This window comes from Pseudomonas sp. FW215-R2, from assembly GCF_058789255.1.
Window position 1 is genome coordinate 168823 of sequence record NZ_JBYTBO010000009.1, and the last position, 57671, is coordinate 226493.

General features: G+C 61.8%; 49 protein-coding genes (2 of these 49 only partly in view). 20 read left to right on the plus strand and 29 right to left on the minus strand.

From position 1 onward, the window contains the following. From AC3WRD_RS14835 to AC3WRD_RS14855, 5 genes are all read right to left on the minus strand, one after another. Positions 1-1147, minus strand: partial view of a deoxyguanosinetriphosphate triphosphohydrolase gene (locus AC3WRD_RS14835; protein WP_102620437.1) — the 5' portion only. The gene continues 182 nt to the left of window position 1, outside the view; only the first 1147 of its 1329 coding nucleotides appear in the window; it begins with the start codon at positions 1145-1147; its stop codon lies off the left edge, out of view. A 68-nt stretch (positions 1148-1215) separates the two neighbouring features. Further along, positions 1216-2379, minus strand: coding sequence for an EAL domain-containing protein (locus tag AC3WRD_RS14840; RefSeq protein ID WP_096821088.1), 1164 nt, complete (start codon positions 2377-2379; stop codon positions 1216-1218). Positions 2380-2503: 124 nt separating this feature from the next. Beyond that, positions 2504-2842 (minus strand): hypothetical protein, encoded by a 339-nt coding sequence (locus AC3WRD_RS14845; RefSeq protein WP_096821089.1) that lies wholly within the window; start codon positions 2840-2842, stop codon positions 2504-2506. After that, positions 2839-3225: a phage holin family protein gene (locus AC3WRD_RS14850; RefSeq protein ID WP_096821090.1), complete on the minus strand. Its 387-nt coding sequence runs from the start codon at positions 3223-3225 to the stop codon at positions 2839-2841. Before AC3WRD_RS14850 ends, AC3WRD_RS14845 begins: the two co-directional genes overlap by 4 nt. Before the next feature lie 2 nt (positions 3226-3227). Further along, positions 3228-3542, minus strand: coding sequence for an ElaB/YgaM/YqjD family protein (locus tag AC3WRD_RS14855; RefSeq protein ID WP_085710739.1), 315 nt, complete (start codon positions 3540-3542; stop codon positions 3228-3230). A gap of 316 nt (positions 3543-3858) precedes the next feature. Here AC3WRD_RS14855 and AC3WRD_RS14860 point away from each other — a divergent pair, with 316 nt between their 5' ends. Beyond that, the gene (locus AC3WRD_RS14860; protein WP_096821150.1) at positions 3859-5067 is read left to right on the plus strand and encodes an ammonium transporter; all 1209 of its coding nucleotides are present in this window, start codon (positions 3859-3861) and stop codon (positions 5065-5067) included. On the opposite strand, the gene AC3WRD_RS14865 is transcribed toward AC3WRD_RS14860, so the two are convergent. Beyond that, a complete protein-coding gene (locus AC3WRD_RS14865) occupies positions 5064-6776 on the minus strand; it encodes a cation:proton antiporter (protein WP_102620436.1) in 1713 nt (570 codons plus the stop codon). The two genes, AC3WRD_RS14860 and AC3WRD_RS14865, sit on opposite strands and share 4 nt — an antisense overlap. Before the next feature lie 202 nt (positions 6777-6978). Between AC3WRD_RS14865 and AC3WRD_RS14870 the strand changes: the two genes are divergently transcribed. The 3 genes from AC3WRD_RS14870 (at position 6979) to AC3WRD_RS14880 (ending at position 8668) form a co-directional block, all read left to right on the plus strand. After that, positions 6979-7215 (plus strand): glutaredoxin family protein, encoded by a 237-nt coding sequence (locus AC3WRD_RS14870; RefSeq protein ID WP_007955734.1) that lies wholly within the window; start codon positions 6979-6981, stop codon positions 7213-7215. Between the two features lie 172 nt (positions 7216-7387). Beyond that, positions 7388-7705, plus strand: a complete 318-nt coding sequence (locus tag AC3WRD_RS14875) for a transcriptional regulator (protein ID WP_085730606.1) — start codon at positions 7388-7390, stop codon at positions 7703-7705. Between the two features lie 69 nt (positions 7706-7774). Beyond that, entirely contained in the window at positions 7775-8668 is an 894-nt protein-coding gene (locus AC3WRD_RS14880) for a pseudouridine synthase (protein ID WP_102620435.1), read from the plus strand. Between the two features lie 74 nt (positions 8669-8742). On the opposite strand, the gene AC3WRD_RS14885 is transcribed toward AC3WRD_RS14880, so the two are convergent. Together AC3WRD_RS14885 and mobA are read right to left on the minus strand one after the other, a co-directional pair. After that, positions 8743-8964: a YgdI/YgdR family lipoprotein gene (locus AC3WRD_RS14885; RefSeq protein ID WP_085710733.1), complete on the minus strand. Its 222-nt coding sequence runs from the start codon at positions 8962-8964 to the stop codon at positions 8743-8745. Between the two features lie 78 nt (positions 8965-9042). After that, the gene (gene mobA, locus AC3WRD_RS14890; protein WP_102620434.1) at positions 9043-9645 is read right to left on the minus strand and encodes a molybdenum cofactor guanylyltransferase MobA; all 603 of its coding nucleotides are present in this window, start codon (positions 9643-9645) and stop codon (positions 9043-9045) included. 81 nt (positions 9646-9726) lie between these two features. Here mobA and moaB point away from each other — a divergent pair, with 81 nt between their 5' ends. Both moaB and AC3WRD_RS14900 read left to right on the plus strand, forming a co-directional pair. Beyond that, positions 9727-10266: a molybdenum cofactor biosynthesis protein B gene (gene moaB, locus AC3WRD_RS14895; RefSeq protein ID WP_096821094.1), complete on the plus strand. Its 540-nt coding sequence runs from the start codon at positions 9727-9729 to the stop codon at positions 10264-10266. Further along, positions 10250-11476, plus strand: a complete 1227-nt coding sequence (locus tag AC3WRD_RS14900) for a molybdopterin molybdotransferase MoeA (RefSeq protein WP_102620433.1) — start codon at positions 10250-10252, stop codon at positions 11474-11476. The genes moaB and AC3WRD_RS14900 overlap by 17 nt, the downstream gene beginning before the upstream one ends. Positions 11477-11517: 41 nt before the next feature. Here AC3WRD_RS14900 and AC3WRD_RS14905 read toward each other — a convergent pair whose 3' ends face one another. Continuing rightward, a complete protein-coding gene (locus tag AC3WRD_RS14905) occupies positions 11518-11826 on the minus strand; it encodes a hypothetical protein (protein WP_173861321.1) in 309 nt (102 codons plus the stop codon). Between the two features lie 315 nt (positions 11827-12141). Here AC3WRD_RS14905 and yegS point away from each other — a divergent pair, with 315 nt between their 5' ends. Next, positions 12142-13059, plus strand: coding sequence for a lipid kinase YegS (gene yegS / locus AC3WRD_RS14910; RefSeq protein WP_102620431.1), 918 nt, complete (start codon positions 12142-12144; stop codon positions 13057-13059). Here the strand turns inward: yegS and AC3WRD_RS14915 are convergent. The 3 genes from AC3WRD_RS14915 to AC3WRD_RS14925 all read right to left on the minus strand — a co-directional run bounded on the left by AC3WRD_RS14915 (position 13043) and on the right by AC3WRD_RS14925 (position 15553). Beyond that, positions 13043-13702: a response regulator gene (locus AC3WRD_RS14915; protein WP_096821098.1), complete on the minus strand. Its 660-nt coding sequence runs from the start codon at positions 13700-13702 to the stop codon at positions 13043-13045. The genes yegS and AC3WRD_RS14915 overlap by 17 nt on opposite strands. Next, a complete protein-coding gene (locus tag AC3WRD_RS14920) occupies positions 13699-14592 on the minus strand; it encodes a sensor histidine kinase (RefSeq protein ID WP_096821099.1) in 894 nt (297 codons plus the stop codon). The genes AC3WRD_RS14915 and AC3WRD_RS14920 overlap by 4 nt, the downstream gene beginning before the upstream one ends. 490 nt (positions 14593-15082) lie before the next feature. Further along, on the minus strand, positions 15083-15553 hold the full coding sequence (locus tag AC3WRD_RS14925; protein ID WP_096821100.1) for a hypothetical protein: 471 nt from the start codon (positions 15551-15553) through the stop codon (positions 15083-15085). Positions 15554-16008: 455 nt separating this feature from the next. Here AC3WRD_RS14925 and AC3WRD_RS14930 point away from each other — a divergent pair, with 455 nt between their 5' ends. Continuing rightward, on the plus strand, positions 16009-16944 hold the full coding sequence (locus tag AC3WRD_RS14930) for a chemotaxis protein CheV (RefSeq protein ID WP_034155209.1): 936 nt from the start codon (positions 16009-16011) through the stop codon (positions 16942-16944). Between the two features lie 112 nt (positions 16945-17056). Next, positions 17057-17863, plus strand: a complete 807-nt coding sequence (locus AC3WRD_RS14935; RefSeq protein WP_102620430.1) for an MOSC domain-containing protein — start codon at positions 17057-17059, stop codon at positions 17861-17863. Between the two features lie 71 nt (positions 17864-17934). Here the strand turns inward: AC3WRD_RS14935 and ppnP are convergent, their stop codons facing one another. The 8 genes from ppnP to AC3WRD_RS14975 form a co-directional block, all read right to left on the minus strand. Further along, on the minus strand, positions 17935-18219 hold the full coding sequence (gene ppnP, locus AC3WRD_RS14940) for a pyrimidine/purine nucleoside phosphorylase (protein ID WP_007940055.1): 285 nt from the start codon (positions 18217-18219) through the stop codon (positions 17935-17937). A gap of 81 nt (positions 18220-18300) precedes the next feature. Continuing rightward, positions 18301-18843 (minus strand): 3'-5' exonuclease, encoded by a 543-nt coding sequence (locus AC3WRD_RS14945; protein ID WP_096821102.1) that lies wholly within the window; start codon positions 18841-18843, stop codon positions 18301-18303. A gap of 69 nt (positions 18844-18912) precedes the next feature. Next, complete coding sequence (locus AC3WRD_RS14950) at positions 18913-20874, minus strand: acetyl/propionyl/methylcrotonyl-CoA carboxylase subunit alpha (RefSeq protein ID WP_102620429.1); 1962 nt, start codon at positions 20872-20874, stop codon at positions 18913-18915. A gap of 64 nt (positions 20875-20938) precedes the next feature. Then, complete coding sequence (locus AC3WRD_RS14955; protein WP_102620428.1) at positions 20939-21736, minus strand: enoyl-CoA hydratase/isomerase family protein; 798 nt, start codon at positions 21734-21736, stop codon at positions 20939-20941. Then, on the minus strand, positions 21733-22890 hold the full coding sequence (gene atuD / locus AC3WRD_RS14960) for a citronellyl-CoA dehydrogenase (protein WP_085710720.1): 1158 nt from the start codon (positions 22888-22890) through the stop codon (positions 21733-21735). The genes AC3WRD_RS14955 and atuD overlap by 4 nt, the downstream gene beginning before the upstream one ends. 29 nt (positions 22891-22919) lie before the next feature. Continuing rightward, positions 22920-24536 (minus strand): geranyl-CoA carboxylase subunit beta, encoded by a 1617-nt coding sequence (atuC, locus tag AC3WRD_RS14965; RefSeq protein WP_102620427.1) that lies wholly within the window; start codon positions 24534-24536, stop codon positions 22920-22922. Positions 24537-24539: 3 nt separating this feature from the next. Beyond that, a complete protein-coding gene (locus AC3WRD_RS14970; protein WP_102620426.1) occupies positions 24540-25409 on the minus strand; it encodes an SDR family oxidoreductase in 870 nt (289 codons plus the stop codon). 10 nt (positions 25410-25419) lie between these two features. Further along, positions 25420-27210 (minus strand): acyclic terpene utilization AtuA family protein, encoded by a 1791-nt coding sequence (locus AC3WRD_RS14975; RefSeq protein ID WP_102620520.1) that lies wholly within the window; start codon positions 27208-27210, stop codon positions 25420-25422. Between the two features lie 187 nt (positions 27211-27397). Between AC3WRD_RS14975 and AC3WRD_RS14980 the strand changes: the two genes are divergently transcribed. The 3 genes from AC3WRD_RS14980 (at position 27398) to AC3WRD_RS14990 (ending at position 30011) form a co-directional block, all read left to right on the plus strand. Further along, on the plus strand, positions 27398-28021 hold the full coding sequence (locus AC3WRD_RS14980; RefSeq protein ID WP_096821109.1) for a TetR/AcrR family transcriptional regulator: 624 nt from the start codon (positions 27398-27400) through the stop codon (positions 28019-28021). A gap of 91 nt (positions 28022-28112) precedes the next feature. Next, positions 28113-28910: a substrate-binding periplasmic protein gene (locus AC3WRD_RS14985; protein ID WP_096821110.1), complete on the plus strand. Its 798-nt coding sequence runs from the start codon at positions 28113-28115 to the stop codon at positions 28908-28910. A gap of 87 nt (positions 28911-28997) precedes the next feature. Next, positions 28998-30011, plus strand: a complete 1014-nt coding sequence (locus AC3WRD_RS14990; protein ID WP_102620425.1) for a GNAT family N-acetyltransferase — start codon at positions 28998-29000, stop codon at positions 30009-30011. A gap of 71 nt (positions 30012-30082) precedes the next feature. On the opposite strand, the gene AC3WRD_RS14995 is transcribed toward AC3WRD_RS14990, so the two are convergent. Further along, positions 30083-30637, minus strand: a complete 555-nt coding sequence (locus AC3WRD_RS14995; protein WP_096821112.1) for an RNA polymerase factor sigma-70 — start codon at positions 30635-30637, stop codon at positions 30083-30085. 380 nt (positions 30638-31017) lie between these two features. Between AC3WRD_RS14995 and AC3WRD_RS15000 the strand changes: the two genes are divergently transcribed. The 3 genes from AC3WRD_RS15000 to AC3WRD_RS15010 all read left to right on the plus strand — a co-directional run bounded on the left by AC3WRD_RS15000 (position 31018) and on the right by AC3WRD_RS15010 (position 46035). After that, positions 31018-44019, plus strand: a complete 13002-nt coding sequence (locus tag AC3WRD_RS15000; RefSeq protein WP_102620424.1) for a non-ribosomal peptide synthetase — start codon at positions 31018-31020, stop codon at positions 44017-44019. Between the two features lie 122 nt (positions 44020-44141). Next, positions 44142-44966 carry an alpha/beta fold hydrolase gene (locus tag AC3WRD_RS15005; RefSeq protein ID WP_102620423.1) on the plus strand — a complete coding sequence of 275 codons (825 nt, stop codon included), beginning with the start codon at positions 44142-44144 and terminating at the stop codon, positions 44964-44966. 31 nt (positions 44967-44997) lie between these two features. Continuing rightward, positions 44998-46035 carry a hypothetical protein gene (locus AC3WRD_RS15010; protein WP_102620422.1) on the plus strand — a complete coding sequence of 346 codons (1038 nt, stop codon included), beginning with the start codon at positions 44998-45000 and terminating at the stop codon, positions 46033-46035. A gap of 34 nt (positions 46036-46069) precedes the next feature. On the opposite strand, the gene dsbG is transcribed toward AC3WRD_RS15010, so the two are convergent. Genes dsbG through dsbD form a run of 3 tightly spaced genes read right to left on the minus strand, consistent with a single transcriptional unit; the run spans position 46070 to position 49424 of the window. Next, the gene (gene dsbG / locus AC3WRD_RS15015) at positions 46070-46840 is read right to left on the minus strand and encodes a thiol:disulfide interchange protein DsbG (RefSeq protein ID WP_102620421.1); all 771 of its coding nucleotides are present in this window, start codon (positions 46838-46840) and stop codon (positions 46070-46072) included. Next, positions 46816-47691 carry a TlpA disulfide reductase family protein gene (locus tag AC3WRD_RS15020; protein WP_102620420.1) on the minus strand — a complete coding sequence of 292 codons (876 nt, stop codon included), beginning with the start codon at positions 47689-47691 and terminating at the stop codon, positions 46816-46818. The genes dsbG and AC3WRD_RS15020 overlap by 25 nt, the downstream gene beginning before the upstream one ends. After that, complete coding sequence (dsbD, locus tag AC3WRD_RS15025) at positions 47691-49424, minus strand: protein-disulfide reductase DsbD (RefSeq protein WP_102620419.1); 1734 nt, start codon at positions 49422-49424, stop codon at positions 47691-47693. Before dsbD ends, AC3WRD_RS15020 begins: the two co-directional genes overlap by 1 nt. A gap of 153 nt (positions 49425-49577) precedes the next feature. Here dsbD and AC3WRD_RS15030 point away from each other — a divergent pair, with 153 nt between their 5' ends. From AC3WRD_RS15030 to AC3WRD_RS15050, 5 genes are all read left to right on the plus strand, one after another. Further along, positions 49578-50258 (plus strand): response regulator, encoded by a 681-nt coding sequence (locus tag AC3WRD_RS15030; RefSeq protein WP_085607085.1) that lies wholly within the window; start codon positions 49578-49580, stop codon positions 50256-50258. Further along, the gene (locus tag AC3WRD_RS15035) at positions 50258-51580 is read left to right on the plus strand and encodes an ATP-binding protein (protein ID WP_096821118.1); all 1323 of its coding nucleotides are present in this window, start codon (positions 50258-50260) and stop codon (positions 51578-51580) included. Before AC3WRD_RS15030 ends, AC3WRD_RS15035 begins: the two co-directional genes overlap by 1 nt. A 101-nt stretch (positions 51581-51681) precedes the next feature. Next, complete coding sequence (locus AC3WRD_RS15040) at positions 51682-52167, plus strand: GNAT family N-acetyltransferase (RefSeq protein WP_102620418.1); 486 nt, start codon at positions 51682-51684, stop codon at positions 52165-52167. A gap of 143 nt (positions 52168-52310) precedes the next feature. After that, positions 52311-53723 (plus strand): aspartate aminotransferase family protein, encoded by a 1413-nt coding sequence (locus AC3WRD_RS15045; RefSeq protein ID WP_102620417.1) that lies wholly within the window; start codon positions 52311-52313, stop codon positions 53721-53723. An 83-nt stretch (positions 53724-53806) separates the two neighbouring features. Beyond that, positions 53807-54031, plus strand: coding sequence for an MbtH family protein (locus AC3WRD_RS15050; protein WP_085730638.1), 225 nt, complete (start codon positions 53807-53809; stop codon positions 54029-54031). 71 nt (positions 54032-54102) lie between these two features. On the opposite strand, the gene AC3WRD_RS15055 is transcribed toward AC3WRD_RS15050, so the two are convergent. The 5 genes in view from AC3WRD_RS15055 to AC3WRD_RS15075 are tightly spaced (at most 35 nt apart) and all read right to left on the minus strand, a layout consistent with a single transcriptional unit that may run on beyond the window. Beyond that, on the minus strand, positions 54103-55008 hold the full coding sequence (locus tag AC3WRD_RS15055) for a metal ABC transporter substrate-binding protein (protein WP_102620416.1): 906 nt from the start codon (positions 55006-55008) through the stop codon (positions 54103-54105). Continuing rightward, positions 55009-55908: a metal ABC transporter permease gene (locus AC3WRD_RS15060; protein ID WP_102620415.1), complete on the minus strand. Its 900-nt coding sequence runs from the start codon at positions 55906-55908 to the stop codon at positions 55009-55011. Beyond that, entirely contained in the window at positions 55908-56651 is a 744-nt protein-coding gene (locus AC3WRD_RS15065) for a metal ABC transporter ATP-binding protein (RefSeq protein ID WP_102620414.1), read from the minus strand. The genes AC3WRD_RS15060 and AC3WRD_RS15065 overlap by 1 nt, the downstream gene beginning before the upstream one ends. Further along, positions 56648-57577 carry a metal ABC transporter substrate-binding protein gene (locus tag AC3WRD_RS15070; RefSeq protein ID WP_102620413.1) on the minus strand — a complete coding sequence of 310 codons (930 nt, stop codon included), beginning with the start codon at positions 57575-57577 and terminating at the stop codon, positions 56648-56650. Before AC3WRD_RS15070 ends, AC3WRD_RS15065 begins: the two co-directional genes overlap by 4 nt. Before the next feature lie 35 nt (positions 57578-57612). After that, positions 57613-57671, minus strand: the 3' portion of a protein-coding gene (locus AC3WRD_RS15075; protein ID WP_102620412.1) for a DUF6162 family protein. It continues 508 nt past the right edge of the window; the window shows 59 of its 567 coding nt (coding positions 509-567); its start codon lies off the right edge, out of view; its stop codon occupies positions 57613-57615.

Sequence of the window (57671 nt, forward strand, 5' to 3'; positions counted from 1 at the left end):
GCTGTTCCAGGGCCGCGCCGCAGAACGCGTTGAGCAGAATTTCCAGTGTCGTGTAGGCACCAATCTCGTGCAGCGTCTTGCGCTTGTCCTGGAAGATCTTTCGGCGGGCGATGTCCTTGGCGTTCAAGACGCAACGTTTGGCCGGGCCATGCATGTGCTCCACGAGGTCCCCGTGCAGCGTTCCCGCCAGCAGTGCGTCCTGTTGCTCGACGAAGGCCCGGGCGGCGGCGTTGGTCAGGTGCTCGATGGCCTTGCCCCGCAGGATCGCCAGTTTGCGCCGGCGCGAATCCTGAGGGCCCAGCAGGCGATAGGTTTCCGGCAGATCGTCGCCGACCAGACCCAGCAGTAGCGACTCGACCTCGGCGTAGTCCAGCAGCTCCATCTCCAGGCCATCTTCCAGATCGATCAGCGCATAGCAGATGTCATCCGCGGCCTCCATCAGATACACCAGTGGATGGCGTGCCCAGCGCTGCTCTTCGAGTTGCGGCAGGCCCAGTTTGTGGGCGATCTGTTCCAGCAGTGGCAACTCGCTCTGATAACAACCGAACTTGTGTTTCTTGTAGCCCAGGGAGTCGGCGTGACGCGCGGTCCACGGGTACTTCAGATAGGTGCCGAGGGTCGCATAGGTCAACCGGGTGCCGCCGTCGAACTGGTGATATTCCAGTTGCGTGAGGACCCGGAAGCCTTGGGCATTGCCCTCGAAGTTCAGGAAGTCACCGCGCTCGGCGTCACTCATCGCATCCAGCCAGCCGCGCCCGGCAGCCTGCTGGAACCAGTGACGAATGGCGTCTTCACCGGAATGGCCAAACGGCGGATTGCCGATGTCATGGGCCAGGCAAGCGGACTGGACGACCATGCCCAGATCGCTCGGCTCGCACCACTCGGGCAGATCGCGACGCAGGGTTTCACCGACGCGCATGCCCAGCGAACGACCGACGCAGCTGACTTCCAGCGAGTGGGTCAGGCGCGTGTGGATGTGGTCATTGCTAGACACAGGGTGCACCTGGGTCTTGCGGCCCAGGCGGCGAAAGGCGCCAGAGAAAATGATGCGGTCATGGTCTTTGTGGAACGGGCTGCGGCCGAGTTCCTGCGGGCTGTGCAGCGGCTTGCCGAGACGTTCGCGGTTGAGCAGGGTTTGCCAATCCAAGGCTGATTCTCTCCGTCGGGTGACTGGTGCCCTAGCTTCCCGGTTCGAGCGAGTGTCTGCAAGCGCAACTACAGTCCGGCAGCGTCAATGTCGATCAACAGCAAGCGTTCGCCATTGTCGAAGAATTGCCCGGCGGTCAGGCAATACTGGTTGCTGGTGGCATCGCGGTAGGTGTTGGAAAGCGTCAGCCGCCGTTCTTCCCAGCCTTCGGCCAGCAGGTGGTAGAAATAGGGGCGCCACGACCAGTTGTGGCCCAGATAACGGTTGTCGGCGACCCAGCCGCTTTGGCGCCATTCCAGATTCGGGGTCAGTTGCGTGCCCTGGCGGTCGCACTGATAGAACCGCAGCAACCACGGAAAGGCATCGAGTTGCGGCAAGGCGCTGAGCGGCGCGCGAGCCTGAGCCCAGGTCTGCAGGATAGTCATCAACTCGCCGAGCTGTTGGCGCATCGACATCAACTTGCCGCGCTCAGTGAGCTTCTGCTTCACATACGCCTGGCGCAGTTCAGCGAAGCGTTGGACGAAAGCATCCGTCGCAAAGAAAGCCTCCTGCGCCCGGGCGAACAGAAAACCCTGTACGTAGCGTGAGCCGCACTCCAGCGCGAAATTCAGCTGCGCTTCGGTCTCCACGCCTTCAGCGATGATCCAGCAGCCGGTTTTTTCCGCCATCTGTGCCAGCGCCTTGACCACATCGCTGCTGGGCCCACCGAGTGCGGCGGCCTGGAACAGGCGCATGTCGAGCTTGAGGATGTCCGGTTGCAATGCGAGCACACGATCAAGTTGTGAGTATCCAGCGCCGAAATCGTCGATGGCGATTCGCGCCCCGGCATCGCGATAGCGCGCGACCACTTCAGACAGGCGTTGACTGTTGCCGCCGAGCTCGGTGATCTCGAAGACAATCCGCTGCGGGTCGACGCCATGCCGGGCGAGTTGTTTGAGGCTCGGCAGCGCCTGGTCGGCGCGCAGACGGCTGATCCAGCGCGGCGACATGTTCAGGCTGAGAAACCAGTCCGGTGGCGCTTCGTGCAATCGGCTCAGCGCATTGTCGCGAACCTGCCGGTCGAGGCGGCGCAACGCGGTGGCTGGCGTTCGTGGATCGGCGAACAGCGGCCCGACCGATGTCAGTTGCCCTTGCGCCTGGCGCAGACGGCCCAGCGCTTCGACGCCTGCGATGCGTCCGGTGGCGGTATCGATGAAAGGCTGAAAGCAGGCGAGCGGTTGCCCGTCGATCACGGGGCCTCCTTGGTCGTTGTTGTTCGGGTGGGACCCTGCCGGCCGGATAGACGAGCGGGATTGAATCTCCGGATGAAGAGATTCAATCCCGCCAGCACTGCAAGAATGCAGCCAGATGTGCAGCTCAGCGCTTGCTGGTGTTCTGCATGACCAGTTTGATCAGCGGAGCGAGGCTGGTGCCGAGACGGATCAACCGACTCAGACCGCCGACGCCTCCACTCTTGGCACCTTTGCCGGTGAGGAAACCCAGCAGCGTCACGGCCGCCACGCCCCACAACGGCGCGTGCTTGATGCCGAAACCGTCCTGCAGGTTTTGCGTCATGCCGCGCATGCGTTGCAAGGGTTGCAGGACCTGGCCGGCTTCGTGACGGATTTCCTGACGATGCATTTCCATGCGCAGACGGATCAGGGCCTTGCGCATTTCCTGGCGCGAGCTGTTTTGTGGAAGTTCAGGCAGGCTCATGGCAGCAGGCGCTCCCGGTCGTTGGCCAGTTCTTCCAGGGTGCCGTGGAAGGGCGAGGATTCATCGAAGATCGCAGCCTTGAGACGCAGCGCGCAGAAGATCGCCGCCAGGGTGTAGAACACGCACAGGCCGATGATCGCGGCGAGACGATACGTGTCCCAGAACACGATCAGGACGAGGGTCGACAGGCCGACCAGCAACAGCAATGCAAACACCAGCGCCAGGCCTGCAAACAGCAACAGGCTGACGGTGCGTGCCTTCTGCTCCTGAAGTTCGATGCCGAACAGTTCGACATGACTGTGCAACAGACCAAGGACGGCTGCGCCCAGGCGCCGCGTGGAGGAAGTGGTGCCCGAAGTCGGGCCGGATTCACCGATCGACATGATTAGCGCCGCGTGGCCAGCAGGCCAATCAGAAAGCCCACGCCCGCCGCGATACCCACCGATTGCCACGGGTTGGCCGAGACATAATCTTCGGTGGCGGTGACCGCTGCCTGACCGCGCTCGCGCAGGGTGTCTTCGGTCAGTTTCAGGGTTTCCCGTGCGCGCAGCAGACTTTCGTGGATCTGTTCGCGCAACTCATCCGCCTGATCACCGGCCAGCGTGGCGGTGTGTTCCAGCAACCGTTCGGTGTCGCTGACCAGGGTCTGGAAGTCGTTCATCAGGATTTCTTGAGCAGTCTTTGCCTTGGTGCTGGCCATGGGGAATCTCCGTAAGTGGCTGTCTGAAACGGCTTCTGAAACTTTCGAGTATGAGCCTTGCGTGAAGGTTCAGTACAAATGACTGGTACATCTTTTGCTGTGTCGTGGTGCGTCACCGGACAGCAGTGCGCTGTTGCCGGGCGCGAAGCCGGGAAATCATAGCCCGGATGACACGGGTTCATATCAGGACATCGACCTTGTGCGCCAAAGCGGTTCGCCGGACCAGTGGATCGGTGACTGCGCGGTCGCAACTTGGTGCATGAAATGTCTGCATGAACCGCTTTGGTGCCTTTTTCAGCCTTGGGTCTGCCTCTTCATGGAAAATCTGCAAAGCGCTGTGGATACGCTCGTTCATAGTTCCAACACGTTGTTCATTCTGATCGGTGCGGTCATGGTGTTGGCCATGCACGCCGGTTTCGCCTTTCTGGAGGTCGGAACGGTTCGCCAGAAGAATCAGGTCAACGCCTTGTCGAAGATCCTCAGCGACTTCGCGGTGTCGACGCTGGCCTATTTCTTTATAGGCTATTGGATTTCGTACGGGGTGACGTTCCTGCAACCGGCGGCGGTGCTCAGCGCCGATCATGGTTACGGGCTGGTGAAGTTTTTCTTCCTGCTGACCTTTGCGGCAGCGATTCCGGCGATCATTTCCGGGGGTATCGCCGAGCGGGCACGGTTCGTTCCGCAATTGTGCGCGACGGCGCTGATCGTGGCGTTCATCTATCCGTTTTTCGAGGGCATGATCTGGAACGGCAACTTCGGTCTGCAAGCCTGGCTGGCGGCGCGGTTTGGTGCATCCTTCCATGACTTCGCCGGCTCCGTGGTGGTTCACGCCATGGGCGGCTGGCTGGCGCTGGCGGCGGTGCTGTTGCTGGGGCCGCGCAATGGGCGCTATCGCGATGGCCGGCTGGTGGCGTTCGCGCCGTCGAGCATTCCGTTTCTGGCGCTGGGCTCGTGGATCCTGATCGTCGGCTGGTTCGGCTTCAACGTGATGAGCGCGCAAACCCTGCAAGGCGTCAGTGGTCTGGTGGCGGTCAATTCGTTGATGGCGATGGTGGGCGGTACCGTGGCGGCGTTGATCGTCGGGCGCAATGACCCGGGCTTTCTGCACAACGGTCCGTTGGCCGGTCTGGTGGCGGTGTGTGCCGGCTCCGACCTGATGCATCCGGTGGGCGCGCTGGTGACCGGTGCGATTGCCGGTGCCCTGTTTGTCTGGTGCTTCACGGCGGCGCAGGTCAAATGGCGGATCGACGACGTGCTGGGTGTCTGGCCGTTGCACGGCTTGTGTGGCGTGTGGGGTGGCATTGCCTGCGGGATCTTCGGCTCGACCGCGTTGGGCGGGCTCGGTGGCGTCAGCCTGATCAGCCAGTTGATCGGCACGGCGTTGGGCGTGTTGGTGGCGCTGGTCGGTGGCTTCGCCGTCTACGGTTCGATCAAGGCGCTGCATGGTCTGCGCCTGAGTCAGGAACAGGAGTATTACGGCGCGGATCTGTCGCTGCACAAGATTGGCGCGGTAAGTCAGGACTAAGTCTCTTCACCTTCGGCACCCGGGTAGAAGCCATGCAGCAGGCGATAGCGGTCGATGCGCACCCGATCGACTTTCTCCTGCACCTGGTGTGCCGGCAGACCGAGCAGAATCAAGGCATGAGAGGCAAGCATCAGGCTTGACTCCAACAGCTCCGGCACCACTTCGCTGGCGCCGGCGGCTTTCAGTTCGGCCCACTGACTGTCATCGCGGGTGCGCACCAGAATCGGCACCTTCGAGTTGAGTCGCCGGGCTTCCTTGAGCACCCGCAACGCCACATCGCTTTTATCCACGGCAATCACCAGCAGCCTGGCGCGCAGCAAACCGACGGCAGTCAGCAGGTCGCCGCGTGCCGAGTCGCCGTAATGCACGTCGCGTTCGACGGTGGCGGCCTCCTGTATACGTACGGGGTCGTTATCCAGGGCGATGTAAGGTTGCCCGGCATTGCGCATGAAGCGTCCGATCGACTGACCGACACGACCGTAACCGCAGATCACCACATGCTGATCGAGTCCGGCATTGAGGGCGCTGATGTGTTCGATCTGTGCTTCCTGATTGGGTTTGCGGTGCAGGGCGGCGGCGATACGCGGTGCTGCACGCAACATCAGCGGCGTCAGCAGCATCGAGCAGAATGTGGCAGCGAGGAGCAGCGCGCCGAGTTCGGCGGGCATCAGCTGGTTTTGCTGCATCTGCGCCATCAGGGCGAAACAGAACTCGCCGCCCTGAGCCAGTGCCAGGCCGCTGCGCCACGCGGTTTCATTGTCGTTGCCGCGCCATTTCACCAGCAGCGCCACCACTGAACCCTTGATCACCAGCAAACCCAGGGTCATGGCGAGTATCAGCAGGCTGTGGCTGGCAAACAATTGCAGGTCGATCAGCATGCCGATGCTGACGAAGAACAGGCCGAGCAGGATGTCGCGGAACGGCCGGATATCGGCTTCGATCTGATGCCGATAATGACTTTCCCCCAGCAGCATGCCAGCCAGGAAGGCGCCGAGGGCAGGGGACAGGCCGAGCAGGTGAGTCAGCCACGCCGTGAGCAACACGATCACCAGCGCCAGCAGCACGAACAGCTCGGCCGAACGCGAGGCCGCCACCTCCTGAAACAGACGTGGCAACAGCCAGCGACTGGCCAGCAGCAAGCCGATGAACAGCACAACCGTCTTGAGCAGTGTCAGCGGCAATGCCCAATACCAGGCCTGATCGCTGCTACCGGCGAAAACGGGTACCAGCGTCAGCAACAACACGGCCACCACATCCTGAAACAACAGGACACCCACGGCGTTCTGGCCGTGGCTGCTGAAGATTTCGCCGAGGCTGCCCAGTTCCTTGGTGACGATCGCCGTGGATGAAAGCGAAAGCCCCGCGCCGAGCAACAGCGCCGGGGTGAGGGGCATGCCCAGCAGCATCAGCACACTTCCCAGCAGCGCCGTGCTGATCAGCACCTGTTGGCTGCCCAGACGGAAAACCACCTGGCGCAGGGCAATCATTTTCGACAGGGAGAATTCCAGCCCCAGCGAAAACAGCAGAAACACCACACCCAGCTCGGCAAGGTCCGGCAGGTGTTCACTCTCGTTGATCCAGTCGAACGCCTTCGGTCCGACCATCAGTCCGACACACAGGTAGCCCAGCACTGGCGGCAGGCGCAGGCGGCGGAACAGGGCAATCATCACCAGGGACGAGGCAAGAATGATCAACAGATTGGCAAACACAAAACACTCCGGCGGCAGGGTCAGGCTCTTCAAGCGTAGAGGCAAAAAACACCGGAGCATGCTGGAAAACGCATTTGTGCGGGCTGATTTGAGTCAGGGTTTTGCGAGGATAAACCTGCTCGAGGGCTTGAGGCCTCTGATGGGTCGACGGGTTCACAGGTGAGGCCTAAAATGGCCAATCAAATTTTGGGATTGAACGCGCATGCTTCCTGAATGCCAGTTGTTCGGCACCCTGGGGTGCCATCTGTGTGAAGTCGCTGAAGCCGAGCTGATGCCGTTTGTCGAGCATGGCCTGCTGGTGGAACTGGTGGACATTGCTGACGATGAGTCCTGGTTCGAGGCCTACAGCCTGCGGATTCCCGTGCTGCGCCGGGTCGATACCGGGGCGGAGCTGGGGTGGCCGTTCAGCGCCGATCAGGTTGTGGCATTCCTGCGTTAGCCTTTTCCCTCGACGTTGTTCCGACCTGGCCATTCATCGCGACGGTCATCGATCCTTGGCACTCTCGGGTTTATTCGGTTACTGTATGTTCATACAGTAATTGAGTGGGCTCGTCGTGCTGTGTCCTTTTGGGGCAACAGGCAGGGCAGCCAGGACGTCAGAGGGATGAACCGTGGTCAATGTCGAACAGTTGAAAAGCAGCGTGAACCGGATGTCGGTTGACGTGGTGCGCGAAGCCGTCCACGAATTGCGCCTGGACGGTCTGGTCACGGAAGGCAAGACGCCGTTCAACAAGCTGCATTTCAATACCTGTTTTGCCGAGATCGAGGCGTTGTTCCAGCGCGCCGGATATCACAAGCAACTGGATGTGGTGGGTTATCAGGGCTTGTTGTACGCCTTGTACGATCCGGGCCGCTGGGAGGCCGTCGATGTATTGCGCTGGCTGAAGGAATTCACTGAGGCGGCGGCCCTCAAATCGATTCCCGCCTGATTCTGCGCTAGGTCTGCTGCTCTCTGTGTTGGATAATGCCGCTCTGCTTTAAGGGTTCGAGTTCTCCGTATGTCCAGCACATCTACATTTTCCGCCGCACAGAATCAGGCCAGCACGCTTTATCTGCCTCCCGGCGACTGGCGGACAGTGTTCGATTGTCTGTGTGATCACTTCAGTGCCATCGGACGCGATCAATGGCTGGACCGGATTGCCCGAGGCCGGGTGCTGGATGGTGAAGGCCAGCCGATTGCGCTGGACTTGCCGTACAAGGAAGGCCTGCGCATCCATTACTTTCGCGAAGTGCCGGATGAAAAGCCGATTCCGGTGGTCGAGTCCATTCTCTACGCGGACGAACATCTGGTCGTCGCAGACAAACCTCATTTCCTCCCGGTGACACCGGCAGGGGAGTACGTGGAGCAAACGCTGCTGCGCCGGTTGATTCGCCGACTGGACAATCCGCACCTGGTGCCGCTGCACCGGATTGACCGGCACACCGCCGGGTTGGTGATTTTTTCGGCCAATCCGCAGACGCGCTCGGCGTATCAGTCATTGTTCCCGACACGGCAAATCGAAAAACGCTACGAAGCCATCGCTGCTGCATTGCCGGAGCTGGATTTTCCATTGGTGCACAAGAGCCGCATGGTCGATGGCGAGCCGTTTTTCCGTATGCAGGAAGGCCCAGGTGTCAGCAATACCGAAACGGCAGTGGAAGTGCGGGAAAAGAACGGTGACCTCTGGCGCTACGGCCTGTATCCGGTGACAGGCAAGAAACACCAGTTGCGGGTGCATATGACGTCGCTGGGCGCCAGCATCTGCAACGATCCGTTCTATCCCGAGGTGCTGAAGGACGTTGAGGATGATTACGCCAAACCGCTCAAGCTTCTAGCGCAGGGTTTGCGGTTCATCGATCCGGTCACGGGTCAGGCGCGTGAATTTGAAAGCCGGATCACGCTGGACTGGTGATCCATAGCGCAATCCACGTTCTACCGCCCACGAAAAAGCCCGCATCATGCGGGCTTTTTTGTATCTGGCGTCGCTTACAGCTCTTTAACGGTGCGAACCTGATCTTTGTTGATGCGAGTCTGCTTGCCGTCCAGTTGTTCGAATTCGTAGAAGCCCGAATCCTTGTCGTATTTAGGCGAGTCGACGGCCTGGATTTCGCGACCGTCATTCAAGGTGATCACAGTTGGCGAAGCGCAACCGGCGAGGGTGGCCAGGCCCAGTGCGAGCATGAAAGTGGCGAGAGTCCGTTGAGTCATGTGTTTGTCTCCGAAGGGAATTCTTTTGGTTACTGAGCTTGTAGACGTATACAAGGCGTGAGAGTTCCTTGAACGCGGTCAGTCTGACACAGTGTTATGAGAGCTTAACAGTTCCGGGGTATTGAGATTGGCCAGCCGTGGGTCGTTGTCCGGGCAAATCAGGGCCTGGGCGCCAAGGCTGCGCATGAGCCGACCTGGGCTGCGCTCCCCCTCGTGCCAAGCCTCTTCGAATGCGGGCAGAAGCGCCACGGGAATCACGCAAAGCAGCGGTTCCCAGTGCTCGTCGTGACGCAGCATCAGAGGATTTTCAGGGTGCAGGCTGGCGGCCTCGCGCATGCTCTGTAGCAGGGGAAGGTCGATTCGCGGTACGTCGCATGGCAACACCAGCAGATGCGTATGGCGGGCAGCTCGCAAACCTGCGCGAATACCGGCCAATGGTCCGGGAAAATCTTCCTCGTCATCCGAGACCAATTGATCGGCAAAGGGTGCATAGCGTTCGCGATTGCGGTTGCAGGAAATGATCAGGTCGTCGGTCAGCGGACGAACCTTGCGCTGCAAATGAGCGATCAGTGGTTCCCCGTGCCATTCGATCAGCCCCTTGTCCTGACCGCCCATGCGCTGGCCTCGTCCACCGGCCAGCAACAGGACGGAACAGGGCGGCAATCGGGTATTGGAAGTCATGGCAACTCTCCGCAGGTTCGGCGAAAAAATGGGGCGCTGTGATATAACACCGGGCTGTTTCTCCTACAACTGGATGAGCCTATGAAAGCCAAGGCTGATGTACCTTTCGCACCGCTCAATATCGCGGTACTGACGGTCAGCGACACCCGCACTCTGGAAACCGATACCTCCGGCCAGGTCTTCGTCGACCGTTTGACGGCTGCCGGCCACAACCTGGCGGAGCGGGTATTGCTCAAAGATGACCTGTACAAAATCCGTGCGCAAGTCGCCCACTGGATTGCCGAAGACGTCGTGCAAGTGGTGCTGATCACCGGGGGCACTGGCTTCACCGGGCGCGACAGTACACCCGAAGCCGTTGGGTGCCTGCTGGACAAGCAAGTCGATGGTTTTGGTGAGCTGTTCCGCCAGATCTCGGTTGCCGACATCGGCACCTCCACTGTGCAGTCCCGTGCCCTGGCAGGGTTGGCCAACGGTACGCTGGTCTGCTGTCTGCCGGGTTCGACCAACGCGGTACGTACCGGTTGGGATGGCATCCTGGCTGAACAACTGGATTCGCGGCACCGTCCATGCAATTTCGTCCCTCATCTGAAACAGGCGGCTCCCTGTGAATCCCGCGGGTAAGCCTGGCAAGACCGGCAGCCTGATGCCGGTCGAGGTGGCCCTGGCGCGTCTGCTGGACATGGCTGACGCCTCGCGGATTGTCGAATCCGAGTATCTGCCACTGGCGCAGGTCGAGGGGCGCGTGTTGGCGCAGGATCTGGTTTCGACACTGGATCTGCCGCCATGGCCCAACAGTGCCATGGACGGTTATGCCTTGAACCTGGCCGACTGGACCGGTGAGCCAATGCCGGTCAGCCAGAAGATTTTTGCCGGTCAGTCGCCTGAACCGCTGGAGCCGGGCACCTGCGCCCGCATCTTTACGGGCGCACCCGTTCCGCCGGGCGCCGATTGCGTCGAGATGCAGGAAAACGCGGTGATCGAGGCCGACGAACGAGTGCGGTTCATCGAGACCATGGTGTCCGGACAGAACATCCGCCCGCAGGGGCAGGAAACCACCGTGGGCGAGTTGATCCTGTCCGCGGGAACCCGGCTCGGTCCGATCGAGCAAGGGCTGGCCGCGTCTTTGGGCTGCGCCGGTCTTGACGTGGTCCGCCAGATCCGCGTGGCAGTGCTGTCCACCGGCGATGAGTTGGTCGAACCGGGAACGGCACTGGGCCCGGGACAGATTTACAACAGCAACCGGGTGGTGCTGTGCAGCTGGCTGCAGCGTTTGGGCTGTGAAGTGCTGGATGCCGGTATTCTTCCGGATGACTTGCCCACCACCCGCGCACGTCTTGGGGAACTCAAAGAGGCCGACCTGATACTGTCGACCGGTGGCGTATCGGTTGGTGAAGCGGATTTTCTCGGTGTTGCACTGAGGGAAGAGGGTGAGCTGACACTGTGGAAGCTGGCGATCAAACCCGGGAAGCCTTTGACTGTTGGTCATTTCCGTGGTGTTCCGGTCATCGGCCTGCCCGGCAACCCGGCGTCGACCCTGGTGACGTTTGCCTTGTTGACCAAGCCCTATCTGCTGCGTCGTCAGGGTGTGCAGGATGTCGAGCCACTCAAGTTTCCAGTCCCGGCTGGATTCGTCTGGCCCCAGGCCGGCAATCGGCGTGAATTCCTGCGGGGGCGCCTGGAACAGGGACAGGCAACGATCTACCGAAACCAGAGCTCGGGCGTTCTGCGTAGCGCCGCCTGGGCTGATGGATTGGTGGAGGTGCAGGAGGGGCGCACCCTGACCCAGGGAGATATGGTGCCTTTCATTCCCCTGAGTGAACTTCTCGGCTGATCATTGAAATGCAGGCTCGTGTGGGCCTGCATTTCAGTCCGTCAGCGGCTGATCAGTGCAACGAGCTGATCGAAGCGACTATTGGCAACCCAGCCCAACAATCCAAGAACCACCGCTGTGGCACCTGCGGAGTAGGCGAGACGGTGCTTGATGGCTTTGACGTCTCCTCTTACTTCGTCCATGTCACGGCGGATGTATTTGAGGTGGGTTTCCAGCTCGGTGACACGAGGTTCCATAACGGTTTCTCCAGTGTTTTTGGCACAGCTGTTGAATTCGGCCCTTTGACTGGCACGACTGTCGGAGAGGGGGGCAACCGGGCCCAATGGCATTCTTGCTTCATGGCTGTGCATGCAAATTCCCGCCTGCTGCCATGAGTTTCTGCCGGCAGAAACGGCTACTCGAATGATCGAAAGTCCTGATGATGTATTGACTCATTACCTGCACATCCTTGTGTGATCGGGTTGAAGATTGTTGCCACCGACACACGGTGTACCAATGGCCAGGACGGGTCAATTGAGCCGATTCCTTACATTCCGTACGAAAAAATACCGCCTTGTAGGACGCGTGAAAGGGGGGGGCTGGAAATACTTGGGATTGCCGCGGCTCTTTTGCGTGCCGTGAGGGTCAAGATGTCCCGAACCGATTCAATTCCGGGAGTGACCAAAATGAGTGAACGCAGGGCATTGTTGATTCTGCATGGCAAGCAGGCACTCAACGAAGCGGTTCGCGCCGCTGTTGAACGCAAACGCGGACAGGGCTGGGAATTGGCGGTGCGCCTGACCTGGGAAGCCGGCGATGCCCAGCGTCTGGTCGAAGAAGCGCTGGCTGCCGGATTCGGGCAAATCATTGCTGGCGGTGGCGATGGTACCTTGCGCGATATCGCCGAGGCCCTGGCGGCTCACCCGGGCAAGGCCAGTCTGGTGTTGTTGCCACTGGGAACCGCCAACGACTTTTCCCGCGCGGCCGGTGTTCCTCTGGAACCGGATGAGGCACTCGAATTGCTTGATGCGCCTGCCTGTGACATCGATCTGGGGGAGGTGGGCGGGCAGATATTCCTGAACATGGCCACGGGCGGCTTTGGCAGTCAGGTCACCGCCAATACCTCGGAAGATCTGAAAAAGGTGCTGGGGGGCGCGGCCTATCTGTTTACGGGCCTGTCGCGATTCAGTGAGTTGCACGCCGCCTATGGCGAATTGCAGGGGCCGGATTTCCATTGGCGCGGTGAGCTGCTCGCGCTGGGTATCGGCAATGGCCGCCAGGCGGGTGGAGGGCATGTATTGTGCCCAGAGGCACTGGCCGATGACGGCCTGCTGGATATCAGTATCCTGCCGGCACCTCAGGAGCTGGTCGGCACGCTGAAAACCCTGCTCAGCGACGGGTTCGGCATCGACAACATGTTTGTGCGCACGCGTTTGCCGTGGGTCGAAATCAAGGTGGCCGAAGGGCTCTGCATCAATCTTGATGGCGAGCCCCTGGAGGGAGACAGTCTGCGGTTTGCGGCGCGTCCGGCGGCACTGCGTGTGCATTTGCCGGAGAACTCGCCGCTGTTGAGCAGGACGCGGTGCTTCAGTCGTCCAGACTGATGATCTGTTCCCGCACGGCAAACAGCACCAGCCCGGCCACATCGTAGATCTGCAGGCGTTTCATGATCTGCGAGCGGTGGGTTTCCACGGTCTTGATGCTCAGGCCCAGACCATTGGCGATCTCGCGGGTGGACTTGCCGCGCACGATCAGGCGCAGGATTTCCAGCTGGCGCGCTGTCAAGTTATGTGAGTCGGCGACTTCCGGTTGCAGCTTCTGATTGCGGGTCAGTGCCTGATTGATCACCGTGTGGGCGATGGCCGGGCTCAGGTAGCGCTCGTTGTTGCGCAGGGCTTCCAGCGCGTGTTCGAGCTCGGTCGCCGTGGTGTCCTTGAGCAAGTAACCGTGAGCGCCGGATTCCAGTGCCTGCATGATCAGTGCAGGATCGGTGTGCATCGAGAGGATCAGCACTTTGCTGTGCGGACGAACCCGTCTGAGCCGTTGCAACGCTTCGAGGCCGCCGGTTTCTTTCATGGAAATATCCAGCAAGACGATATCGGGGTTCAGTTGCTCGACCATCTCAAGCAACTGCGAGCCGTCATTGGCCTCGCCGATTACCGCATAACCGGGAATATCCAGCACCAGAGCGCGCACGCCGGCTCTGATCAGCGAGTGGTCATCCACCAGAAGTAAGTTACAAGTCAACGCATAACCTTATTCGTACTGGCCCGCTCGAGTGCACGGGGCGCCCAGGGGAATAGTGCTTCGATTTGAGTGCCTTTGCCCGGTTCGCTCGTCACGCTCAGGGTGCCGCCCAGTTGCTCGATCCGTTCGGCCATCCCGGCCATGCCTCGTTGTCCTTCACGACCCGGATTGGCGGCCGGGGCAAAGCCCAGACCGTCATCGCTGATCAGCAGGGTCAAGCCTTGGGGAAGGCGTTGCACGCGGATCAGCAGGTTCTTGGCCTGCGCATGACGCAGGATGTTGGTCACGGCTTCCTGGGTGATGCGGAAGGCGGCGACTGCCATTTCCTCAGGGATGCCGTTCAAACGCTGCTGACAGTCCAGGCTCCAGTGCACCGAGGTGTTGGTCAGTGTCTTGAGCAGATGAGCGCGCAAACTGGCTTCCAGCCCCAGGCTGGTCAGTTGCCGTGGATTGAGAATGGCCGAAACATCGCGAACTTTGTTGAGGGTTTCCTCAAGGGTGTCGCAGAGTGCCGAACACTGTTCCTGCAAGTCGTCCGGCAGCCGTCGCTTGAGCCATTCGCTTTGCAGTTTGGCGGCGGTCAGCAACTGACCAATATCATCGTGCAGTTCACGACTGAGACGGTGACGTTCGTTTTCCTGGACTTCGAGTAATCGGTCGGCCAGTTCCTGAGGCTGGAACTTGATCGATTTACGCGACAGGCGATGCTGGGTAAAGACGCAAGCGGCGGCTGCCAGATTGATCAGCAGCAGGCCAAACGACAGCGGCGCGGACAAACCATAAGTCAGCAGGCTGCCCACTGCCGCGCCAATGCAAAGCGTGAGCGTGAACCTGCGCGCGTTTTCTCGGGAGGGTGGCCATGTGGCGATTGACTTGAGGCTGGCGTACATAGCGGATGGAGCCAATGGATGTTCGCTGCGGGCAGACCGGTCAGAGTGGCTGGCGGTCTCTGTCTGAAAATCTGTGGTTCAGGTTGTTGGTTTCAATACGGTTCAGTGATCGATAATTGACTGTCAACTTCGGAGCAGACCGATCATTGAAGTCACTGTGCCATTAAGTGAAAGCAACTAACGCGCGGCATAATACCACTTAACATACCGTTGGTCGCGTTCGCCCTATATGTCCAAAGAGTCAGGAAATACACCATGTTGGACGCGAGTTCCATAATGGAAAAAGTTGAATTATTGGAATCGATAATTATCGATGAAACCTGAAGTTTTCATTTTTCATACACAGGTAAACCCTGACTTCAGCGCTGGGCAGTCTGCATGTTGACGCGTAATTATTTATTTGAGGATGTCGCTGGCAGGCATGAGTTATTCAATTGCGACATTCGATGGCTCGAACTAACGGGCTGCAATGGGCCCGGCGTGCACTCGATTACGCTTGCCGCTCCGAATAGGACACGAGAGACAAGGGCTTGGCACTGAGCGGCGGTTGAAACTGGCTCTGACCCACCTGGAAGGCGAACGCTTCGATGAGGGACGTCTGCTCGCTTTCGTCCAGGCTCAACTGGCCGGTGCTCTGGTCGACCAGTTCAAGTTGCCAGGCCATCAAGGTGAAGCAATCTTTCAGGGCGTCGAGCGCCTGGGCATGCAGGTCGACATGATCCTGCGTCTGAGTGAGCAGGCCATGCAGGTGCAGACAGAACTCGGACACGGCCACCAATGCAAGGGCATCGGCCTTGTTCGCCAGTTTGAGCAGGGTGCTGAGCATGCAGTCGATGGCGTCCTTGTCATTGCTGATCAGTTGCAAATGACTCAGGCACTCTTCGGACTTGGCCAGGAGCGTTTCAGCCTCGACAAGAAATTCGGGGAAGCGCTGCGCCCACTCTTTACGGTCGTTCGGCATGCTTATCTCCACAACGTCATGTCTGATGAGCGAATGTCGTGTGTGTCGACGATCATGAACCGTCGTGAGATCGCGCCCTGCAGTGCCGAGGAGGCTTGTGCCGGGGGTTTCGAGAGGATGGGGTTCCACTGACCTGCGATCGCACACAAAAGCCTGACTCCGTTCATGCAATGAGAATGGCGTCACATTAATGGCTATTGGATATTGCGAACATCAGGTTGGGCCTGATTGTTACTAGGGGAATCCCTTAGATACGGGAACCTACCGTGCAAACCGAGGTCGCGCCGCAGAGAATGTAGCAGATGAAATCACGGGGCCAGTAAAGCATGATGTTAATGTGACATCAATGCCTTCTCATGGCATTTTGTAGGTGATTTGTATGGGGATCAAGATTGGCCGGAATCAGCCGATAACCCCCTTTAGTGAATTCACCAGAACAAGCCCAGGAGTCATTGATGGCCGGCATTCTCGATACGGTAGACCAACGCACGCAACTGGTGGGTGAGAATCGCCTGGAAATTCTCATGTTCCGGCTGGCCGGGCGCCAATTGTTCGCGATCAACGTGTTCAAGGTTCAGGAAGTCCTGCAACTGCCGAAGCTGACCCTGATGCCTCAGCGTCACCCGTTTGTCTGCGGTGTGGTCAACCTGCGCGGCCAGACCCTGCCGGTAATCGACCTGTCCCAGGCGATCGGCATGCGTCCGCTGGTGCCGGGCCCCAACAGCACGATCATCGTCACTGAGTACAACCGCTCGGTGCAGGCCTTCCTCGTCGGTGGTGTGGATCGCATCGTCAACATGAACTGGGAAGCCATCCTGCCACCGCCGACCAGCGCCGGCCGCCAGCATTACCTGACCGCCATCAGCAAGGTCGACGATCAATTGGTGGAAATCATCGACGTCGAGAAAGTCCTCGCCGAAATCGTGCCGTATAACGCCAAGGTCTCCCGCGACAAACTCGACGATCCGGTCCTGGAGCGCGCCCGTGGCCGCGAAGTGCTGCTGGTGGACGACTCCAATGTTGCACTGTCGCAGTTGCGCGACACCCTCGGCCAGTTGGGCGTGAAGATGCACATTGCCAGCGACGGTCTGAAGGCCCTGAACATGCTCAAGGCCTGGGCCGACACTGGGGTCAACATGACCGACAAGTTGCTGATGATCTTCACCGACGCGGAAATGCCGGAAATGGACGGCTATCGCCTGACCACCGAAATCCGCAACGACCCGCGTCTGCGCGGCCTGTACGTGGTGCTGCACACCTCGCTGTCCGGCAGCTTCAACGACTCGATGGTGAAGAAGGTCGGCTGCGACAACTTCCTCTCCAAGTTCCAGCCGGACAAACTGGTCGATGTGGTGCGCCAGCGTCTGATGCTCGACGAAGTACCGGCCTGATCACGACGCGGTTGCAGTGGAAGCGAGCAAGTTCGCTTCCTCATTCTCTGGCCTTTGATTCGGCGACCCAGCTCGTATAGGGTGGCGTTTTTCACCCATCAGGGAGCTGGCCATGCTGCGTCTGAGCGCGCTTTATCGTTACCCGTTGAAATCCGGCAAGGGCGAGGTTCTGCAAGGGATCGGCCTGGACAAACTGGGGCTTGAGGGCGATCGACGCTGGATGCTGGTGGACGAGGCCAGCGGGCGTTTCCTGACTCAACGTGCCGAAGCGAAGATGAGCCAGTTGTCGGCGCTGTGGAATGCCGACGGTGGCCTGACCCTCGATGCGCCGGGGCATTCGGCGATAGATATCGCGTTGCCCGGCAACGAAGCCGAACTGCGCGGCGTGACCATCTGGCGCGACACCCTGCGCGTGCCGGATGCCGGCGAAGAAGCGGCCCGCTGGGTCAGCGAATTCATCGGCAAACCGACGCGATTGGTGCAAGTGCCGCTGGATCGCGCCCGTACGACTGCGGCCGGGTACGGCAACGATGACGACCAGGTGGCGTTCGCCGACGGTTTCCCGCTGCTGCTGATTGGCGAGGCGTCGCTGCAACATCTGTCGCAGGAAGTCGGGCGTCCGCTGGAAATGCTGCGGTTCCGGCCGAATCTGGTGATCGAAGGCAGTGAGGCGTATGCCGAGGATGGCTGGAAGCGCATCCGCATCGGTGATGTCGAGTTCCGCGTGGTCAAGTCCTGCTCGCGGTGCATTCTCACCACCATCGACCCGAAAACCGGTGAGCGCAGCACAGACCGCGAACCGCTGGCGACTCTGCAGAAGACCCGCGCCCAGGCCGACGGTGCGATGTTCGGTCAGAACCTGGTCAATGACAGCAACGGTCGACTCGAAGTCGGCATGCCGGTGGAAATCCTCGAGTAATCTGCCCCGAAACGAAAAATGCCCGTGTCCAAGGACACGGGCATTTTTTATTGCCGCAGGAAACCGTGGTTTCAGCCGCGGTATTCGCACAGGTAAGCGGTGTCGACGGCCACTTTCAGCTGGAACTTGCTGTTGGCTGGCACGTTGAACTGGCTGCCTGCAGCGAAAGTTTCCCAGTCACTGCTGTCCGGCAGTTTGACGGTCAGTGCGCCGGACACCACGTGCATGATTTCACGCTGGCTGGTGCCGAATTCGTATTCGCCCGGGGCCATGACGCCGATGGTCGCAGGACCTTCAGCAGTGCCAAAGGCGATCGACTTGACGGTGCCGTCGAAGTACTCGTTGACTTTAAACATGGGCGATTCCTCTCGAAAAGGGCTTAAAAGGGTCAAAAAGGTCGGCCAGTATGCACAAGGCTCAGGGCGCCGTCACCTGCGCTAGAGCGGCAGCACCAGCGGTAATAATCGGGCGGTATTACGCGCATCTTCCAGTGCTCGATGCTGCTGACCGGTGAACTGCATGCCCGCCAGTTGCAGGGCGCCATTGAGTCCCAGAGGCCGTTCGAGGCGTCGGGCCTTGGCAAAGCGTTGTTTGAGGTTCATGTGCGGCACGCGGCTAAGGGCGCTGTCGAGTTGCAGGCGCTGCCATTCCTGAAGCAATTGCTTGCGGTCGTAATCGCCCCAGCTGGCCCAGCCTTCAAGGCGTGTCTGGTGCTGACCGAGCCAGCGCTCGAACGCCGGCCAGACGTCGGTCAGCGGTTGCGCCGCGTCGATGTTGGCCTGAGTGATATGCGTGAGCTCACGACAGAACGGCGTCAGCAGTGGCCGACGCGTCGGTTTGACGAAGCGTTGAAAGTGATCCTGCTCGCGACCGGCACGATCCACCAGGGTGGCGCCAATCTCGATGATCTCCATTTCCGTAACCGGCCAGCCACCTTCATCGGTGGTGGCTTCCAGATCAATGACCAGCCAATGGGGCATCGCAGGGTTCCTGATTTCCGCGTCCTGATTATTCAGAGCGTAGTCAAACCTTGCGGATGCGCGCGGCGACTACTCGACCTGCAACAGAACCTGACGATTTTTGACCTGATCGCCGACCTTGACCTGCACCCGCTTGAGCACGCCATCGATGCCGGCCTTGAGCGGGTGCTCCATTTTCATCGCCTCCAGCACCACCAGCAACTGGCCTTTGCTGACCTGACTGCCTTCGCTGACAAGCACGTCGATGATTGCGCCATCCATCGGGGCTTTCAAGGTGCCGGTGCTGACGCTGGTCTGACTGTCGATCACGGCATGAGTTCGATCCACCAGGCGCAGGCTGCCGGGACGGGTGAACAGCCAGAGCTGGTCGTCGTGCAGCCGATAGGCGTGGCGCCGGCGCAGGCCTTCGATTTCGAGGGATATCGAGCGTTTGTTGTATTCGATGAGCTTCAGTTCGAAGGCACGTTCAGCCACCTGAACCCGAACGATGCCGTCCGGGGCGGTGAGCAACTGCACGCTCCACGCCTGATCGTCGAGACCGAGTTGATAGTGCAACGGCGCCCCGGCATTGTTGCGCCAACCGGCCAAGGGTGAACGATGCGCCCCCGCGCAGGATTGATAAAACAGCAACGCCGCCACCGCGAGTTCTTCGGCACTCGGTGTATGCGGGTGCAGACAAGGATGGTCGGCGAAGTGTTGCGGGATAAACCCGGTACTGAATTCACCACTGATGAACTGCGGATGCTGCAACAGACTGGCCAGCAACCGCTGATTGCTCTGCACGCCGAGCAACACGCTGTCCTGCACCGCGCACAACAGTTTGCGCCGGGCCTCTTCGCGGGTCGCGCCATGGGCGATCAGTTTGCCGAGCATCGGGTCGTAGAACGGTGAGATCGACTGACCTTCGATCAGTCCGTGATCAACCCGCGCACCCCGATTCAGTGCCGGTTCCCAGGCTTCGACACGGCCGGTCTGCGGCAGAAATCCCTGGGCCGGATCCTCAGCATAGAGGCGCACTTCCATCGCATGGCCATCGAGTTTGACTTGTGCTTGCGTCAGCGGCAGCGGCTGGCCCTCGGCAACCAAGAGCTGCCACGCCACCAGGTCCAGCCCCGTGATCAACTCGGTTACCGGATGCTCGACCTGCAGCCGGGTGTTCATTTCCAGAAAGTAGAACTGGCCTCGGGCGTCGAGGAGAAACTCCACGGTGCCGGCGCCCACGTAGTTCACCGCGCGTCCGGCCTTGAGCGCCGCTTCGCCCATCGCCTGACGCAATTCTTCGGTCATTACCGGGCACGGTGCTTCTTCGATGACTTTCTGATGGCGACGCTGGATCGAACAATCGCGCTCGCCCAGGTAGATCAGGTTGCCGTGGTGATCGCCGAACAACTGCACTTCGACATGGCGCGGTTCAATCAGGGCTTGTTCGAGGATCAGTTCGTCGCTGCCGAAACCGTTCAAGGCTTCGGAGCGGGCGGTGCGCAATTGCGCCGCCAGCTCCTCGGCGTGATGCACCAGGCGCATGCCGCGTCCGCCACCGCCGGCGCTGGCCTTGATCATCAGCGGATAACCGATGCGTTCGGCTTCGCGCGTAAGGGTCGCGTCGTCCTGCTCGGCGCCTTGATAGCCGGCGATGCACGGCACCCCGGCAGCGAGCATGGCAATTTTCGACTGGCGTTTGCTGCCCATCAGTTCGATGGCTTCGACGCTGGGGCCAATGAAGGTCAGGCCGGCCTGTTCGCAGGCTCGGGCGAACCCGGCGTTTTCCGAAAGGAAGCCATAACCGGGATGAATCGTGTCGGCACCGCTGCGCCGGGCAGCGTCGAGGATGGCCGGGATGTTCAGGTAGGACTGTTGCACCGGCGCCGGGCCGATGTTCACGGCCTCGTCCGCCATTTGGACATGCAGCGCATCGGCGTCGGCGTCGCTGAACACCGCGACGGTGCGATAGCCGAGGGCCTGGGCAGTGCGCTGGATGCGGCAGGCGATTTCACCGCGGTTGGCGATCAGGATTTTGTGGAGGGCGGGCATGGTGGTTTTTCCTGAATGTAGGCGGTGGATTGGAGGGCCTTATCGCGAGCTCGCTCCCACACGGTCAGGTGCTCCATCCGGGTTTGCGTTTTTGCACGAACGCCATCGTGCCTTCGATGCCTTCGGCACCGGTCACGGCTTCGCTGAACCACTGCGCCGCTTCATCCAGCAATTCACTCGACGGCTGGCCGGCGCTGGCCAGCAGTAATTTCTTGGTAGCGGCATTCGCTTCGGGGGCGCAGCACAGGACATGTTGCAACACTTCATCCAGCCGTTCGGCCAGTGCCTGGGGATCCTGCTCGACAAAATGCACCAGCCCCAGGCGCCGCGCCTGATGGCCGTCAAAACGCGCGGCGGTCAGGGCCAGGCGGCGGGCTTCAGTGAGGCCGATGCGCTGCACCACAAACGGCGCGATCTGCGCCGGCAACAGGCCGAGGCTGGTTTCCGGCAGACCGAATTGCGCCTGATGATCGGCCAACGCGATATCGCTTACGCACGCCAACCCGAAACCGCCCCCGAGCACCGCGCCCTGCAACACGGTGATCAGCACTTGCGGCGCGTGCTGCGCTTCTTCCAGCAACGACCCGAAAGTGCGGTTCAACTCGCGATAGGCATCGCTGCCCTGAGCGCGGGCGTTGGCCATGTCCTTGATGTCGCCACCGGCACAGAAATGCCCGCCGGCGCCGCTGAGCACCAGCGCGCGAACGCTGCGGTCATCGCGCACGGCGGCCAGCACCGCACGCAGCTCGGCGACCATTTGCAGGCTCATGGCGTTGCGGCTTTCCGGGCGATTGAGGGTGATGTGCAGTACGCCGTTATGCGCTTCCAGCAACAGCGTCTGGCAATCGGGCAGGGTGCTCATTTCTTTTTCCCCGGCAGGATGCCCATCAGTTTGCAGATGATTCCCAGCATGATTTCGTCGGCACCGCCGCCAATCGACACCAGCCGCACGTCGCGGTAGGCGCGGGCCACCGGGTTGTCCCACATGAAGCCCATGCCGCCCCAATATTGCAGGCAGCTGTCGCTGACTTCGCGACCGAGACGCCCGGCCTTGAGCTTGGCCATCGAAGCCAGTCGGGTGACGTCCTGGCCTTTCACGTATTGCTCGGTGGCCTGATAGACCAGCGCCCGCAGGCATTCGATTTCGGTCTGCAATTCGGCGAGACGGAAGTGGATCACCTGATTGTCGATCAGCGCATTGCCGAAGGTTTTGCGTTCCTTGCAGTACTCGATGGTGCTGTCGACACAGTATTCCAGGCCCTTGATCATGTTGGCCGCACCGAACAGGCGTTCCTCCTGGAATTGCAGCATCTGCATCATGAACCCGGCGCCTTCATGGCCGATGCGATTGCGCTGGGGCACCCGCACGTTGTCGAAAAACACCTGGGCGGTTTCCGAACTGCGCATGCCGAGCTTGTCCAGGTGCGAACTGAGGCTGATGCCCGGTGTGTTCATCGGGACCATGATCAGCGACTTGTTGACGTGCGGCTTGTCGTCCGAGGTGTTGGCCAGCAGGCAGATGAAGTCGGCGCTCGGCGAGTTGGTGATCCACATCTTGCTGCCGTTGATCACGTAGTCGTCGCCGTCCTTGCGCGCGGTGGTCTTGAGCCCGGCGACGTCGGAGCCGGCGCCGACTTCCGAGACGCCGATGCAGCCGACCTGCTCGCCGGTGATGGCCGGGCGCAGGAATTCGTCGCGCAATTCATCGGAGCCGAAGCGGGCGAGGGCCGGGGTGCACATGTCGGTCTGCACGCCGATCGACATCGGAATGCCGCCGCAATGGATGGTGCCGAACTCTTCGGCAGCGACGATCGAATAACTGTAATCCAGGCCCATGCCGCCGAATTTTTCCGGCTTGGAAATCCCCAGCAGGCCGAGGTCGCCGGCCTTGCGGAAAATCTCGTGGATCGGAAAGCGCCCGGCCTTTTCCCATTCATCGACGTGCGGGTTGATCTCGTGTTCGACGAATTGGCGGACGGTGCGGCGCAGGGCTTCGTGTTCCGGGGTGAAGATCATTTTTATTGTTCTCCTTGAGTCCGTGGCAATCAGAACCGGCTGACGCCGAAGCTGTTGGGGGCCAGCGTGCGCACGGCGGCTTCGTGGCAGATGTCCAGCAGGTAGCCGAGCAGGGTGCGGGTGTCGCGTGGATCGATCAGCCCGTCGTCCCACAGGTTGGCGCTGCCGTAGAGGGCGGTGGACTGGCTGTCGAGTTTCTGCGCCGTGACCTGTTCCAGCATGTCGAGCATCTTCGGGTCGGGCACCAGACCGTCCTTCAACTGCTTGGCTTCGGTGACGATGCGCAGCACTTTGCCGGCCTGGGCGCCACCCATCACCGCAGTGCGGCTGTTGGGCCAGGCGAAGATGAAGCGCGGATCGAGCCCGCGTCCGCACATCGCATAGTTGCCCGCGCCATAGGAGCCGCCGACCACGATGGTCAGTTTCGGCACCCGTGCATTGGCCACGGCCTGGATCAATTTGGAGCCGTGCTTGATCACGCCGTGCTGTTCCGATTCGGTGCCGACCATGAACCCGGTGGTGTTGTGGAAAAACAGCAGCGGTGTCTGACTTTGGTCGCACAGCTGAATGAACTGCGCCGCCTTGCTTGCACCGTTGGGCGTGATCGGGCCGTTGTTGCCGATGAAACCGCAGGCGCGGCCCTGAATTTTCAGGTGGCCGCAAACGGTCTGCTGATCGAACTCGCCCTTGAACTCCATGAAACGCGATTCATCGGCGATCCGCGCAATGATTTCACGCACGTCGTAGGGCTTTTTCGGGTCGTCCGGGATCAGGCCCAGCAGTTCGTCGATGGGGTACAACGGTTCTTTGAATTGCGGTTCGGGCAGCCACGGAAGCTGCTCGTTCCAGTTCAACAGACTGACGATTTCCCGCACCTGGCGCACGCCGTCGGCATCGTTCTCGGCCAAATATTCGGCGGTTCCGGCGACTTGCGCGTGCATCTCGGCGCCGCCCAGTTCTTCGTCGGTGGCCACTTCACCAGTCGCTGCCTTGAGCAAGGGTGGGCCTGCGAGAAACAGCTTGGCCTTGCCGCGTACCACCACCACGTAATCCGACAGCCCTGGCTGATATGCACCGCCGGCCGTGGCCGAGCCATGCACCACGGTGATCTGCGGCAGCCCCATCGCCGACATGCGCGCCTGATTGGCAAAACTGCGCGCACCTTCGACGAAAATCTCCGCCGCATAATTGAGGTTGGCGCCGCCGCTTTCGGCGAGGGTGATCACCGGCAGTTTGTTTTCCTGGGCGATCTGTTGCAGGCGCAGGGATTTTTTCAGACCCGACGGGGAAATCGTCCCGCCCTTGATCGCGCTGTTGTTCGCCACCACCAGCGCCCGCACGCCGGAAACGTAGCCAATGCCCGCAATCAAACCGCCACCGGCCGAGCTGCCGTCCTTGTCGTCGTGCAGTTTGTAGCCGGCCAGGCTCGCCAGTTCGAGGAATGGCGCGCCAGGGTCTAGCAGCAGGTTCAGGCGTTCGCGGGGCAGCAGTTGCCCGCGCTTGTCGAATTTCGGTTTGGCTTCGGCGGCCTTGTTCAGCAGGTTCTGTTCGAGCTGCTGGACTTGCTCGATGGCCGCGAGCATGGCGGTGCGGTTGCGCGCAAAGGCTTCGCTGTGCGGGTCAAGCTGGGACTGGATCTGCGGCATGGCTTACTCCTTGTCCTTCAAGACGTCCGGCATATAGGCCCGGTGGAAGCCGTTGAAGGATTCGCTGTGGGTCGCCTTGTGCAATGGCCATGCGCGACTGCCCAGGCTGGCCGCGCCATCGATGCGCAACGTGCTGCCGCTGATAAACGAGGCTGCAGGGCTCAGCAGGAATACAATCGCCGCGCTGACCTCTGATTCGGTGCCGATGCGCTTGAGCGGCACGTGTTCGCGCAAGGTCGGGATCACCGCCTTGAACGCGCCTTCGTAAGTGTCCATGCCGCTGGAGGCGATCCAGCCCGGCGCCACCGCATTCACCCGCACCCCGGCATAACCCCATTCGAATGCCGCGGTCTTGGTGAAGTTGTCCATGCCTGAACGGGCGGCGCCGGAGTGGCCCATGCCGGGCATGCCGCCCCACATGTCGGCGAGCATGTTGACGATGCTGCCACCGTGTTTGCTCATCGATTGATTGAACACTTCCCGAGCCATCAGGAAACCGCCGACCAGATTGGTGCGCAGCACGGTTTCGAAGCCTTTCTGATTGATCGAGGCCAGCGGCGACGGGTATTGCCCGCCGGCATTGTTGACCAGCCCGTGGATCGGCCCGTGTTCGCGGATCAGTTCGCTGACCAGCGTCTTCACGGCTTCTTCGTCACGAATGTCGCAGGCCTTCCAGTGCGCCCGGCCACCGTCCTCGGCGATTTCGGCAGCAACGGCTTGCAGCTTTTCCGGCTTGCGTCCGACCAGCACCACGGTGGCCCCGAGCGCTGCCAGTTCATGGGCGGTGCAACGCCCGATGCCACTGCCGCCTCCGGTGACGATGACGGTCTGGCCGCTGAACAGGTCAGCCCGGAAAATCGATTCGTATGCCATGGACAATCCTCTAGTCGAACTGCTCGGCGATGCTCTGCGGCACCGGGATCTGGATTTCCAGCAATTGTTGGGCGAACGCTTTGCCTTGCGGGTCGATGCGCAGGCTCGCGACACCGCCGCCGCCGAGGGCGTTTTCCAGCAGGAAATTCAGGCTGTGAGTACCCGGCAGATACCAGCGTTCGACCCGGCCGTGAATCGGGTCGAGGACATGGCTCATCCAGTCGACGACCACGGCCGGGGTCAGCGCTTCGGCGATCCACGGCAGGTACTCCGGGCGACGTGGCATGACGCCGATGTTGCTGTGATTGCCCTTGTCGCCGGAGCGCGCCACCGCCAGTTTTACCAGCGGCACGCTGGCGTCGGCGCGGCCATGGGGTTTGGGCGTTTCGTGGGGCAGGGGCAAATCCTCGCTGTCGAGGGTGGCCGAGGCGGGCAGGGCAAACGGGTGGCGCTCGCCGGCAATGTCGATCTGCAAGCTGCAGGCGCTTTTGTCGATCAGGAACGAGAACAGCCGGATCAGCGGATACACCGTCGGCCGCCCGCCGACGATGCCGGTCAGCCCCGGCGCCATGCCGGTGGCGGCCTGGGCGATTTCCCGGGAAAACAGGATCAAGGCCTGTTTGTTCGGGTGGCGCACGGCGAGTTTGATCACCACTTCGCGGCTGTCCCGACGCTGGCCATGAGGGCCGTAGGTGGCTTCGCTGCCGAGCAGCTCGATATGGGTTTCGCTGTAGGGGCCCCAGCCGCGTTGCTCGAGCATTTCAGAAGTCTTGTCGATGATCGCCTGACTGACGCGCCGGGCTTTTTCCACCGCATCGATGCCGGCGATCAGACAACTGGCGGTGCAGCGGAAACCGTCCGGGTACGTCGCACTGACCTTGTATTTGTCGCTGGGCGGCAAGCCTCTGGCGCCGTGGACGCGAACCGCGTTTTTGCCTTGTTGCTGAAGTTTGACCTGACTGAAGTCGCAGACCACATCGGGCAACAGATAGGCCTGTGGATCGCCGATTTCGTAAAGCATCTGTTCGCCGACGGTCAGCGGCGTGACCAGTCCGCCGGAGCCTTCAGGTTTGCTGACGATGAACTGGCCGTCGGTGCTGACCTCGACGATCGGAAAGCCGATGTGTTCGTAATCCGGTACGTCGCGCCAATCGGTGAAGTTGCCGCCGGTGCACTGCGCGCCGCATTCGATGATGTGCCCGGCCAAGGCTGCTTGAGCGAGTTTGTCGTAGTCGTGCCACGACCAGCCGAATTCATGCACCAGTGCGGCGCTGACCACTGCGCTGTCGACCACGCGGCCGGTGATGACGATGTCGGCGCCCAGGCGCAGGGCTTCGACGATGCCCGGTGCGCCGAGGTAGGCGTTGGTCGAAACGCACATCGGTGGCAGCGGGGCGCCGCTGAACATTTCCGTGATGCCTTGGGTGGCGAGCTGTTTGAAGTGTGGTTGCAGGTCATCGCCCGACAGCACGGCGATTTTCAGCGCTACGCCGGCCTTGTCGCAGGCCGCTTGCAGGGCGGCGGCACAGGCCTGGGGATTGACCCCGCCGGCATTGCTGATGACGCGAATCTTCTGTTCGGCCAGTTGCGGCAGCAGGGGCGCCAGGACTTCGATGAAATCGCCGGCAAACCCTGCCTGCGGGTCCTTCATGCGGGCGCCGGCCATGATCGACATGGTGATCTCGGCCAGGTAGTCGAACACCAGATAATCCAGCTGTCCTGCGGCCACGAGCTGCGCGGCGGCGGTCGAGGTATCTCCCCAGAATGCGCTGGCGCATCCGATGCGGACGGTGGTGGGCATTTTCATCTCCGACTCAGCAACCTGTGACAGAAGTGCATCGAGGCTACCAAGCAAGCGCTTGGTTTGTAAACAGGCTGGATTATCTTCTGCCCAAGCGCTTGCTTGGTCGCGGCCGGCGGCTTAAATTGCCCGCGCAACCCTGCGGTTTCAGGGCGGCAGACGACTGAACGACTGTAGGAGAGAACGGGTGGACGAGCAAAAAGCCCTGAAGGTCATGCGCGAACTGGTCGATGAAGGCCGGTTGACCGACCCGGACAGCGCTCGCGGCAAACTGCTGCAAGTGGCGGCCCACCTGTTTCGCAACAAAGGCTACGAACGCACCACCGTGCGCGACCTGGCCGGCGCTGTGGGCATTCAGTCAGGCAGCATCTTTCATCACTTCAAGAGCAAGGACGAAATCCTGCGCGCGGTGATGGAAGAAACCATCCGCTACAACACGGCGCTGATGCGTGCAGCCCTGGCCGAAGCGGCCGATGTGCGCGAGCGGGTGCTGGCGCTGATCCGCTGCGAATTGCAGTCGATCATGGGCGGCAGCGGCGAAGCGATGGCGGTGCTGGTGTATGAATGGCGCTCGCTGTCCGAAGACGGTCAGGCCAAGGTGCTGGCGCTGCGTGACATTTACGAGGACATCTGGCTGCAAGTGCTGGGCGAGGCCAAGGAAGCGGGGTTCATCCGCGGCGATGTGTTCATTACCCGACGTTTTCTCACGGGCGCATTGTCCTGGACCACCACCTGGTTCCGCGCCGGCGGCAGTTTGAGCCTCGATCAACTGGCCGAAGAAGCGCTGATCCTGGTGCTCGAAGAACGCTGATTACTTTCTATCGGCCCGGGAAACTGGCTAACTGGGCGAAACCGCCTAGCTTGAATGCATGGAACGGTACTTTTTCGGGGAGTGGGGTGTTTTGAAGTCTTCGTCAAATCGGACGGCCGCCGGGCTGATGCTCGCAGCGCTGGCTGCATCCTGGGTTTTGCCTGCTGAGGCGGTGCAAGTGGTTCGGGTGGGGGCGGCGCATTTCCCGCCTTACACCATTCGCCCGGAAAACGGTGCCGACACCGGGCTGCTGCCGGAGCTGGTCGCTGCATTGAACAGCTCGCAGAGCGACTACCGTTTCGAGCTTGTCCCCACCTCGATTCCGCGGCGGTTCGGCGATTTCAAGGAGGGCCGCACGGACATGGCGATCTTCGAGAACCCGGACTGGGGCTGGAAAGACATTCCCCATACCACGGTCGACATGGGACTGGAGGACGCGGAGATTTTCGTCGCGGAAAACGAACCCGGTCGCCAGCAGAATTACTTCGCTGATCTCAAGGGCAAACGCTTGGCGCTCTACAGCGGCTATCACTACGAGTTCGCCAACTTCAATGCCGACCCCAAATACCTCGCGGAAACCTACAACGCCACGCTGACCTATTCCCACGACAGCAACCTGTTGATGGTGCTGCGCGGTCGGGCGGACATTGCCCTGGTCACTCGCTCGTATCTGTTCGATTACCTGCTGCGCAACGACAAGGTGCGTGACGAATTGCTGGTGTCGCAACGCATCGACCAGATCTATCACCATTACGCCATTCTCAGCCCGAAAGCGCCGATTACCGGCGAGGCGTTCGGCAAGTTGCTGCAAGGGCTGCGCGACAGCGGGCAGATGCTGAAGATCTTCGATCCGTACAAGATTGCCGTGGTGCCGGTGCCTCACCCATGACGGGCGGTTTTTCGCGTCCAGCCTAAATTTCCCGCCCCGGCTCACGTCCCATCGTTGAACTGTCGACGATTATCGTGAGCCCGACCCATGTCCAATCTGAATGACCTGACTGCCCTGGCCTTGCCTTCGGGCAGTCAACTGATAGCCGATGCCACCGAAAGCCGTCTGAGCCTCAGCCTGGACGGGCAACCGCTGATTCGCCTGCGCCTCGATCGTGAAGGTCAGGGGCCGATCCAGATCGATGAACGCTATGCGCTGCCGCCAGGCCAGGCGCTGTGGGCGGCCTGCTATTGGCTGTTTGCCCGGGATCCGGCGCGTCAGCAATTGATCTGGCAACTGGATCAGCCACCGACCGAAGCCTTGCTCAGCGGTTTGCTGGTGAGCACTGAAGTGGCGGGCGAATATCGCTGCGAGCGCACGCTGTTCTGGCAACTGCCGCAACCGTGGCTGGGGGCTTCGCTGACCGGCAATTATCCGCAGCAGATGGTCATCAGCAACGGCAAGCGCCATCCGCTGCGGCCGGTGAAACCGCGTGGTGAGGTTTATCGGCGTTTCGATGCACGTCTCGGTGCGTGGATTTCCCTGCGAACGGTAGAGATCGAGCAGGATCTTGCGCGTTTCAACCGTTGGCAGAACAGCCCGCGAGTCGCCAGTTTCTGGCAGGAAGAGGGCAGCCTCGAACAGCATCGCGAGTACCTGAGCAAACTCGACGCCGATCCGCACACCCTGACCCTGATCGGTTGTTTCGACGACCAGCCGTTTGCCTATTTCGAAGCCTACTGGGCCAAGGAAGATCGCATCGCGCCGTTCTACGATGCCGATAACTACGATCGCGGGATTCACATGCTGGTCGGGGAAGAAAACCATCGCGGCCCGCACAAGGTGGCGAGTTGGCTGTCGGCGCTGGTGCACTACCTGTTTCTGGATGATCCGCGTACCCAGAGCGTCGTCGCCGAGCCGCGAGCCGACAACGCGAAGATGATCGGCCACATGCACAACCAGTGCTTCCACTGTGAAAAGGAGTTCGACTTCCCGCACAAACGCGCGGCGTTGATGATCCTGGGGCGTGAGCGGTTTTTTGATCGCTGCAAACTGGCGTGACGCCTCGCTGAAACAAAAAAAGATCGCAGCCCTTCAGCGAAGGCTGCGATCTTTTTTTTGGCGGTGTGCTGTCAGCGACGGTTCGCAGTCACGGCATCTGCACGACTGCCCGACACCTTGCGGCAGTGCACCAGCGCATCACGAATCATGAAGTTGACCAGGGTCGGCGAAACGCCGAGTTCCTTGGCAATGTCCTTTTGCGGCACGCCATGCAGACGGTACATCTCGAAAGCGTAGCGGGTGCGGACCGGCAGCTCGGTCAGCGCATCGGCAATGTGTTCCAGGGTCGAGAAGTTGATGTGTGAGGTTTCCGGCGAGGCGCCCTGAATGACCACGTTCAACCCTTCCTCCTCGGGGCCGGCGTACTTCTGCTCCAGCGCCTGTTTGCGGTAGTGATCGATGGCCAGATTGCGCACGATCTGGAACAGATAACTCAGCTGGGCCTTGATCGACGACGTGATCGGCGGCGCCGATTGCAGTCGGAAGAACGCATCCTGCACCACATCTTCGGCGCGTGAACGGCAGCCGGTAATGCGGGCTGCAATCTTGACCAGAATCAGTCGATTGTCGACGAATGCCTGAAGTAGCGGTGAATCGCACCTGCTTGTGGATACTTGTTCCGTCATGGAAATCACCTTGCTGCCAATAGGTTAGTGGGACGCCTGGGGGACGGGGCCGTCCTACACATCGAGCGACAAATTATGTTGAATGATAATGATTGTCAATTGAGAAAGAGAACTAATGATCCATAACGGTGCGATCCGTGAACTGCGACACGCCGCCGCACTCGTCCAAGCGCCCAGCCCCATTGGCGATCCAGCCTGCCGACTAATTATTTCAAGACGTCATCCGTTCTCATTGGTGAATGGTTCCGGGTACACAGCCCCGGCCATACCGCATTCCAATGCCTTGCACGGTCGGCGAAGACCGTGTCCCGCATGCCTTGCACGGGCATGCCGCAGCCAACCCGATTCCACCAGCAAGCCGAATTCAGGCAGGAAACCTCATGACCGACGCGTTCGAACTCCCCAGCACCCTGGTCCAAGCCCTCCAGCGCCGCGCGGCTCTGACGCCGGATCGGCTGGCCTTGCGTTTTCTCGCTGAAACCGAGGAGCAGGCTGTGGTGCTCAGTTACCGCGAACTCGATCAGCGTGCGCGCACCATCGCGGCGGCGTTGCAGGCCGAGGCCGGATTCGGTGATCGCGCGGTGCTGCTGTTTCCGAGCGGCCCGGATTACGTCGCGGCGTTTTTCGGTTGCCTGTACGCGGGCGTGATCGCGGTGCCGGCTTATCCGCCGGAATCGGCCAAGCGTCACCATCAGGAACGCCTGCTGTCGATCATTGCCGACGCCGAACCGCGTCTGCTGCTGACCAGCGCCGACCTGCGCGAGGCCTTGCAGCAAATCGAAGGCGCGCCGCCGCTGTTGTGCGTCGATACCCTCGACGCTTCGCTGGCCGAGCGTTGGGTCGAACCGACCTTGCCGCAAGACCACATCGCCTTCCTGCAATACACCTCCGGCTCCACCGCGCTGCCCAAAGGCGTGCAGGTCAGCCACGGCAATCTGGTGGCCAACGAATTGCTGATTCGCCACGGTTTCGGCATCGACGTGAACCCCGACGACGTGATCGTCAGCTGGCTGCCGCTGTATCACGACATGGGCCTGATCGGCGGTCTGCTGCAGCCGATCTTCAGCGGCGTGCCGTGCATCCTGATGTCGCCGGCGTACTTCCTCGGCCGGCCGTTGCGCTGGCTCGAAGCGATCAGCCAATACGGCGGCACCATCAGCGGCGGGCCGGACTTTGCCTATCGACTGTGCAGCGAGCGGGTCAGCGAATCGGCGCTGGAGCGTCTCGACCTGAGCCGCTGGCGCGTCGCCTATTCCGGCTCCGAACCGATCCGTCTCGACACCCTCGAGCGTTTCGCCGAGAAGTTCACTGCGTGTGGTTTCAGCGAAAACAGTTTCATGGCGTCCTATGGTCTGGCGGAAGCGACCCTGTTCGTCGCCGGCACACCTCGCGGCACGGGCATTCCGGCCCTGCGCGTCGACGATCAAGCCCTGGCCCAGAACCGTGCCGAGCCGGGCGAGGGCAGCCCGATCATGAGTTGCGGCATCAGCCAGCCCGATCATGCGGTGCTGATCGTCGAGCCGACCACGCTGGCAGAGTTGGCCGACAACGCCGTCGGTGAAGTCTGGGCCACCGGCCCGAGCATCGCCCACGGCTACTGGCGCAACCCCGAGGCCAGCGCCAAGACTTTCGTCCAGCACGCCGGCCAGACCTGGCTGCGCACCGGTGACCTGGGCTTCATTCGCGACGGTGAACTGTTCATCACCGGTCGCCTGAAGGACATGCTGATCGTACGCGGTCACAACCTCTACCCGCAGGACATCGAGAAGACGGTCGAGAGCGAAGTGGAGGTGGTGCGCAAGGGCCGCGTCGCCGCGTTCGCGGTCAATCAAAATGGTGAAGAAGGCATCGGCATCGCGGCGGAAATCAGCCGCAGCGTGCAGAAAATCCTCCCGCCCGAAGCGCTGATCAAAGCCATCCGTCAGGCGGTGGCCGAGACTTATCAGGAAGCACCGAGCGTGGTGGTGCTGCTCAATCCGGGTGCGCTGCCGAAGACCTCCAGCGGCAAGCTGCAACGTTCGGCCTGCCGCAATCGTCTGGCTGACGGCAGCCTCGACAGCTATGCGGTGTTCCCATCGGTCTCGACTGAAACCGCTCAGGACTCGACTGCGTCCGACTCCGAACTGGAAGCCCTGATCGGCAAGATCTGGGCCGAGCAACTCAACGTCAAGCACGTCAACGCCGACGATCACTTCTTCCTGCTCGGCGGCAACTCGATCGCCGCAACTCAGGTGATCGCCAAGGTACGCGAAGAACTGAGCCTGGAGCTCAATCTGCGCCTGCTGTTCGAAGCCCCGACCCTGTCTGCGTTCGCCGCTGCCGTGGCGCAACAGCAACAGGACGGCGGCAGCGCCCAGGGCGAAATCACCGCACTGTCGCGCAACGAAGCACTGCCACAATCGCTGGCGCAAAACCGTCTGTGGATCACCTGGCAACTCGATCCGCACAGCAGCGCCTACAACATTCCCGGTGCCCTGCGCCTGCGTGGCGAACTGGACGAAGACGCCCTGCGCGCCAGTTTCCAGCAACTGACCGAACGCCACGAATCCCTGCGCACGCGTTTCTTCGAGCGCGACGGCGTGGCGCTGCAACAGGTCGAAGCGGCGGGTGAGTTCAACCTGCAACTGATCGACATCAGCGATCTGCCGGCCGCCGAGCGTGAGGCACGCGCACAACAGATTCGCGAAGACGAGGCCCGCACCCAGTTCGACCTGGAGAAAGGCCCGCTGCTGTGGGTAACGCTGGTTCGCCTCGACGATGAAGATCACCAGTTGCTGGTGACCATGCACCACATCATCGCCGACGGCTGGTCGCTGAACGTATTGATCGACGAGTTCTCGCGCCTGTATGCCGCCGCTTCCCAAGGCCAGCGTGCCGAACTCGCGCCGCTGCCCACCCAATACGCCGACTATGGCAGTTGGCAGCGCCAGTGGCTGGCGCAAGGCGAGGGCGAGCGGCAATTGGCGTACTGGAAAGCACAGTTGGGTGATGAGCATCCGACGCTGGAACTGGCGACCGACCATCCACGCTCTGCCAAGCAAGTTCACAGCGCCGCACGCCACAGCGTTCGTCTGGGAATCAGCCTCAGCGACGCCATTCGCCAGACCGCCCAGGCCTATCAATCCACGCCGTTCATGTTGCTGCTCTCGGCGTTCCAAAGCCTGTTGCATCGCTACAGCGGCCAGCGCGACATTCGTATCGGTGTGCCGAACGCCAACCGTCCGCGTCTGGAAACCCAGGGCCTGATCGGCTTCTTCATCAACACTCAGGTACTGCGTGCCGACGTCGATTCGCGTCTGCCGTTCACCGAACTGCTGGCGCAAACCCGTCAGGCTGCGCTCGGTGCTCAGGCGAATCAGGACCTGCCGTTCGAACAACTGCTCGAAGCCTTCCCGCAGGCTCGCGAACAAGGTCTGTTCCAGGTCATGTTCAACCACCAGCAACGCGACCTGAGTGCGCTCAAGCGTCTGCCGGGCGTGCTCGCCGAGGAACTGCCGTGGCACAGTCGCGAGGCCAAGTTCGACCTGCAACTGCACAGCGAAGAAGACCGAAATGGTCGTCTGACGCTGTCCTTCGACTATGCCGATGAGCTGTTCGACGCTGCGACCATCGAGCGTCTCGCCGAGCATTTCAGCAACCTGCTGCGCGCTGTCTGCGAGCGCCCGGATCAGGCAATCGGTGACCTGCCACTGCTGACCGCCACCGAACACACTCAGCAAAACGCGTGGAGCGTCGCCCCATGCACGCCGGCTCAGCAATGGCTGCCGGAACTGCTCAACGAACAAGCCCGGCAAATCCCTGATCGCACCGCCCTGATATGGGACGGCGGCAGCCTCGACTTCGCCGAACTGCACGCCCAGGCCAACCGTCTCGCCCATTACCTGCGCGACAAAGGCGTCGGCCCGGACGTGTGCGTGGCCATCGCCGCCGAGCGTTCGCCGCAACTGCTGATCGGCTTGCTGGCAATCATCAAGGCCGGTGGCGCCTACGTGCCGCTGGACCCGGATTACCCGGCCGATCGTCTGGCCTACATGCTCAGCGACAGCGGCGTCGAACTGCTGTTGACCCAGACTGCATTGCTGGATCGTTTGCCGGCCAGCGAAGGCGTCAGCGTAATCGCCATGGATACCCTGCACCTGGAAAACTGGCCGAGCCAGGCACCGGGTCTGCACCTGCACGGCGACAACCTCGCCTACGTGATTTACACCTCCGGCTCCACCGGCCAGCCGAAAGGCGTGGGCAACACTCACGCGGCGCTGGCCGAACGTCTGCAATGGATGCAGAACACCTATCGCCTGAACGACACCGACGTGCTGATGCAAAAGGCGCCGATCAGTTTCGACGTGTCGGTGTGGGAATGCTTCTGGCCGTTGATCACCGGCGCGCGCCTGCTGATCGCTGGCCCCGGTGAACACCGCGATCCGCATCGCATCGCGCAGTTGGTTCAGCAGTACGGCGTGACCACGCTGCACTTCGTGCCGCCGCTGCTTTCACTATTCATCGACGAACCGTTGAGCGCCGAATGCACCAGCCTGCGCCGCGTGTTCTCCGGCGGTGAAGCGCTGCCGGCGGAACTGCGCAACCGCGTGCTGGCGCAACTGCCGGCGGTGCAACTGCACAACCGTTATGGCCCGACTGAAACCGCGATCAACGTCACCCACTGGCATTGCACCGTGGCCGATGGCGAGCGTTCGCCGATTGGCCGTCCGCTGGGCAACGTGGTCTGCCGCGTGCTCGACAACGATCTCAATCCAGTGCCGGCCGGTGTGCCGGGTGAGCTGTGCATCAGCGGTATCGGCCTGGCCCGTGGTTACCTCGGTCGCCCGGCGCTGACCGCCGAACGTTTCGTGGTCGATCCGCTGGGCGAGCAGGGTGCGCGTCTGTACCGCACCGGTGACCGCGCGCGCTGGACCAACGATGGCGTGATCGAATACCTCGGCCGTCTCGATCAGCAGGTGAAACTGCGCGGCTTCCGCGTCGAGCTGGAAGAAATCGAAGCGCGTCTGCTCGCTCAGGAAGGCGTGGCCCAGGCCGCCGTGCTGGTGCGTGAAACCGTCGCCGGCCCGCAATTGATCGGCTACTTCACCGCCACCGATGTCAATGAAGATCAGGACGGGCAAATCGCTCGCCTGAAAACCGCATTGGCCGCCGAACTGCCGGAATATATGGTCCCGGCGCAGCTGATGCGTCTGGACGAAATGCCCCTGAGCCCGAGCGGCAAACTCGACCGTCGCGCCTTGCCTGAGCCGCAATGGCAGGTGCGCGAACACGTCGAACCGGTCACCGAGCTGGAACAACAGATCGCTGCGATCTGGCGCGAAGTGCTGGGCCTGAAACAGGTCGGCCTGCGCGACGACTTCTTCGCCCTCGGCGGTCACTCGCTGCTGGCCACGCAAATCATTTCCCGCACCCGTCAGGCCTGCGACGTCGAATTGCCGCTGCGTGCCTTGTTCGAACACAGCGAGCTCGGTGATTTCGCCGAACAGATCTGCCAGATCCAGGCCAGCGGCCGCACCAACAAACAGCCGCCGATCGACAAGGTTGATCGCAGCAAGCCCGTGCCGTTGTCCTATTCCCAGCAGCGCATGTGGTTCCTCTGGCAGATGGAGCCGGACAGCCCGGCGTACAACGTCGGCGGCATGGCGCGCCTGCGTGGCGTGCTGGATGTCGGGCGTTTCGAAGCAGCGTTGCAAGCGCTGATCCTGCGTCACGAAACGCTGCGCACCACGTTCCCGAGCGTCGACGGCGTGGCCCGTCAGCAAGTGCATGCCGAGACCGGCGTGCGCATGGACTGGAAGGATTTTTCGAAATTCGCCGCTGACGTGCGGGAACAGAAAGTCCAGCAACTGGCCGACGACGAAGCGCACCTGCCGTTCGATCTGGAAACCGGCCCGCTACTGCGCGCTTGCCTGGTCAAGACCGCCGAGCACGAGCATTACTTCGTCCTGACCCTGCACCACATCGTCACTGAAGGCTGGGCGATGGACATCTTCGCCCGGGAACTCAGCGCGCTGTACGAAGCGTTCGTCGATGACCGCGATTCGCCGCTGGAGCCGCTGCCGGTGCAGTACCTCGACTACAGCGTGTGGCAACGCAACTGGCTGGAGTCCGGTGAGCGTCAGCGTCAGCTCGACTACTGGACTGCGCAACTGGGCCGCGAACATCCGCTGCTGGAACTGCCGGGCGACCGTCCGCGTCCGCCGGTGCAAAGTCACCAGGGTGAACTGTTCCGTTTCGACCTCAGCGATGACCTTGCCGCTCGCGTTCGGGCGTTCAACGCGCAGAACGGTCTGACCCTGTTCATGACCATGACCGCCGCACTTGCAACGTTGCTCTATCGCTACAGCGGCCAGACCGATCTACGCATCGGCGCACCGGTGGCCAACCGCATCCGTCCGGAAAGCGAAGGGCTGATCGGTGCGTTCCTCAACACCCAGGTGTTGCGTTGCCAGCTCGACGGCCAGATGTCGGTCGGCGAATTGTTCGAGCAGGTGCGTCACACCGTGATCGAAGGCCAGTCCCATCAGGACCTGCCGTTCGATCATCTTGTTGAAGCGTTGCAGCCACCGCGCAGCGCGGCGTACAACCCGCTGTTCCAGGTGATGTGCAACGTGCAGCGCTGGGAATTCCAGCAGAGCCGCATGCTCGCCGGGATGACTGTCGAATACCTGGCCAACGATGCGCGGGCGACCAAGTTCGACCTCAACCTGGAAGTCACCGACCTCGACCATCGCCTCGGTTGCTGCCTGACTTACAGCACCGACTTGTTCGATGAACCAACCATCGCGCGCATGGCCAGACATTGGCGCAACCTGCTGGAAGCGTTGATCGCCGACCCTCAACAGCGCCTCAGCGAATTGCCATTGCTCGATGCGCCTGAGCAACAACAATTGCTCGACAGCCTTGGCGTCGAGCCGGGCGAGCGTCGTCTCGATCAGTGCATTCATCACCTGTTCGCCGAGCAGGCACTGGCGCGCAAAGATGCGCCGGCCCTGACTTTTGCCGGGCAGACCCTGAGCTACGCCGAACTCGACGCCCGCGCCAATCGTCTGGCCTGGGCCCTGCGCGAGCGCGGTGTCGGCCCGCAAGTGCGGGTCGGTCTGGCGCTGGAGCGTTCGCTGGAAATGGTCGTCGGCCTGTTGGCGATCCTCAAGGCCGGCGGCGCCTACGTGCCGCTGGACCCGGAATACCCACTCGACCGCCTGCATTACATGATCGAAGACAGCCGCGTCGGCCTGCTGCTCAGCGACCGGGCGATGTTCAAAGCCCTCGGCGAACTGCCGTCGAACGTGGCGCGCTGGTGCCTGGAAGACGACAGCGCCGCGCTGGCTGATTACCCGGCCACCGAGCTGCCATTTATCAGCCTGCCGCAGCATCAGGCGTACCTGATCTATACCTCGGGTTCCACCGGCAAACCGAAAGGCGTGGTGGTGTCCCACGGTGAAATCGCCATGCACTGCCAGGCCGTGATCGAACGCTTCGGCATGCGTGCGGACGATTGCGAGCTGCACTTCTATTCGATCAACTTCGACGCCGCCACCGAGCGTCTGCTGGTGCCGCTGCTCAGCGGCGCGCAGGTAGTGCTGCGTGCGCAAGGACAGTGGGACGCGGAAGAAATCTGCAGCCTGATCCGCGAACATCGGATCAATATTCTCGGCTTCACCCCGAGTTACGGCAGCCAGTTGGCGCAGTTCCTCGCGACGCAAAACGACATCCTGCCGGTGCGCATGATCATCACCGGCGGCGAAGCGCTTACCGGCGAACACCTGCAGCGGATTCGTGCAGCGTTCAAACCGAGCCTGTTCTTCAACGCCTATGGCCCGACCGAAACCGTGGTCATGCCGCTGGCCAGCCTTGCACCCGAGGTGCTGGAAGAGGGTGCCGGTAGTGTGCCGATCGGCAGCGTGATCGGAGATCGCGTGGCCTACATCCTCGACGCCGATCTGGCACTGGTGCCGCAAGGCGCGACTGGTGAGTTGTTCGTCGGCGGCGCCGGCCTGGCCCAGGGTTATCACGACCGTGCGGGCATCAGCGCCGAGCGTTTTGTCGCCGACCCGTTTGCCGCCAATGGCGGGCGCATGTATCGCACCGGCGACCTGGTGCGCCAACGCGCCGATGGTCTGGTGGAATACCTCGGGCGGATCGACCATCAGGTGAAGATCCGTGGTTTCCGGATCGAACTGGGCGAAATCGAAACCCGCCTGCTCGATCACGCTTCGATCCGCGAAGCGGTGGTGCTGGCGCTGGATGCGCCGAGCGGCAAGCAACTGGTCGGCTATCTCGTGACTGAGGTCGCAGAGCAAGGCGAAGCCGAGCAGGCCCAACTGCGCGAAGCGCTGAAGGTGCATCTGAAGACGCAACTGCCGGACTACATGGTGCCGACGCATTTGATTCTGTTGGCCAGCATGCCGCTGACCGCCAACGGCAAGCTCGACCGTCGCGCCTTGCCAGCGCCGGATCCGGAGCTCAATCGTCAGGATTACGTGGCGCCAAGCAACGAGCTGGAGCAGACCCTGGCGCAGATCTGGTGCGAAGTGCTCAACGTCGAGCAGGTCGGCCTCAACGACAACTTCTTCGAACTGGGCGGCGACTCGATCCTGTCGATTCAAGTGGTCAGCCGTGCGCGGCAGCAGGGCATTCACTTCAGCCCTCGCGATCTGTTCCAGCACCAGACTGTGCAGACGCTGGCCGCTGTCGCCAGTCGCAGTGAAACCGTGACGGCCGAACAAGGTCTGGTCTCCGGCGAATCGCGTCTGACGCCGATCCAGCACTGGTTCTTCGACACCGAGATTCCCGAGCGTCAACACTGGAACCAGGCGTTGCTGCTGGAACCGACTGTGGCGCTTGAACCGCATCGTCTGGAGCAGGCGTTGCTGGCCGTGATCGAGCAGCATGACGCCTTGCGCCTGCGCTTCACCGAGGCCAACGGCGCATGGCAAGCAACCCATCAACCGGTGACCGATGCCGCGGTGTTGTGGCAAGTGCGCGTGCCGTCGATGGACAAGTGCGCCGCACTGTTCGCCGACGCCCAGCGCAGCCTCGATCTGGAGCAGGGCCCACTGGTGCGTGCCTTGTTGATTGACGGGCCGGAAGGTCAGCAACGACTGTTCATCGCGATCCATCACCTGGTGGTCGACGGTGTGTCGTGGCGCGTCCTGCTCGACGATCTGCAAACCGTGTATCGCCAGCTCGACGCCGATCAGTCGGTGAAACTGCCGGCGAAAACCAGCGCCTTCAAGGACTGGGCGGCACGCTTGCAGGCCTACGCCGGCAGTGAATCCCTGCGTGAAGAACTGAGCTGGTGGCAGGCGCAACTGGCTGGCCCGAATGCCGATTTGCCGTGCGAACGCCCTGAGGGTGGCCGCGAGAATCGCCATGCGCAAACCGTCAGCGTGCGTCTGGATGCAGAAAAAACCAAACAACTGCTGCAACAGGCACCGAGCGCCTATCGCACGCAGGTCAACGACTTGTTGCTGACTGCGCTGGCCCGCGTGCTGTGCCGCTGGAGCGGTCAGCCGTCAGCGCTGATTCAACTGGAAGGCCACGGCCGCGAAACCCTGTTCGACGAAATCGACCTGACCCGCACCGTCGGCTGGTTCACCAGCGCTTATCCGCTGCGCCTGACCCCGCACAACATCGAAGAAGCCGCCGGGCAGGGCGCTTCGATCAAGGCGATCAAGGAACAACTGCGCGCCGTTCCGCACAAAGGCCTCGGTTATGGTGTGCTGCGTTATCTGGCCGATGACGTCAGCCGTCAGAGCATGGCAGCGTTGCCGAACGCACCGATCACCTTCAACTACCTCGGCCAGTTCGACCAGAGTTTCGGCAGCGATGCGCTGTTCCGTCCGCTGGATGAATCGGTCGGTGCCGCCCACGATCCGCACGCACCGTTGCCGAACGAGTTGAGCGTCGACAGTCAGGTGTACGGCGGGGAACTGCTGCTGCGCTGGACCTTCAGCGCCGAACGCTATGACTCGCAAACCATCAACGAGCTGGCCGATGCCTACGTCGGTGAGTTGCAGAGCCTGATCGAACATTGCCTGCAGGACGAGGCCGGTGGTCTGACGCCGTCGGACTTCCCGCTGGCGAAACTGACCCAGGCGCAACTCGACGCACTGCCGGTGCCGGCGGCGCACATTGAAGATGTGTACCCGCTGACCCCGATGCAGGAAGGCATGCTGCTACACACCTTGCTCGAACCGGGCACCGGTCTGTACTACATGCAGGATCGCTATCGCATCAACAGCGAACTCGACCCCGAGCGTTTCGCCCAAGCATGGCAAGCGGTGATCGCCCGTCATGAAGCGCTGCGTGCGTCGTTCTGCTGGAACGTCGGCGAAGACATGCTGCAGGTGATTCATACGCCGGGTCGCACGCCGATCGAGTATCTGGACTGGAGCGCCATCGCTGACGCCGAGCAGGAGCCGAAGCTGCAAGCGCTGCTCAAGGCCGAGCGCGAAGCCGGGTTCGATCTGCTCAATCAGGCACCGTTCCACCTGCGCCTGATCAAGGTTGGCGCGGCGCGCTACTGGTTCATGATGAGTAACCACCACATCCTGATCGATGCCTGGTGTCGCTCGCTGCTGATGAACGATTTCTTCGAGATCTACACCGCTCTGGGCGAAGGTCGCGAAGCGCAATTGGCGGTGCCGCCGCGCTACCGCGATTACATCGGCTGGCTGCAACGCCAGAGCCTGGCCGAGGCGCGTCAGTGGTGGCAGCAGAATCTGCAAGGGTTCGAGCGCACCACGCCGATCCCGAGCGACCGTCCGTTCCTGCGTGAACACGCTGGCGAAAGCGGCGGCATGATCGTCGGCGACCGCTACACCCGCCTCAATGTCGAGGACGGCGCCCGTCTGCGCGAGCTGGCCCAGGCCCATCAACTGACCATCAACACCTTCGCCCAAGCGGCGTGGGCACTGGTGCTGCGACGCATGAGCGGTGATCGCGACGTGCTGTTCGGCGTGACCGTGGCCGGGCGTCCGGTGGAAATGCCTGAGATGCAACGCACCGTCGGCCTGTTCATCAACAGTATCGCGCTGCGGGTGCAGATCCCGGCGGACGATCAGCGGGCCAGTGTGCGTCAGTGGCTGAGCGGTCTGCTCGACAGCAACATGCAGTTGCGCGAGTACGAATACCTGCCGCTGGTGAACATCCAGGAGCAAAGCGAATTGCCGAAGGGCCAGCCGCTGTTCGACAGCCTGTTCGTGTTCGAAAACGCCCCGGTGGAAGTCTCGGTGCTGGACCGGGCGCAGAGCCTCAACGCGACGTCGGATTCGGGCCGTACTCACACCAACTTTCCGTTGACGGCGGTGTGCTACCCGGGTGATGACCTCGGTCTGCACCTGTCTTACGACCAGCGTTACTTCGACGAGTCGACCATCGAGCGCATGCTCGGCGAGTTCAAGCGTCTGTTGCTGGCGCTGGTCGACGGCTTCCATGGCGACATGGCTGACCTGCCGCTGCTGGGCTTTGATGAACAGGACTTCCTGCTCCACGGTTGCAACCAGAGTGAGCACGACTATCCGCTGGAGCAGAGCTACGTCGAGCTGTTCGAAGCACAGGTCGCGCAACATCCGCAACGCATTGCCGTCAGTTGCCTCGATCAGCAGTTGAGCTACGAGCAACTGAACCACAACGCCAACCGTCTCGGCCACGCGTTGGTCGCGGCCGGGGTGCAGATCGATCAACCGGTGGCGTTGCTGGGCGAGCGCAATCTGGATCTGCTGGGCATGATCATCGGCAGCTTCAAGGCCGGTGCCGGTTACCTGCCGCTGGATCCAGGCCTGCCGAGCCAGCGTCTGCAACGCATCATCGAGCTCAGTCGCACGCCGGTGCTGGTGTGCACCGAGGCTTGCCGTGAACAGGCGACGACCTTGCTGGATGAATTCAGCTGCGCCAACCGTCCACGCCTGCTGGTGTGGGAAGAGGTTCAGGCGGGCGCGGTGTCGTCGGCGAATCCGGGCATCTTCAGCGGCCCGGACAACCTGGCCTACGTGATCTACACCTCGGGCTCCACCGGTTTGCCGAAGGGCGTGATGGTCGAGCAGCGCGGCATGCTCAACAACCAGTTGAGCAAGGTGCCGTACCTGAGTCTGAGCGACGCCGATGTAATCGCCCAGACCGCTTCGCAAAGCTTCGACATTTCGGTCTGGCAGTTCCTCGCCGCGCCGCTGTTCGGTGCGCGGGTGGACATCGTGCCGAACACCATCGCCCACGATCCGCAAGGTTTGTTGGTGCATGTGCAACAGCAGGGCATCACCGTGCTGGAAAGTGTGCCGTCGCTGATCCAGGGCATGCTCGCTTCGGATCGCTTGAGCCTCGACGGTCTGCGCTGGATGTTGCCGACCGGTGAAGCAATGCCGCCGGAACTGGCGCACCAGTGGCTGCTGCGTTATCCGGAGATCGGTCTGGTCAACGCCTATGGCCCGGCGGAGTGCTCAGACGACGTGGCGTTCTTCCGCGTCGACCTGGCCTCGACTCGTGGCAGTTATCTGCCGATCGGTACGCCGACCGACAACAACTTGCTGTACCTGCTCGATGGCGCGCTGGATCTGGTGCCACTGGGTGCGGTGGGTGAGTTGTGCGTGGCCGGCACCGGTGTCGGTCGTGGTTATGTCAGCGATCCGCTGCGCACCGCGCCGGTGTTCGTGCCGAATCCGTTCGGTGCGCCGGGCGAGCGTCTGTATCGCACCGGTGACCTGGCGCGCCGTCGCAGCGACGGGGTGCTGGAATACGTCGGCCGGGTCGACCATCAGGTGAAGATTCGCGGTTACCGGATCGAGCTGGGTGAAATCGAGGCGCGTCTGCACGAGCAACCGGAAGTCCGTGACGGGGCGGTCGGCGTGCAGGAAGGCGTCAACGGCAAGCATCTGGTCGGCTACCTTGTGGCCGCAGATTCCGCACTGAATCAGAGCGAACGGCTGGAGCGGATCAAGCAGCGCCTGCGCGCCGAACTGCCGGAATACATGGTGCCGCTGCACTGGTTGTGGCTCGACCGGTTGCCGCTCAACGCCAACGGCAAACTCGACCGCAAGGCCTTGCCGGCGCTGGAGATCGGCCAGTTGCAGAGCCAGGATTACCTGGCGCCGCGCAGCGATCTGGAGCAGACCCTGGCCGATATATGGGCCGAGGTGCTGAAGGTCGAGAAGGTCGGGGTCCGCGACAACTTCTTCGAACTCGGTGGCCACTCGCTGCTCGCCACACAAATCGCCTCGCGAGTGCAGAAAACCTTGCAACGGGATGTGCCGCTGCGAGCGATGTTCGAGTGCAGCACGGTGGAGGAACTGGCCGAGTACATCGAAGGGCTGGCGGCCAGTGACATTACCGAAGAGAAGGTGGATCGGTTGAATGATCTGATGGCGGCGCTGGAAGGTTTGTAGTCTTCAGCGCCTGTGCGTTCAACACATTTCAACCGGTACATTCACGTACATTTCCAAGGTTGACGATCGAGAACCGGCAGCTCAGGCTGCCGGTTCTCTTTTTTTTGTCGCGGGGGTAGTCGATGCCTTTCTTCACGGTGGACGGACAAGCACTTCATTACATTGATCAAGGCACAGGCCCGGCGGTGTTGCTGGCCGGCAGCTACCTGTGGGATCAGGCCATGTGGTCACCGCAGATCGCTGCGTTGTCGCCTCACTATCGGGTGATTGCGCTGGATCTGTGGGGCCATGGTGAATCGGGGCGTTTGCCTGAAGGCACCACATCACTGGATGACATCGCACGCCAGGCGCTGGCCTTGCTCGATCATCTGGACATCGACCGGGTGACGCTGGTCGGGTTGTCGGTCGGCGGCATGTGGGGCGTTCGCCTCGCTCTGTCGGCACCGCAGCGGCTCAACGGTCTGGTACTGATGGACACCTACGTCGGCGTCGAGCCGGAACCGACCCGTCAGTATTACTTTTCCCTGTTCAAGCAGATCGAAGAAAGCGGCGAGATCTCCGAGCAGTTGCTCGATATCGTGGTGCCGATCTTCTTCCGTCCGGGCATCGATCCGCAGTCGGCGTTGTATCAGGATTTCCGCGCAAAACTCGCGGGTTATTCCGCTGATCGCCTGCGTCAAAGCATCGTGCCGATGGGGCGCATCACCTTTGGCCGCGATGACCTGTTGCCGCGTCTGGGCGAGCTGAATGCGGCGACCACACTGGTGGTCTGCGGCGATCAGGACAAACCCCGTCCACCGTCGGAAGCACAGGAAATGGCCGAGCTGATCGGCTGCCCGAGTGTGCTGGTGCCCGAGGCCGGGCATATCTCCAATCTGGAGAATCCGGAGTTTGTGACGGAGGTGTTGTTCAGTTTTTTGAGTGAGCGCAATCGAAATACGCTGTAATTGCGCACGGAATTTCATTTAAGGGACTGGCGTGAAGCAATTCTTCTGGCGCGATCTTGAAGATCTGCAAGGACAATGGGGTGGGCTGAGCATCGAGATCAGTGGCCCCCCTCAGGGCAAACCACAACTGCATCTGCGGACGGGCAACAATGCTCGCCTGAAACTGATGTTCAACGAGACCCCTTTGCTTTGGGGGACGATGGCGACTTCGTATTACGGTGCCTGGCTGGTGCGCAATCCGTTGCCGATGCAATGGGAGTCGCCACTCGTTCCGGCCATTGACTCGGCGCAGGTCGAACACCACCGCCATTTGCCCGCTGGGGAGCGAATGAAAGCCTGGAGCCGATACTTCATCAACCAATTGATGGAGCATCAGGCAGACTTTCTTTATCCCGGGCACTGGGTGGCACGGCCCATGATGCCTGTGGCCGTGCGAAGCCAACGCGGCGAAGGTGTGAGCAACTGGTATTTCTCGACAGAGCAAGAGATGACCAGTCATTTACCGAGATGGTCAGCTCGTGGCGACGGCATTCTCGACAATCTTCAGCCACGACCGGTGGAGTGGCTCGACTGGGATCTGGGCAATCTGATCGGTCTGCACACGGTCGATCCGTATGCCGGGCGTATGAAGTGGTGGCGCAAGAAGGCGAGAGAGGACAGCCTGCCCCCTGTCTTGCTGTGGTATGTCGGCGCGTTGTGTTCTTACGTGATTATCGACGGTCACTATCGATTGCAGGCCGCACTGGCTGAAAACGTCAAACCGACGTTTATCGTTTTGAGTTCAACTAAAACCTACCCCCTCACACCAAATCCCGACACTCAACAGCGGGTGTTCAATTCCCTGATGCTGCAAAGCGAAAGGAATCCGGGATTTGATGTGCGAACCTTGAACCAGGCGTTGATCAACAACTTCGATGATCGGCCCTGCCATTCGGCAAAAACCCATGCCTGGGCCGGCACCGTATCGGACACGGAGTGGTCGCAAGAGGTGACGCAGTTTTTGCTCGAGCGCGAAGCGACAGACGAACTGGATGACATCCTTGACCGGTGTCAACCGAGTGAGTGGTGACGGCTCCGGCAGTGTTTGCCGGAGCCGCCAATCGTTACTTCGGCCCGAGAATCTTCGCCAGCTTGTCCGGCGTCGGCGCGCCTTGCTGTTGTTGCAGTTCACCCTTGTCGTCCATGTAGAAGATCGCCGGGGTGGCCTGTAATTCCAGGTCCTCCATCAACTGCATGTTCGCTGCGAGTTTGGTCTGCACGGCGGCCGGAATGTTCTTCAAGGCCTTGAGCGTGCTGGCTGTGCCGGCCTTTTCGTGGTCTTCAAGGGCCTTGGCCGGGTCTTTGGCGGCCAGCAGCGCGGCGGATTTGGCCGGGCTGTCTTCGCGGATGATGCCGACCATGATGTGACGCAACTGCACCTTGCCGGCCTTGACCCATGGACGGGCCTGTTCCCAGAACATGTTGCAGTACGGGCAGTTCGGGTCGCTGAACAGGTACACCGTGCGCGGTGCATCCTTGTTGCCGTCCTGAATCCAGTTGCTGGCCTCGAACTTGGCCCAGACTTCCTTGGCCATTGGCGCGTAGACAAGTTTTTGCAGCGGTGCGCTGCTCAGGTCGTTGCCGTCGGCGTCGTACAGATTGCCCAGCAGCACGTGCTTGCCGTCCGGCGTCAGGTACAGCGCCATGCCCCGGTTCTGGTATTGCGCGGCGTAGCCACGCAGGCCGTCGGGCGCGTCGAACTGGCCGACGATTTTTGCGCCCTTGGCTTCGATCTTCTTGATCGCGTCAGGCAATTTTTCAGCGGCCTGCACCGACGGCAAGTGCAGCAGGGCAGCGCCCAGAGTCAGCGTCAGCAGGTGGCGGAGGCGGGGCATGGCAGTTTCCTTGCAGAGGTGGCCGGTGCGGCGTTCGTATTCGGATTGGGGATGTCGAAGTTTTCCAGGGCACGAGCCAGACTGGCGTTCGACAACTCGCCCAGATGACTGGCCAGCAATTGACCGTCGGGGCTGTAGAACAGCGTAGTCGGCAATGCCATGGAACCCACGGCCTGGCCCAGATGACCGCTACGGTCGAACAGCACGTTGTTCAGGCTCAGGCCCTGGGTCTCGAGGAAGGTCGCGACGCTTTGCATGCTTTCGGCCTGATTGACGAACAGGAACGTCAGGTCCGGGCGTTGCTGCTGGGCGTTTTCCAGCACCGGCATTTCGCGGCGGCATGGCGGGCACCAGGTGGCCCACAGGTTGATCACCAGCGGGCCGCCCTGATAGTCGGCGAGTTTCACGGTTTCCCCGGCGGCGTTGCGCAGGGTGATGTCCGGCAGACGTGTGCCTTGCTCGTAGAGGCTCAGCGACAGGGTGGCCAGCAACCAGAATGCCACGCCACTGACCACGCCGAACCCCAACGGTCGACGCAAACCCGGCCGCCGCCAGCCGCGATACAGCGCTGCCAGCAGCAATACGATCACCCCCGGCCAAGCGAGAAAACCACCGTCGCGCAGGTCGATGATCTGCCACGGATCGTTGCGGTAATGTCCCCAGTACACGGCAACAAACGCGACGCGCGCAGCGAGCATTCCGAGCAGGAACAGGCTGAACAGCGCCGACTCGGGGTTATCGCCACCGCGCTTGGCCACCCGCCAGCCGACGAAGGTCGCCAGCGCCAGGGCGCTGATCAGCAACAGGTGGTTAAGCGCAATGGCAAAGGTGCCGAGGGTGAAAGTCAGCATTAACGGGCGTCTCGGGTGGTGGTCCAGTGTTGCAGGAAAGTGTCGGCATCGACTTCGCCGGTGATGCGCTGGCTGCGGCGCTCTTCACCGTCGGCACCGATCCACACAAAACTCGGTGGCCCTGGCACTTTGTAGCGGCCGAGCAGTTCGCGGCTGGCGGCATTGTCATCAGTGACGTCGAGGCGCAGCAAACGCACTTCGCTCAGGGCCTGCAGTACCCGCGCCTGGCCAAATACCTTTTTCTCCATGACTTTGCACGACGTGCACCAGTCGGCGTAGTAATCGAGCAGCACCCATTGGCCCTGAGCCTTGGCGGTGTCGAGTTCGCGCTGCAGCGCGGCTGGGTCCTTGATCGTAATGAATGCTTCGTGACCGTTGGGGGCAACCGTGCCGGTGCGTCCGGCGCTGTAGACCTGCAACGGCTGGAACGGATCATCGCTGCCACCCGCTGCACCCACGACCAGCAAACTGCCCCACAGTCCCAGCAGCAGCGAGCTGGCACCGAACAACTGGGCGACCCGGCCGAAGCCTTCGGACTGTTTCCAGGCGCTGTAGGCCGCGATCAGCAGCAATGCACCGCACAGCGCAAGCCAGAGTGACGGGTCCAGTACCGGACGCAGCATCAGCACCGCCGTGCCGAGGAACAGGAAACCGAATATGCCTTTGAGCAGGTTCATCCACGCGCCGGGTTTCGGCAGGAAACGATTGCCGACTGTCACCAGCACCAACAGCGGGATGCCGATACCGATGCCGAGGGCAAACAGGATCAAGCCACCGTGCAGCGCATTGCCGCTTTGCGCGATGTAGAGCAGAGCACCGGCCAGCGGCGCGGTCATGCACGGCCCGACCAGCAGGCCGGACAGCGCACCGAGTACACCGGCGCCAACCAGGCTGCCGCCGCTGCGACTGCGCGAGGCGTGCTCCAGTCGATCACGCAGTGCGACCGGCAATTGCAGTTCAAAGAAGCCGAACATCGGCAGTGCCAGAATCACGAACACCACTGCGAACGTCCCGAGCAGCCACGGGTTTTGCAACCACGCCTGAAGGTTCGCTCCCAACAGGGACGCGATGACGCCCATTGCCGCATACACCAGCGCCATGCAAACCACATAGCTGCTGGCCAGCGCAAAACCACGACGTGGCGTGGCACCGCTGCCAACCACCATACCGGCCAGAATCGGCAACATCGGCAACGAGCACGGCGCAAAGGCCAGCAACAGGCCGAGACCGAAGAACACCAGCAGGCTCCAGCCCAGCGAGTGCTGTTGCAGGCCGCTGGCCAGCGCTTGATCCTGCGCCTCATCCGTCGCCGCAGCGGCCGCTTTGCCACCGAGGTCGATCACGCGAGTCTGTGGTGGATAGCACAGGCCGGCATCGGCGCAGCCCTGATAACTGACCTTGATCTGGCCTTTGGCTGCTGCCGGGATTTTCAGTTCGAGGCCCTGGCGATAGACCGGTTGCTCGCCGAAATACTCGTCACTGTGGGATTCGCCTTCGGGCAGCGCTGGGGCGTTTTCCGCCGCCAGTCCGTCGAATTTCAGGCGTTTCTGATACAGGTAGTAACCGTCGGCGATTTGCCAGAACAGTTGGGTTTCGCCGGAATCCAGACGTTCGGACGTCAGCACGAAGGCCTTGTCGACCGGGAGAAATTCCGGTTTTGTCGCAAAGGGATCGTTCCCTGCCTGGGCCAGACCCGAAATCAACAGTGCAAACAATAAAAAAATATGACGCATGGAGGAGCCTTGTCCCTGTGCAAGTGATGAGCACAATGGGCGGCGGCGATTAACCGATGATTAACCGCGGCACCCTTGTCGCTGTGGCGTTCGGGGCATAATGTCAGCTTAATCGGCCAACCGCCTAATCGGCATTTTTCTACGGGACTCACCATGCACGTACTGGTTTGCGAAGACGATGAGTTGATCGCCAGTGGCATCGTCGCCGGGCTGACGGCCCAGGGCTTGACGGTCGAACACGTCAACACCGCCTCCAAGGCGCGGGCGATCCTCAAGGTTGCCGAATTCGACGTGATGGTGCTCGACCTCGGTTTGCCGGACGAAGATGGTCTCAAGCTGCTGCAACAGCTGCGTCAGCAAGGCCTGGAAATTCCAGTGCTGATCCTCACTGCGCGGGACTCGGTCACCGACCGGGTCGACGGCTTGCAGTCCGGCGCCGACGATTACCTGCTCAAGCCTTTCGATTTGCGCGAACTGTTCGCTCGTCTGCAAACCCTGCTGCGCCGAGTGGCCGGGCGCAGCGTCAACCTGATCGAGCATGGCGCGCTGACCTACGACCCGAGCAGCCGCGAAACCACCCTGGCGGGCCGTTCGGTGGACCTGTCCCGTCGCGAACAATCCCTGCTGCAAGCCTTGCTGCACAACCGTGGCCGGGTGCTGTCCACCGAGCAATTGAAGGACAGCGTCTACGGGTTCAACGATGAACTGGAAAGCAACGCGCTCAACGTGCACATCCACCACCTGCGCAGCAAACTCGGCAAGGGCATCGTCGAAACCGTACGTGGTCTGGGCTATCGCCTGGGCCCGGCCGATGGTGGAGAACCTGACAAGTGATGAGTCTGCGCCTGCGCCTGAGCCTGACCCTCGGCGCCGCATTCGCGCTGATCTGGGCCTTGGCGGCGGCCTGGATGCTCAGCGACCTGCGCAACCAGATGATGTTTTCCCTCGACCAGCGGCTGGTGGCTTCGGCGCGGATGGTCGCCGGGTTGCTGGAGCAATTGCCGGCGATACCGAGCAAAGGCGAGGGCACTCACTTCAGCGCCGAACAACTGAACATTCCCGGCGGCATGGCCTGCCAGGTCAGCTCGTTGCGCGGCGAAATCCTCGCCCGCAGCCACAACAATCCGGAACAGGCACTGGAAGCCCAGAAAATGGGCTTCCATGACCAGATGATCGACGGCGCACCCTGGCGCACCTTCACCCTGGCCCGGGGCGATGTGCGCATCACCACCGCTGACCGGGTGATCGAGCGTGAAGCCTTGAACATGTCGATCCTGCTGGCGGCTTCGGTGCCGGTGGGTGTGGCGCTGCTTGGCTGCCTGTGCCTGCTGTGGCTGGGGATCGGTCAGGGGCTGGCGCCGCTCAATCGCTTGCGCGAAGCCTTGATGCGGCGCAATGCCGACTCGCTCGAACCGTTGCAGTTGCAATCGTTCCCCAGCGAACTGAAACCGCTGCTTGAAACTCAGAACCAACTGTTCCAGCGCATCGGCAAGACTATCGAGCGCGAGCGTCGCCTGACCGGTGACGCCGCCCATGAACTGCGCAGCCCGCTGACGGCGATCAAGACCCACCTGCAAGTGGCGCGCATGACCGAAGGCAGTGCCCGCGATCAGTCCCTGGCCCGGGCCGAGGAGGGCGCCGATCGCTTGCACCGGACCCTGGAGCAATTGCTGTTGCTGGCCCGGGTCGAGGGCAGTCTGTCGTTCGACGACGGCGTGCAGTGCAGCGCCGAGCAAGTGGCGAAACTGGCGATTCAGGACTCTGCCAGCGGCGAGCGTCAACGGATCAAACTGCATCTGCCCGAAAAGTTGTCCGGCGCGCCTCTGCAAATGCCGGCAGTGTTGTCGATCGCGGCCTTGCGCAATCTGCTCGATAACGCCCTGCGCCATACCCCGACGGAAGGCGCCGTGGAGCTGAGCCTGGAAACCACCGGCAACCGTGTGCGCTTCGTCGTGCGCGACCATGGGCCGGGGATTGCGCCGGACGATCTGCAACACCTGACCCAACGCTTCTGGCGCAACGGCCAGAGCACCGGCTGCGGGCTCGGGCTGGCGATTGTCCAGGCAATTGTCCAACGCTGTGCCTGCACCCTGCATTTCGACAGTCGCCCGGATGGCTTGCGGGTCGAGCTGACCATGCCGCTGCAACCGGCCTGAGCCCGGCACATCAAATGTAACCTCTCTCCATTGGTCATCGGCCGGCCACGACGCTATTGTCGCCCCAGCCTTTGACTCAATGGATTGAGGGAAACAGCGCCATGGATGCATCCATCTACATTTGCCCGGCCACCCCGGCCGATGCCGGCATCATCAGCCGCATCATCGAGCGTTCGATCCGCGTCGGTTGTGCGCTCGACCATCGTAACGACCCCCACCTTGTCGATGCCTGGATCCGCCAGCAATCGCCGGAACACATCAGTGCCTGGCTCACCGATCCACAGCGTTATCTGAACATCGCCCTGATGCAGGGCCGACCGGTGGGCGTCGGCATGGCGCTGGCCGACGGCGATGTCACCCTTTGTCATGTGCAGCCGGAATGGTTTCGCCGGGGCGTCGGCCGGGCTCTGATGGCTGACCTTGAAGGCTGGCTGCTGACTCGCGGCAGCCCCCGTTCCGTGCTCACCAGCACCCGCACCGGTGAAGCCTTTTATCGGCGTCTGGGGTATCGCGAATCGGCGCCGCCGCTCATTCGCCACGGCATGCGCAGCCTGCCGATGCACAAGTCGCTGCCGCTGTCGGCATGACAACTCGCTCAAGGGTGTAAATCCTTGAGGGGTTGGTGCGTTTCCAGAACAGGAAAACCTGCATGTGCGCCCCACGACCGGAACGCGCACCTGTGCGGTGTGCAGTTTTGGTCACTATCCATAGCGAATTGAGGGGTCGAGAGATGTCAGTCGCCACCAGCCTTATCGAAGAGTCGTCGGCCCGGATCGCCTCCGCGCCGGCGGAAACGCTGTATCAGTTCAATGAATCGCCGCTGCTGGCCCGCCAGAGCCAGCAGGAATCCAATGCCCGCAGCTACCCGCGGCGCATTCCCCTGGCGCTGAAGCGTGCCAAGGGGCTGTATGTCGAAGACGTTGAAGGCCGCACCTTCATCGATTGCCTGGCCGGTGCCGGCACCCTGGCGCTGGGGCACAACCATCCGGTGGTGATCGAGGCCATCCAGCAGGTGCTGGCCGATGAGCTGCCGCTGCACACCCTCGACCTGACCACGCCGGTGAAGGATCAATTTGTTCAGGACCTGTTCGGGTTGCTGCCGCCAGCCTTGGCCAAGGAAGCGAAAATCCAGTTCTGCGGCCCGACCGGCACCGACGCCGTGGAAGCCGCGCTGAAACTGGTACGTACCGCCACCGGACGCAGCACCGTGCTGTCGTTCTCCGGCGGTTACCACGGCATGAGTCAGGGCGCGTTGAGCCTGATGGGCAGCCTTGGTCCGAAAAAACCGTTGGGCGCGCTGCTCAGCAACGGCGTGCAATTCATGCCGTTCCCGTACGACTACCGTTGCCCGTTCGGCCTCGGTGGCGCGGCGGGTGTGAAGGCCAACCTGAGTTACCTGGAGAACCTGCTCAACGACCCGGAGGCCGGTGTGCAATTGCCGGCGGCGGTGATCGTCGAGGCGGTGCAGGGCGAGGGCGGTGTGATTCCGGCGGACATCGAGTGGCTGCGCGGTCTGCGTCGCATCACCGAAAAGGCGGGTGTTGCACTGATCGTCGACGAGATCCAGAGCGGTTTCGCCCGCACCGGCAAGATGTTCGCCTTCGAGCACGCCGGCATCACCCCGGACGTGGTCGTGCTGTCCAAAGCCATCGGCGGCAGCCTGCCGCTGGCGGTGGTGGTTTACCGCGACTGGCTCGACACCTGGCAGCCGGGCGCTCATGCCGGCACCTTCCGTGGCAACCAGATGGCGATGGCCGCCGGTTCCGCGGTGATGCGTTACCTGGTCGAGCACAAGGTCTGCGAACACGCCGCCGCCATGGGCGAACGCCTGAGCGAGCACCTGCGCATCCTGCAGCGTGACTTCCCGCAACTGGGCGACATTCGTGGTCGTGGCCTGATGCTCGGTGTCGAGCTGGTCGATCCGAACGGTGCGCCGGACGCGCTGGGCCATCCACCGGCCTTCGCCCGTCTGGCGCCGCTGGTGCAGCGCGAATGCCTCAAGCGTGGCCTGATTCTGGAATTGGGCGGGCGCCATGGCGCAGTGGTGCGCTTCCTGCCGCCACTGGTGATCACCGCCGCCGAAATCGACCGCGTCGCCGAGATCTTCGGTCGTGCACTGAGCGCCGCGACCGCTGCCCTGTAAATTTTTCGCCGCGCCGAACGTTCCTTCTACATACCCGGCTGCACCCACCGTGCAGCCCACCCCTACAACGATGGAGACACAGCATGACGTCAGTATTCGACCGCGAGGACATCCTCTTTCAGGTCGTGGTCAACCACGAAGAGCAGTACTCGATCTGGCCGGATTACAAGGCCATCCCGGAAGGCTGGCGCACCGTGGGCAAGAGCGGCCTGAAAAAGGAATGCCTGGCCTACATCGAAGAAACCTGGACTGACATGCGTCCGCTGAGCCTGCGCCAGAAGATGGAAGCGCAAGCGGCTGCACAGTAAGTCACCGGCCAAAAAGAAACCCGCTGGACTGGAAACAGTCAGCGGGTTTTTTCATGTCCGGAGGAACGGTGTTACGCGCCGCTCAAGCCCTTGAGCAGTGCATCCACATTCCCTTCCAGTTCTGCCACAGGATCCGCCGCATCGGTGCTCAGCACCAGCAAATGACTGCCCGACTCGGCAATTGCCGCTTTCACGGCGTCCGACGGTTGCCGATGGTGCAGCACCACCGCCACGTCGTTGTCCTTGAGCGTGGCGGTCAACTTCTTCAGATCTTCCGGTGTCCATTCGGCGTCCGGTCGCGGGTCCTGTCCGATCAACTCCAGGTTCAGGCTGCCGATCAGATAGCCGAAGTGATCGCTCAGGCTCATCACGCTCAGATTGTCGGCACTGGCCAGGCGCGCTTCGCTGTCGGCACTGAGTTTCAGCAGGCGCTGTTTCAGTGCGGCCAGGTTGGCTTCGATCTTCGGTTTGTCCTTCGGTGCCAGGCGCACCAGGTCCGCCGCCATCACGTCGGCCATGCGCCCCATGTTGTTGCTGGCCAGCCACGGCTGGCTGTTCAGGCCATCGACGTTCAGCCCCGGTTGCACGGCGATGCCGGGCAGGGCGCCGTCCACCGGGCGGGCGGCATCGACTTCGATGATGCGGATGTTGCTGCGTCGGGCAATCGGGTACAGCGGATCATCGGCCCACAGCGAGCGCACGCCGATCACCGCATCGGCGCCGGTGGCCAGTTTGCTCAGCTCCGGAGCCCCGCGTCCGGTGAAGTACGCGGTCTGGCGGCTGCCCGGCAGATTCGCCGGCGCTGCGCGTTCGAGGCTGATGTCGGTGCCCTTGAGCAGCACTTCACCCAGACCGTAGGTGATTGGCAACGAGGCCAGCACCCGCAGCGGTTTGGCGCTTTCGGCGGCGAATACGTTGGTCGTGGTCACGCTGCACAGGGCGATGGCCAGGGTCAGTTGTCGCAATGAAAAAGCCATTTATCCAAGGTTCCCTTTCAGACTGGGGACGACGCCCCGGGCAATCGCGGCGAGGGCGAAACCGATGCCGGCGACGAGGATGATCGCGGCACCGGACGGAATCGGCAGGTCGAACACGATCGGCGCAAGAATCCCGCACAGCGTACTGATCGTGGCAATCAGCACCGAACACCAGAAAAAGCCTTTGAGCGACTGGCTGAGCAGACGTGCCGCCGCTGCCGGAATCACCAGCAGCGCACCGACCAGAATCGCGCCAATGACTTTTACCGCCGCGACGGTGATCAGGGTCACCAGAATCACGAACAGGTAATCCAGAGTCTTCACGGCAACACCGCGCACCGCTGCCAGTTGCGGGTTGAAACTGGCGAGCATGATGCGGTTGTACAGCGGCAAGGCCAGGGCCATCACCAGCGAACCGACGATGGCCAGCACCGCCAGATCATTGCCGTTGACCGTCAGCACCGAGCCGAACAGCACGTTTTCCAGAATGTGCACGTTGATCTTGCCCGCCAGGATCAGCAGCAGGCTGGCACCCAGCGCCAGGGACACCGAAAGAAACACGCCGATCAGCGTGTCCGGGGCCAGGCCGGTACGGTTGCGCAGGTAATTGAGCAGGATGCCGAACAACAGGCAGTAGCCGAACAGGCTGCCGTAAGGTCCGGTGTAGGGTTCGCCGAGCAGGATGCCGATGGCCACGCCGGTCAGCGCCGCGTGACCGACCGCCTCGGAGAAAAACGCGAAGCGCTTGACCACCACCAGCGTGCCGAGGCCGCCGAGCACCGGGCCGATCAACAGGCCGGCGAGCAGCGCGTTGACCACAAAACCGTAGGCCAGGGCTTCCGGCAGGTAACCGGAGGTGGCCCAGCCCTGCACCATCAAACGAAAGGCTTCGTAACTCATCAGGCAGCGCTCCGTGGATGGGTTGAAAACAGGGTCAGCAGACGTTCCGGGGTCAGGGCCTGTTGCGGGGTGGCGTCGAACAGCACCCGGCGGTTGAGGCCGGTGACGCGATTGGCCAGACGCCCGACGGCTTCCAGATCGTGTTCGATCCACAGCACGGTGATGCCCGCCGCGCGCCAGTCGCCAAGCAGACGTTCGAACACCTGGATCCCGGCTTCGTCCAGGGCCGACATCGGTTCATCGAGCACCAGCAATTGCGGGGCGGGGATCAGGCCTTGAGCGAGCAGCACCCGCTGGCGCTCACCGCCGGACAACGCGCCCATCCGGCGCTTGCGTTTGTCCTGCATGCCGACCCGCTCCAGCGCCTCACCGATGGCGCCGGCGTAGCGTTTGCTCAGGCCGAGAAACGCCGGGCGACGCTGACACATGGCGGCCATGAAATCATCGACGGTCATCGGCAGACCCCGATCGAATTCCAGCGCCTGCGGCACGTAGCCGATAGTGCCGGGCTCGCCGGGCCATTGCAGGCTGAGCCGACCCTGATGCGGCATCTGCCCGAGCAGGGTCTTGATCAGCGAACTCTTGCCGCCGCCGTTGGGGCCCACCAGTGCGTGCACGCTGCCGGGCTGCACCTGGAAGGTCACCTTGTCCAGAATCGTCGTGCGACCCAGCGTCAGGCTGACTTCCTGAAAATCCAGAGTCGGGCCACTGCTGATGATTGAGAGGTTTTCCTGAGCCGTCATGCGCCGGACTCCTGAATTGCCCGAACGACGGTGTTGAGGTTGCCGGTCATTTCCTTTTCGTACTTGTCGGCGGTGTATTCGCCGTAGGAAATGTGCGACAGCGGGTACAGCTTCACACCGGATTCGCGTTGAATGGTCTCGACGTAAGTGGACGGGAAATCCATCTCGGAGAAGATCACCTTCACATCCAGTTCGCGCAGTTGATCGATGGTTTTCTTCAACTGGCTCGGGCTGGGCTCGATGCCGTGGGCCGGCTCGACCACCGCCGTCACTTCCAGGCCGAACTCGCGCAGCAGGTAGTCGTAAGCGGCGTGCACCGTGGCGACCCGCAGTTCGGCGTTTGGCGCCTGGGTCAGTTTGGCCAAGGCATCGGCGCGCATCTGCCGCAGGCGTTTGCCGTAGGCGCGGGCGTTCTGGGTGTAGGTTTTGGCGTTATCCGGGTCGAGCTTGCCGAGTTCCCGGGCGATGTTGTTGACCTGGGCAATCGAGGCGCTGATCGACAGGAACGTGTGCGGGTTCACCACTTTGCCGGCACCGCGCGCTGCGACTCCGGTGGCGGCCAGCAGCGGCACGTTCTCGTTGGCTTCGATGGTCTTGATGTTCGGTGTTTCGCTGGCGGCGATCATGCGGTCGGCGAAGTCGTCATGGCCGACGCCGTTGAGCACGATCACGTCCAGCCCGCTGATGCGCTTGATGTCTTCGGCGCGGGGCTCGTAGGCGTGCGGGTTGAAACCGGCGGGAATCAACGGCACGACGTCGGCCTTGTCGCCGACGATGTTCGCCACATAGCTGTAATAAGGGTGCAGGGTGATGCCGATGCGCAGGCGTTTGGCCGGATCGGCGCTGGCCAGCGGGCTCAGCAGGCAGGCGCACAGGCCGATCAGCAGCAGGCGCAGGAAAGGACGGCGTTGAGATGAACTAGGCATGGGCAAGCGGTCTTCTCTCGAATGAAGGCGAGGGTTCAATGACGATGTTCGCGGGTCACCCCGGCATCGAATTGCGCGACGATCTGTTTCCATC

Bases quoted from the DNA above. Each gene is read 5' to 3' on its own strand.
- AC3WRD_RS15035 (WP_096821118.1), top strand. From the start codon at position 50,258: ATGAGTCTGCGCCTGCGCCTGAGCCTGACCCTCGGCGCCGCATTCGCG.
- mobA (WP_102620434.1), bottom strand. From the start codon at position 9,645: ATGACTTCCAATACCCGATTGCCGCCCTGTTCCGTCCTGTTGCTGGCC.
- AC3WRD_RS15020 (WP_102620420.1), bottom strand. From the start codon at position 47,691: ATGCTGACTTTCACCCTCGGCACCTTTGCCATTGCGCTTAACCACCTG.
- AC3WRD_RS14870 (WP_007955734.1), top strand. From the start codon at position 6,979: ATGCTTCCTGAATGCCAGTTGTTCGGCACCCTGGGGTGCCATCTGTGT.
- AC3WRD_RS15055 (WP_102620416.1), bottom strand. From the start codon at position 55,008: ATGGCTTTTTCATTGCGACAACTGACCCTGGCCATCGCCCTGTGCAGC.
- AC3WRD_RS14950 (WP_102620429.1), bottom strand. From the start codon at position 20,874: ATGCCCGCCCTCCACAAAATCCTGATCGCCAACCGCGGTGAAATCGCC.
- AC3WRD_RS14990 (WP_102620425.1), top strand. From the start codon at position 28,998: ATGTCCAATCTGAATGACCTGACTGCCCTGGCCTTGCCTTCGGGCAGT.
- moaB (WP_096821094.1), top strand. From the start codon at position 9,727: ATGAAAGCCAAGGCTGATGTACCTTTCGCACCGCTCAATATCGCGGTA.
- atuD (WP_085710720.1), bottom strand. From the start codon at position 22,890: ATGATCTTCACCCCGGAACACGAAGCCCTGCGCCGCACCGTCCGCCAA.
- AC3WRD_RS14975 (WP_102620520.1), bottom strand. From the start codon at position 27,210: ATGCCCACCACCGTCCGCATCGGATGCGCCAGCGCATTCTGGGGAGAT.
- AC3WRD_RS14860 (WP_096821150.1), top strand. From the start codon at position 3,859: ATGGAAAATCTGCAAAGCGCTGTGGATACGCTCGTTCATAGTTCCAAC.
- AC3WRD_RS14845 (WP_096821089.1), bottom strand. From the start codon at position 2,842: ATGAGCCTGCCTGAACTTCCACAAAACAGCTCGCGCCAGGAAATGCGC.
- AC3WRD_RS14880 (WP_102620435.1), top strand. From the start codon at position 7,775: ATGTCCAGCACATCTACATTTTCCGCCGCACAGAATCAGGCCAGCACG.
- dsbD (WP_102620419.1), bottom strand. From the start codon at position 49,424: ATGCGTCATATTTTTTTATTGTTTGCACTGTTGATTTCGGGTCTGGCC.
- AC3WRD_RS14925 (WP_096821100.1), bottom strand. From the start codon at position 15,553: ATGCCGAACGACCGTAAAGAGTGGGCGCAGCGCTTCCCCGAATTTCTT.
- AC3WRD_RS14920 (WP_096821099.1), bottom strand. From the start codon at position 14,592: ATGTACGCCAGCCTCAAGTCAATCGCCACATGGCCACCCTCCCGAGAA.
- AC3WRD_RS14885 (WP_085710733.1), bottom strand. From the start codon at position 8,964: ATGACTCAACGGACTCTCGCCACTTTCATGCTCGCACTGGGCCTGGCC.
- yegS (WP_102620431.1), top strand. From the start codon at position 12,142: ATGAGTGAACGCAGGGCATTGTTGATTCTGCATGGCAAGCAGGCACTC.
- AC3WRD_RS15050 (WP_085730638.1), top strand. From the start codon at position 53,807: ATGACGTCAGTATTCGACCGCGAGGACATCCTCTTTCAGGTCGTGGTC.
- AC3WRD_RS15030 (WP_085607085.1), top strand. From the start codon at position 49,578: ATGCACGTACTGGTTTGCGAAGACGATGAGTTGATCGCCAGTGGCATC.
- AC3WRD_RS15060 (WP_102620415.1), bottom strand. From the start codon at position 55,908: ATGAGTTACGAAGCCTTTCGTTTGATGGTGCAGGGCTGGGCCACCTCC.
- AC3WRD_RS14850 (WP_096821090.1), bottom strand. From the start codon at position 3,225: ATGTCGATCGGTGAATCCGGCCCGACTTCGGGCACCACTTCCTCCACG.
- ppnP (WP_007940055.1), bottom strand. From the start codon at position 18,219: ATGTTTAAAGTCAACGAGTACTTCGACGGCACCGTCAAGTCGATCGCC.
- AC3WRD_RS15000 (WP_102620424.1), top strand. From the start codon at position 31,018: ATGACCGACGCGTTCGAACTCCCCAGCACCCTGGTCCAAGCCCTCCAG.
- AC3WRD_RS15040 (WP_102620418.1), top strand. From the start codon at position 51,682: ATGGATGCATCCATCTACATTTGCCCGGCCACCCCGGCCGATGCCGGC.
- AC3WRD_RS14955 (WP_102620428.1), bottom strand. From the start codon at position 21,736: ATGAGCACCCTGCCCGATTGCCAGACGCTGTTGCTGGAAGCGCATAAC.
- AC3WRD_RS14995 (WP_096821112.1), bottom strand. From the start codon at position 30,637: ATGACGGAACAAGTATCCACAAGCAGGTGCGATTCACCGCTACTTCAG.
- AC3WRD_RS15005 (WP_102620423.1), top strand. From the start codon at position 44,142: ATGCCTTTCTTCACGGTGGACGGACAAGCACTTCATTACATTGATCAA.
- AC3WRD_RS15070 (WP_102620413.1), bottom strand. From the start codon at position 57,577: ATGCCTAGTTCATCTCAACGCCGTCCTTTCCTGCGCCTGCTGCTGATC.
- AC3WRD_RS14855 (WP_085710739.1), bottom strand. From the start codon at position 3,542: ATGGCCAGCACCAAGGCAAAGACTGCTCAAGAAATCCTGATGAACGAC.
- AC3WRD_RS14945 (WP_096821102.1), bottom strand. From the start codon at position 18,843: ATGCCCCATTGGCTGGTCATTGATCTGGAAGCCACCACCGATGAAGGT.
- AC3WRD_RS15065 (WP_102620414.1), bottom strand. From the start codon at position 56,651: ATGACGGCTCAGGAAAACCTCTCAATCATCAGCAGTGGCCCGACTCTG.
- AC3WRD_RS14905 (WP_173861321.1), bottom strand. From the start codon at position 11,826: ATGCACAGCCATGAAGCAAGAATGCCATTGGGCCCGGTTGCCCCCCTC.
- AC3WRD_RS15045 (WP_102620417.1), top strand. From the start codon at position 52,311: ATGTCAGTCGCCACCAGCCTTATCGAAGAGTCGTCGGCCCGGATCGCC.
- dsbG (WP_102620421.1), bottom strand. From the start codon at position 46,840: ATGCCCCGCCTCCGCCACCTGCTGACGCTGACTCTGGGCGCTGCCCTG.
- AC3WRD_RS14970 (WP_102620426.1), bottom strand. From the start codon at position 25,409: ATGGCATACGAATCGATTTTCCGGGCTGACCTGTTCAGCGGCCAGACC.
- AC3WRD_RS14930 (WP_034155209.1), top strand. From the start codon at position 16,009: ATGGCCGGCATTCTCGATACGGTAGACCAACGCACGCAACTGGTGGGT.
- atuC (WP_102620427.1), bottom strand. From the start codon at position 24,536: ATGCCGCAGATCCAGTCCCAGCTTGACCCGCACAGCGAAGCCTTTGCG.
- AC3WRD_RS14935 (WP_102620430.1), top strand. From the start codon at position 17,057: ATGCTGCGTCTGAGCGCGCTTTATCGTTACCCGTTGAAATCCGGCAAG.